Source organism: Bartonella sp. AA74HLJMH (assembly GCF_042197045.1).
Taxonomy (GTDB): Bacteria; Pseudomonadota; Alphaproteobacteria; order Rhizobiales; family Rhizobiaceae; genus Bartonella.
This window is the reverse complement of the sequence record NZ_JBHIRJ010000010.1, coordinates 1-51,259: the sequence shown is the minus strand read 5'-3', so window position 1 is coordinate 51,259 and position 51,259 is coordinate 1. Positions and strand designations below refer to the sequence as shown.

Here is a 51,259-nt window from a genome sequence, read left to right as displayed (position 1 = left end):
ATCCATCAATTGTGAGATAGACGACATAAAGCCATCGACAATCGAATTAGCCAGATCTTCGCCGGCTTGTTCCATACTTGCCTTGGCAGCATCAGAGAGCTTTTCGCGGGCAAAAAAGCTCTTTCTAAACTGGAACTTCTTAAAATTCCCTTTTTACACCTCTCTCAAAGCAAAGATAAAACTGCCAAAACACGTGAGAGTCATCTAAGGATAATTGCATGAGACCATAACAGCTATAAACAGACTCCAATATTTGTATCATATTATTGTAACGATTTACTTACGTATAAAAGAAGAAGATAAAATTGTAATACAACTAAAAGTTCATACGGTTAATCAAGAGAAATTATATAGCATCACAAAACATCAATTGTTTGAAGATTATAAGTAAAAAATTGATCAAAATAAAAAGCTTTTCTTATGAAAAAGAAAAGAGTTGCCCATGAGTAGATATTATAAACTCTAACAAAGGGCATAACTTGATAATTATACTGCAACAAACTAATAGAAACAGCCTTCTTGATAATTCTGGACAACATGTGCTAGCAAATTATGAACACACCCTTGACAAACTCCCCTTTCTTCAAAGATGAAAGCCTAAAAAGAAAAAATAGAATAACAAATCATTATTCTGCTTTGTATTAAAGCTCAGTTCACATTAAACCATTGCACTTATAGCGTATAACCTGAAATCTTAGCAGCTTTGAAAAAAATATGTCTGATTTTTCACTCTATTTCTAAATAACATTTAGACACTCCTACTGCTCTTCAAGTCCCCACATATAATACGTTTTTTCCCTCATGCTTTAAGACAAAGAAACAAATCCTATTATAACTTACTGCAACTTGCCGAAAATTGGGTGTCTTTCCCTATAACGCCAAGATCTTTAATTAAAAGCGGTTTTCCTATTTCTCCATTATAGGCTTTAACGTGAATGGTCTTGCCTTTCACATCTATGAGGTAATAATCTCCATTAAAAAGCGCACCAGCTGTATATATAGGGATATTTCCAAAAACCTTATCATTTTTCGCACGGCAATAAGACTGATAATGCGTGTGCCCAACGAAGATTGCTTTAACATTATGAGAGGTAATAATTGACTTAAAGACCGACAAATCTTTAGCATTCTTTTTACGAATAAAAAAGGATTCACCATCAATGGAAGCAGCACGCGCATCATGAAAATTAATGATTGTCACTTTACCTCTTGCATCAGCAGCAGCTAAATCGTTCCTAAGCCAATCTAAAGATTTATTGATTTGCACTTCTGTAGACTGCCCCTTCAAACCAACCGTATAGCTTGGATAATTGTGAAGCTGCACATAGTGAACATCTCCATAATCCCAAGAATAACTCAAACTCCCCCTTATCGAGCGAATATTTCCACCCGAAATGGGAACCAAGCTTTCAGTAACATCTGCATTGAAATGCGATAATTGACTACGGTATTTTTTGATTTCCGATACCATTCTTGAAACTGCACTTATAGCACAAGCATCTTTGTAAAAACTGAATTCTTGAGGATTTGTACAATTACCAACATTATTGGCATAATCGTGATTCCCTAGCCCCTCATAGACAGGTGCTCCAAGAGTTTTATAAACATTTTCATAATCATCATAGTTTTTTTGTTGTCCAAACTCCGTCAGATCACCATTGACAATATGGAATGCAGCCTTGTGCGCTTTTATCACACCAGCAACCTGCTCATTTATCTTTAACCATGGCTCTCTGTTTGATATTCCATTGGCATCACCAGAGTTTAAACGCCACGGTTGCGGATCAGCCATAATGATAGCAGTATAATTTTTTGTAAGAGACTTTTCTTTCATCGACCAATCCATGAATGCATCATGATAAAGCCTCTTGTCTCTTTTTATTTTTTCAGAATCAAGATTAAAACAACCAGAGAGAGTAAAAGCAATCACGGTGATTACCAATTCAACTTTATATCTCATAAACCTATCGCCATAAAAACGTTACATATTATTTATATTAAAAAATTCCTCAGAAGCAATTTTTTAGATTTTATTGTCAAAAATATGTCAAAAATTCGAAATAACGAAAGCAATAATCCTTCAATGAAGGTGCACTTTGATGATATAAAAGCACTGTTGATTTCAAGCCTTCAACTTGAAGCATCTTCATTGATTAAGATTTATAAGCTTGGGCTCTGGCTCTTTCAAATGTCATCGATACATCAACAGCTTATAAAAACTTAGTCGTATACTATTAAAATATCCCCAACAGGAGAAAGAATGTATTCTTATACTAGAGCACCCAACTCCTTTGGATATCAAGATCAAATATATTAGAATATTATGATAAATAAGGTATAACTAATCAAAAGTGCTAGCAATAGTGTTTGAGTATTACCGTCATCACTTACTTTGACAAGTTATAAAAATGCAGAAGTATTACAGAAAATACTATTATTACTTTATAAAAAAATAATATAACTTATGTAATTATTATAATAATATTTATAATTTCTATAATATAGATTTACAATAAATTTAATTATATAATATAAATAATTACAAACACATTGTGTGTTAAATATAAATTAATACAAATTTAATATCATTTGTTTTTTAATTTTGACAAAAAACCAAAAATATCTTACCAAATAAAGACAATTATCGAAATTAATAACAACTATCCATTTTCACTTCTTCTTATGAAGTTTGCGGGGAAATGAATATTTGGGGGCTCTCATAAGGAGAATACTGGTGTATAAAACATCCCTTTTATCATGCACGGCTGCGGCTGCTATCATACTATTCAACATCCAGTTCACTGCACATGCTGAAACTCTTGACGTTGCCAACGAAGAAAAAGATATATCCGGAAAAACGTACGAGACTATTTATGTAAAAAACAAAGGAAAAATCACCGGCAGTACTGTAACTGTAACTGGAAATGAAAACACAAATACAGACCCAGGTAGCGATAAATATGTTGTAACAGTTGAAGGTGCTAACAGTGCGCTTGAATTAAATAGCTTAAATATTCAAGGTACTGATTCTGATGTTCGTTTCGGTATTTCTGTAAAAGACGGCGCTAACATCAACCTGACCGGGGGGAACATTACAGCTTCTCAAACTGGCGTTTATATTGACGGCAGCGATAAAAATATACTGCAAAATGTAGTGATATCAAATAATAAAAATGAAGTTTCTCAACTCATTGGAGTGCAATCAGATAATGAAAGTAACATCACTTTAACAAATGTAAGCGTTACGCACGCAGAAGTTGGCATACTCGCAGATAATAATTCTCGAATCAACGTATCCGGAGGATTATTCGAGGGTAGAATGGATGGTGTATATGCTATGAGCGGCACCACCATTACTGTAAATGGCGGTACTAACGTTACCTCATCTAATGGTAACGGACTTCATGCCATCGATGAAAAGAGCGAAATCATAATGATAGGAGGAAGCGTCACTGGAAAAGATACAGCATTATCTGTAGACGAAGGTGGTCATATTAAAGTCACGGGTGGTACTCTAACAGCTAAGGAAGATACCACAAGTGCACCTACTACAGAAGGGGATAACCCTGCATATAATAAGGGTACTAAAATTGAGAGTGGATTCGGCGCATTGTCTCAAGGTGAAAACAGTGTGATTGAATTATCTGATACAAAGATCAATGATGCGACAATCGGGTTAAAAACACAAGAAAGTGGCGCAATCGCAATGACTGGGGGAAGCATTACAGCGTCCAAAGTTGGTGCATTCTTTTTAGATAGCAAGAGCAAAGAAAACGAACTGAAAGATGTAGTGACATCAAGTGGGAAAGATGATGCGCCACTAATCAATGGAATCAAGGCAACTAACAGTAATGTCACTTTAAATAATGTAACAGTGACGCAAGCACAAACTGCCATAGATGCATATGATTCCACAGTAAAAGTCTTAGGAGGATCATTTGATGCAGAAAAAGCAGCAATATTTGCTCAAAACGGCGGCAACATCACTTTAACTGGCGGTGCAAAAATTACATCATATAACGATGCTGGACTCTATGCGGAAGGTTCAAAGTCCATCATCGAAATGACAGGAGGGAGCATTACAGCGAAAGAGGAAGCAGTAACGACAACATACGGTGGCCATATTACTGTTACAGATGTCACCCTAAAAACAAATGGTGATGGACTTGGTGTAGCTTCTGATGACCTTGGTAGCATGATTGAATTACTTGGAAAGACAACGATTAGTGATAGTGCAATCGGGCTTCAAGCACAAAACGGTGGTGTAATCAAGATGACTGGGGGAACCATTACAGCTTCTGCAGCTGGTGCTGGCTTCTTAAACAGTAACAGCCGTGAAAACAAACTAGAAAATGTGACAATATCGAGTGGTAAAGACGATGCGCCACTGAACTTTGGAATAAAAGCAGATAAAGGTACCGTCACTTTAAAAGATGTAACAGTGACTCAAGCAGCCGCCGGTATATTTGCAGATCATGATTCGACAATAACAATCTCGGGAGGATCATTTCATGCACAAAATACAACAATATCTGCTCAAAACGGCAGCGCCATCACTTTAACAAACGGTGCAAAAATTACATCATCTGATGATGTTGGATTATATGCAAAAGATTCAAACTCCTCCATCACAATGATAGAAGGAAACGTCACGGGAAAAGCGAGTGCTTTGGTTGCTGAAGATGGTGGTCATATTACTGTTACAGATGTTACCCTAAAAACAAATGATAGCGATAAGTCATTTGGTGTATTTTCTAATGGCGCAAATAGTGTAATTGAATTGCTTGGAAAGACCACAATTAGTGGTAGTGCAATCGGGCTTGCATTCCAAAATGATGGCGCAATCAAGATGATTGGAGGAACCATTACAGCTTCTGCAGCTGGTGCTGGATTCTTAAACAGTAACAGTCATGAAAACAAACTAGAAAATGTGACAATATCGAGTGATAAAGACGATACGCCACTGAACTTTGGGATAAAAGCAGATAAAAGTACCGTTACTTTAAAAGATGTAACAGTGACTCAAGCAGCCGCCGGCATATTTGCAGAGAATGATTCGACAATAACAATCTCGGGAGGATCATTTCATGCACAAAATACAACAATATCTGCTAAAAGCGGCAGCACTATCACTTTAACCAATGATGCAAACATTACATCATCTGATAATGTTGGACTCTATGCAGAAGGTTCAAAATCCACCATCACAATGACGGGAGGAACTGTCACGGGGAAAGGTAATGCATTGGTTGCTGAAAATGGTGGACATATTACTGTTGCAGATGTGGCTCTAACTGTCACAGATGTGGCTCCAAGTGACGACTATATATCGTCTGGTGTATTTTCTGTTGGTGAAGGCAGTGTAATTGAATTACTTGGAAATACAACTATTAGTAATAGTGCACTCGGGCTTCAAGCACTAAACGATGGTGCAATCAAGATGACTGGAGGAGCCATTAAAACTTCTCTAGTTGGTGCTGGCTTCTTAAACAGTAACAACAGCGAAAACAAGCTAGAAGGTGTAAAGATATCGAATAGTAAAGACGATGCGTTACTGAACTTTGGAATAAAAGCAGATAAAAGTACCGTCACTTAAAAAGATGTAACCGTCATGCAAGCAACCAATGCCTTAGTTGCAGATGATCACTCGACAATAACAGCCTCAGGAGGATCATTTCATGCACAAAATACAACAATATCTGCTCAAAACGGCAGCGCCATCACTTTAACCAACAATGCAAACATTACATCATCTGATAACATTGGACTCTATGCAAATAGTTCAAACTCCACCATCAGCATGACGGGAGGAACCGTCACGGGGAAAGGTAATGCATTGGTTGCTGAAAATGGTGGACATATTACGGTCACAAATGTGTCTCTAAATGTTACAGATGTATCTCTAGGTGACGAAGATATATCGTCTGGTGTATTTTCTAATGGCGAAGGCAGTGTAGTTGAATTGCTTGAAGGAACAACGATTAGTAATAGTGAAATTGGACTTACAACAAACGATGGTGGCGCAATAAACATGACTGGAGGGACCATTAAAACTTCTCTAGTTGGTGCCGGCTTTTTAAACAGTAACAGCGGTGAAAACAAGCTGGAAGGTGTGAAGATATCGAATAATAAAGACGATGCGTTACTGAACTTTGGAATAAAAGCAGATAAAAGTACCGTCACTTTAAAAGATGTAACAGTGACTCAAGCAGCCGCCAGTATAGTTGCAAATAACCACTCAACAATAACGGTCTCAGGAGGATCATTTAGTGGACGTGATGTAGGAGGAAGCGCCGAAACCAGCAGTACGATTATCTTAAAAAACAATGCTAACATTACATCATCTAATGGCGAAGGACTCCTTGCAGACGGTTCAGGATCTAAGATCATAATGACGGGAGGATCCGTAGCCGCGAACAAAACAGCGTTATTCGCAATCAACGGAGGGCATATTGATGCCACAGATGTTGCTCTAACAACAGAGGGAAAAGGAAGCGGTGCATTTGTAAGTGGCAATGACAGCACAATTCAATTGCATGGTGATACAATAATTAACAATACTTTGGGCGGCCTTGGAGCAGTTAACGGTGGTAAAATCATTAGCGAAAACTTATCGATAATCGGTGGTGAAGCACTTGAAGGCCCCGACAACGAGCGCACTGGTATATGGACATCGGACTCTGGTAGTGAAGTTAGGTTAATGGGCAAAACAACCATTCAAAATGTTGATGAAGGGTTTTATGCAGACGGTGGAAGTAAAATCATTAGCGGAGATTTAACAATAACTGGTGGTGAAAGTAAACAACAAACCGTTGCTGTAAACGTTGCGGAGTCTGATAGTGCAATCGAATTAAATGGTAAAACAATCATTCAAAATTTTGATGTTGGTCTTTTTGCAGGAAATAATAGCACAATTAAGATGACGAATGGTTATATTGGAGCAGCAGAGAATACAATAAAAAATAAAATAGAAGCAAAAAAAGTTGCACTATGGGCGGCAGCTAATGGACATATTGATCTCAAAGATGTTTCTGTAACAGCAGGAATCAGCGGCTTGCAGTTCTTAGCTCTCCCTAATACCAAAACCGATGAATCAAATGATCCGCAAAAACATCAAAATAGTGAAATCAATTTAACCAATGCAGATATTCACGCTGAAAATGGTACTGGAATTTTCATTGGAGCTTTCACTAACGATAACATTGAAGATATTCCAACTTTATCAATCGGTACAGCAAATCTCAAAAATTCAGAAATCCATGCCGATGTATTGTTAGGAGATGGTCTTTTCGAAGATCCAAAATCTTGGAAAAATGACAATTATTGGAACAATAAAGAGGTTAAAGCGATCTCCAATGGCACCTTCACATTAAGCGCTGATCATTCAACTTTAGAAGGCAGAGCAAATATTTCTAAAGACAGAAATGTACGTTTTGATCTAAAAAACAAGACAACATGGACACTAAAGACCAGTACAAAAGAAAAAGATGATGATGGCAATCTGCTTGATATCGCTCAAAGATCTCGTTCTGATATTTCCACGCTTAATCTCGATAACAGCTCTATTGTTTTTGATGGACCAACAGAAGATCATTATCACACATTGCATATAGGATCTGGTAAACCAGATACGCAAACAGTCTACAACGCCTCTGGTGATGCAAAGATTTACTTCAACATTGCTTGGAGTGATGGCGTAGCAAGTGCCGATCAAAAAACCGATAGACTTCTGATCCACGGTGATGTCTCAGGCTCCACAACAGTTTATATCAAAAGCGATTCAGGAGATGAAAGTAGTGTAGTCAATGCTGCTGATCCTTCCAATATAGGTGGCCTCTCGCTCATTCAAGTATCTGGAAAAGCACAAGAAGACTCTTTCAAACTCGTAAATGGCTATACCACAAGAAATCGTTTGCCTTATAAATATACGCTAACGGCCTATGGACCAGAGTCAAGCCACGGTACAGCCGATGTTGCACAAAGCCTCTTTGATGAAAAGAATGAAAGTTTCTGGGATTTCCGCTTACATAAAGAAATTCTTGAAACAGATTCTGGTTCTGGTCCAAGTGTGATCGTCCCTGTAGCACAAACGGCCAGTTACTTAGTCATGCCAAATGCTCTCTTCTATAGTGGATTAACCGATATGGCTAAACAAAACGCGCTTTTAGCCAATATCAGAACATCTGTCTTAGGAAAAGAAGAGGAAAAACAAACCGGTTTCTTCCTCTATACTTACGGAAACACAGGAACCTTATCTTCTGAACGCGGACCTCTCAAATATGGTTATGGTGCTGATATCCGCTATGCTGCTCTCCAAGCCGGAGTCACATTCGCAGCATTAGAAGGACAAAATACCACAACACATTTCGGTCTTGTAGGCACCTATGGGCGGCTGTCTTTCACTCCAAAGGACATAGCGGATGCCAGTAAGAGCACATTGGATAAATGGTCACTAACAGCTTATGGCAGCGTGCAGCATGACAATGGTTTCTATATGGATACACTGTTATCCTATGGAATTCTAAAAGGAGATATCGGCAATGCTATCATTGGCAAAACCGCAAAATTGCAAAATGCCAAAATGTTTAGTATCTCCACCACTGTTGGCAAAGAGTTTGCAACTGGAATGGAAAGTTTAACATTTGAGCCACAAGCACAAATTGCCTATCAACATTTGATGTTTAATACCATTGAAGATGCTGATAATTTTACCGTTGATATGAACAATCCTTCTCAATGGTTGATCCGTGTTGGTGGACGTTTGACAAAAACTATTTCCACTGAAAACAACCGTCCAATGTCTTTCTATGGAAAAGTAAACTTGATCAAAACCTTTGGTGATAATGGTACCATCCAGATTGGCAGAGATTTTGACCTTGATCCTATGGGACCTGCAATTGAAGGCGGCGTTGGCATCAATGCGCAACTGTCTCACAATTTCTCCCTTCATGGTGATGTAAGCTATCAGCAAAAGCTTCAAAAAACTGGTATCTCTGGAGCAAATTTCTCAGGCGGCATACGCTATCAGTTTTAACACAAAGCTGTAAAAGCAAGCCTATTCATTCTATTCAATTTAATAAAAAGGCAGCACGATATGCTGCCTTTTTATCTCTCCCCTATTCTTTTCTACCAATACACACCGCCAACATTTTTCTTTAAGAAAATTAGTTAAAAAACTCAAGACAATAAAATATCGCGCTTTTAACTAGTAAAAATATCCCTTGAAAAAACTAAAAGTCGATTGAAAAATCAATGAGCGCTATTTTATCGTAACCGTGTTAAAGAAAAACATGAAAGCTATGGTATCATCTTTGGTTTCATGATGTTGGAAGAGATCCCTATCAGGCTCAAGTATACAGTTTTTTGAAATTTTCTTGCCTATTTCTTTTCTTTAAGCATAATCAACAAGTTTTATGCAAACATAACACATATCTTGAATAGAAAAACTTATAATACTTACATAATATTAACATAATGTATTCATTTAATACTAAATGAATTTAAATATAATACATTATATGCTAAATGTATAAGTTAATTTATACTTTACAAAAAAATAAAAATATCCTATTCACGTTCCATCTCTAAAATATCCATCCATTTGATATCCTTCTTATAAGCGGGGGAAGAGTGTGTGGCTCTTATAAGTTAGGAAAATCTTGATGTGTAAAAAATCCCTTTTATGCTGCACAGCTGTCATAGCTGTCATGCTATTCAACACCCATCTCAATGTATATGCTGAAACTCTTGAAGTTTCCGGCGAGAAAAAAGAAGTATCTAACACAACGTATGAGATTATTAATGCGAAAGACAACGGGAAAATCACCGGCACACATTTAACTGTGGTTGGGAATAAAGACACGGATATTTATGCTGTAACAGCTGACGGTCTTGGCAGTGCGATTACATTACTGCAAGACACAGCCATTAAAGGAACTGATTTTGACATTCGTCTTGGTCTTAATGCAAAAGATGGTGCTACAATCAAAATGACTGGAGGCATTATTACGGTTTCTGAAATTGGCGCTTTCTTCGAAAACAGTATGAATGATAAAAATAAGCTGGAAGGTGTAACAATATCAAGCGGTAAAGATGGCCACTTCATGGACAAGGGAATAAATGCCGACAACAAAAGCAAAGTTACTTTAGAAAACGTAACAGTTACGCAAGCAAACACCAGTATATTTGCAAATGATCATTCTGAAGTAACGATTTTAGGAGGAGAATTTGATGGAGAACTCAAAGGAATATCTGCTACGGAAGGCAGCGCTATTACTTTAACCTATAGTGAATTAGCCGATAATAAAAAAGGCAGTGTTCAAGTTACATCATCTCATGGTGACGGACTCTATGCAAATGGTGCACAATCCACAATCACAATGATAGGAGGATCAGTCACTGGAGAAAATACAGCATTACTTGCAGAAAATGGCGGACATATTGACGTCACAAATGTTACTTTAAAAAAAGATGGCACCGGAATCGGTGCAATAGCTAATGATGTTGACAGCACAATTGAACTACACGGAAATACGGTAATTAATGACGCTGTAATTGGGCTTTATGCAACAAACGGTAGCACAATCACAATGACTGGAGGAACCATTACGGCTTTTGAAACTGGTGCGTTCTTCAATGAGAGTAAAAGCGATAAAAACAAATTAGAAAATGTAACCATTACTTATGCAAATACCAGCATAAGTGATCAAGACAAGCTAGAAAGTGTGAAAACATCGGACAATGAATTAGACCCTGGATGGGAAAGTGAATTAGAAAATGAAAAAGAAGAGTTTTTATACACAGGAATAACGGCCTTTGCCGGAAGTCATCTCACTTTAGAAAATGTAACCATTACGCAAGCAGACACCAGCATATCGGCAGAAGATGGTTCACAAGTAACGATATTAGGAGGAGCATTTGATGGAGAACACACAGGGCTATACGTAATGAACGGCAGCTTCATTACTTTAGCCAATAGTAAAGAAGGCAGCGTTCAAGTTACATCATCTGATGGTGATGGACTCTATGCAGACGGTTTATTCTCTACAATCATAATGATGGGAGGGACAGTGACTGCGGGAAAAAGAGCATTATTTGCACAAAAAGGTGGATATATTAAGGTCACAGATGTTGCTCTAACAACGATGGACGGAAACGGATACGGTGCAGCTTCCACCGATCCTTACAGCTTTATTGAATTGGATGGAGAGACAACGATTACTAATGCTATAAATGGACTTGATGCGGAAAACAGTGGTGTTATCATAATGACGGGAGGAGCTGTAACTGCAAAAAGCGCAGCATTGTTTACCATGAACGGTGGATATATTAAGATCACAGATGTTGCTCTAACAACGATGGACGGAAACGGATACGGTGCAGCTTCCACCGATCCTGAAAGCTTAATTGAATTGGATGGGAAGACAACAATTAATAATGCTCTCATCGGACTTTATACAGAAAATAGTGGTACTATCTCAATGGCGGGTGGAACTGTAACTGGGAAAAGCGCGGCAGTACTTACAAAAAGCGGTGGACATATTAAGGTCACAGATGTTGCTCTAACAACAATGGATGGCAACGGATACGGGGCAGCTACCAGCGATCCTAACAGCTTGATTGAATTGCATGGAAAGACAACAATTAATAATGCTTTCATCGGACTTTATACAGAAAATAGTGGTACTATCACAATGGCGGATGGAACTGTAACCGCAACAAACATGGCACTGTTTGCAGCAAACGGTGGACATATTAAGGTCACAGATGTTGCTCTAACAACAATGGATGGCAACGGATACGGTGCAGCTACCACTGATCCTGACAGCTTGATTGAATTATATGGAAAGACAATAATTGATAATGCTTTCATCGGGCTTAATACAGAAAATAGTGGTACTATCACAATGGCGGGTGGAACTGTAACCGCAACAAACATGGCATTGCTTGCAAAAAGCGGAGGACATATTAAGCTCACAGATGTTGCTCTAACAACGATGTATGGCAACGGATACGGAGCAGCTACCTCCGATCCTGAAAGCTTGATTGAATTGCATGGAAAGACAACGATTAATAATGCTTTCATCGGGCTCAATGCAGAAAACAGTGGTGCAATCACAATGACGGGAGGAACTGTAACCGCTGCAAACATGGCATTGCTTGCAAAAAGCGGTGGGCATATTAAAGTCACAGATGTTGCTCTAACAACAATAAATGGTAACTATGGCGCAGCTACCACCGATCCTGATAGCTTGATCGAATTGCATGGAAAGACAACAATTAATAATGCTTTCATCGGGCTTAATGCAGAAAATAGTGGTGCAATCACAATGACGGGAGGAACTGTAACCGCTGCAAACATGGCAGTGTTTGCAAAAAACGGTGGGCATATTAAGGTCACAGATGTTGCTCTAACAACGATGTATGGTAACGGATACGGTGCAGCTACCACCGATCCTAATAGCTTGATTGAATTGTATGGGAAGACAACTATTGATAATGCTGTAACCGGACTTGATGCAGAAAATAGTGGCACAATCATAATGACTGGGGGAACAGTAACTGCGACAACCATGGCATTGTTCGCAATGAATGGTGGACATATTAAGGTCACAGACGTTGCTCTAACAACAATGGATGGCAACGGATACGGTGCAGCTGCCAGCAATCCTTACAGCTTAATTGAATTGCATGGAAATACAGCGATTAGCAATACTTTCATCGGACTTTATGCAGAAAACGGTGGCACAATTAAAATGAATGGAGGGACCGTAGCAGCAAAAGGATCAGCATTTGTTGTAAAAAATAGCGGATATATTGATGTAACAAATGTTTCTGCAACAGCAGAAAACAGTGGCATAATATTTGATAAATCCGAGGACGATAACGCCTTAGAAATCAACTTGACAAATACAAAGATTCGCACTGAAAATAGCATTGGAATTAACGCAGACCAATCAATCGGTATAGCCAATCTCAAAAATTCAGAAATCAGTGCCGATATTTTATTAGCAGCAAAAGCTTCAACTAAAGAAAATAATTTTGCTTTTACATTAAATGCTAATCACTCGGTATTAAAGGGAAGAGCAAAAATTGCAGAAAACAGAACCGTACGCTTTGATTTGACAAACAAGACAACATGGATATTGAAAACCAGTACAAAAGAAACCGATGATGACGGAAAACTGCTTGCTATTGCTCAAAGGTCACGTTCTGATATTTCTGTGCTCAATCTTAATGATAGTTCTATTGTTTTTAATGGACCGGTAGAAGATCATTATCATACATTGCATGTAGGATCTGGAATACCAACCACTCTAGCAGTCTATAATGCCTTTGGTGAGGCAGAAATTCATTTCAACGCTATATGGAGTGATGGTGTTGCAATAGATGCACAAAAAACCGATAGGCTTCTCATTCACGGTGATGTAGCAGGCACCACAACAGTTTATGTCAAAAGTGTTTCAGGGGATAAAGAGAGTGTAGAAAATGCTTCTCCTCCTTCAAATATAGGTGGACTTTCACTTATTCAAGTTTCTGGAGAAGCAAAAGAAGACTCCTTTAAATTGAAAAATGGCTATACCACCATAGGAGGAACTCCTTATAAATATACGCTGACTGCCTATGGACCAGTCTCAAGCTATGGCAAAGCCAATGCTAACCAAAACTTATTCGATGAAAAGGATAAAGATTTCTGGGATTTCCGTTTGCAGCCTGAATTTTTTGACCCCGATTCAAAAGTAAGAGCAGTTGTACCACAAATGGCAAGCTATTTGGTTATGCCAAATGCCCTCTTTTATACTGGATTGGCCGATATGGCCAAGCAAAATGCACTTTTAGCCAATATGAGAACAACAGTCTTGGGAGAGCAGAAAAATCTAAAAAACAGTTTCTTCCTCTCTACCTATGGGGGTACAGGAACCTTATCCTCGAAACGCGGTCCCCTTAAATATGGTTATGGTGCTGATATTCGCTACGCTGCTATACAAGGTGGGGTTGCATTGACTACGTTAGAAGGGCACCGCACTACTACACATCTTGGTCTTTTAGGTACCTATGGGCAGCTGTCTTTCACTCCAAAAGAGATGCAGGATGCAAGTAAAAGCACCCTAGATAAATGGTCTCTCACTGCCTATGGTAGTGTACAACATGACAGTGGTTTCTATATCGATACGCTTTTATCCTATGGGATAATAAAGGGCGATATCACCAATGCTATCATTAGTAAAACCGCGAAATTGAACAATGTAAAAATGTTGAGTATTTCCACCACCGTTGGCAAACAATTTTCTACCGGAATGGAAGGTTTAACCTTCGAGCCCCAAATACAACTTGCTTATCAACATTTGATGTTTGATACCATTGAAGATGCTGATAATTTAAAAATTGATATGAACAATCCTTCTCAATGGTTGATCCGTGTTGGTGGACGTTTAACCAAAACCATTATGACCACTGAAAATGGTCCTGCCATTTCCTTCTATGGAAAAGCAAACTTGATCAAAACCTTTGGTGATGATGGTACCATCCAGATTGGCAGAGATTTTGACCTTGATCCCATGGGAACAGCAATTGAGGGCGGCGTTGGCATCAATGCACAACTGTCTCACAATTTCTCTCTTTACGGTGATGTAAGCTATCGACAAAAACTTCAGAAAACTGGTATAAGTGGTGCAAGCTTTTCAGGTGGCATACGCTATCAGTTTTAAATCAAGGCTGTAAAAATAGCCTATTCATTCTATTCAATTTAATAAAAAGGGCAGCACAATATGCTGCCCTTTTTGTACATTAAAGTCATCCTTTTTCCTTTTAAAGCACCCTTCCCTCTTTATACTTAGTTCTTTACGAAAATCTCCAAGACAAGACACAACAAACGCAACAGAGCACTTCCATCCCCAGTGGATGAAGAGTACTTCCTACTTTGAAAAAAAGAGAAGTCTATTAGAAATAAATTAATACCACTGTGTTGAAAGATGAAAGCCCACTTTAAGCCCAAGTAAGTTAGCTTTTTTACTAGCTTCTTCTACATCCTTTTTTGTTCCCTCATAACCCCAATTTGCGTCATATAATAATCCCTACCATCACGTAAAAGATGTTATGGTACCACTATATCAGTATCTCACAATATTTCTCTGAATAATAATATTCAAAATTATAATTCTTTAAATAAAATCCATTATAAATACATTTTGTATTATACATAATTAATATCAATTATTTTTTAATTTTGACAAAAAACCAAAAATGTCTTACCAAATTAAAGACAATTACTGAAAGTAATAACAACTATCCATTTTCACTTCTTCTTATGAAGTTCGCGGGGAAATGAATATTTTGGGGCTCTCATAAGGAGAATACTAGTGTATAAAACATCCCTTTTATCATGTACGGCTGCAGCCGCTATTATCCTGTTCAACATCCAGTTCAGTGCACATGCTGAAACCCTCGTAGTTTCTGAGGGAAAACAACAAGAAGTATCCGATAAAACCTACGAAACTATTCACGCAAAAGACGGTGGCAAAATCATTGGAAAACATTTAACCATTGTTACGAATAAAGATATAAACCAAGGCACAAACCAAACCGTCTATGCTGTAACAGCAGAAGGTGCTAACAGTGCGATTGAGTTACTGGATGGCACAATCATTAAAGGCACTGGTTCTGGTATTTTCTTAGGCCTTGAAGCCAAAGACGGTGCTACACTTCAAATGACTAAGGGAACAATTACATATTCTGGAATGGAGGCCTCCTCATCTGGCATTTTATCTAGCACTGGTGCTTCCTTTTCTGACAGTAAGAGTAAAAAAAACAAGCTGGAAGACGTGGTAATATCGAGTGAAAACGATAACAGTTCACTATCCTTAGGAATAAGTGCTAAAAACAGCACAGTAACCTTGAACAATGTAACCGTTACTCAAGCACTAACAGGCATATTTGCAGATGATCACTCGACAATAACAATCTCTGGAGGATCACTCGATGGGGAAACTGATGGGGTATATGCTGGAAACGGCAGCATCATTACTTTAAACAACAATGTTACAGTCGCATCATCTAAAGGTAATGCACTCCATGCAGATGGTATAGAATCCAAGATCACCATGAAAGGAGGGGCTGTCATAGGAGGAAGTTTGAATGGACATGAAGGCGCATTATTTACAAAAAATGGTGGACGTATTGAAATTACGGATGTTACTCTAACAACCAATAACTTCCGAAACGGTGCAAATGCCAATGGCTTTGGAAGCATAATTGAATTAAAAGGCAAAACAAGCATTGAAAAAGTTAGAGATGGACTGAGAGCAGAAAAAGGTGGTAAAATCACCAGCGAAGATTTAACAATAACTGCTTATGAAAACCAAGAATACGGTACTTCTGGTATAACAGCCATTGATCCCAATAGTGAAGTTCAATTAAAGGGTCATACAACCATTGAAAAAGTTTTTGTCGGTCTTGAAGCCTTTAATGGTGGCAAAATCGTTAGCGGAGATTTAACAATAGTCGGTGGTAAAGCAATTAATGACAACCCCAATGAAGCACGATCTGGTGTATGGACATCGGGCTCTGGGAGTGAAATTCAGTTAACTGGCAAAACAACCATTCAAAATTTTGATGAAGGTCTTTATGCAGATGATGGGAGTAAAATCATTACCGGAGATTTAACAATAACCGGTAGTGAGTCCGAAGAACCAACCGTTGGTGTAAGTACTTGGGAGGCCGATAGTATAGTTGAATTAAATGGCAAAACAACTATTCAAAATGTCGGTATTGGTCTCGCTACTGGTGAAGATGGCACAATTAAGATGATTAATGGCGCTATTGATACTAATTCTAAAGGTCTAGATACCCAATCCGACACTCCTCAGAATGGGAAGAAAAATAAAATAGAAGCAAAAATGGCTGCGCTGGTTGTAATAAATGGCGGACATATTGATCTGACAGATGTTTCTGCCACAGCAGAAGTTGCCGGTTTACAATTCGCAACTTTCTCCGATGATAATCCAAATGGCTCGCATGATCCACAAAAATATCATAGTAATGAGATCAATCTGACCAATGCAGAGCTTCATGCTGAAAATGGCACAGGAATTTTCATTGGAGCTGTTGTTGAAAAAAGCATCGAAGATGCTACAGCTCCATCAATCGGCACAGTCAATCTTAAAAAATCAGAAGTCCATGCCGATGTTTTACTAGGAAATGGTATTGCTTGGGACAAAGCGTCATGGAAAGATAAGGATTTGTGGGATGATAAAGAGGTTAAAGCGATCTCCAACGGCACCTTCACATTAAGCGCTGATCATTCAAATTTAGAAGGCAGAGCGAATATTGCTAAAGACAGAAATGTACACTTTGATCTGAAAAACGACACAACATGGACGTTGAAGATCAGTAACAATGAAAAAGATGCTGATGGAAAACTACTTGATATTGCTCAAAGATCTCGTTCCGATATTTCTACACTTAATCTCGATAACAGCTCCATTATGTTTAGCAAGCCAACAGAAAAACAGCATTACCAAACTTTGTATATAGGTTCTGGTAAACCAGACACGCAAGAAGTCTACAATGCCTCTGGTGACGCAAAAATTTACTTCAACGCACAATGGAGTGATGGAGCACCAATCGCCGATCAAAAAACCGATAGGCTTTTGATCAATGGGAACGTCTCAGGCAACACATCAGTTTATGTTTCAGGACGCGTAGAAAAGAACAGTAGTCAAGCAAATACCTCTGCTGCTGCCAATGTCCGGGGGCTTTCACTCATTCAAGTTTCTGGAAAAGCAGAAGAAAACTCTTTCAAACTGGTAAATGGCTATACCACAAGAGGTGGCTTACCGGATATGTATACACTACGTGCCTATGGACCAGACTCAAGCCAAGGCAAAGCCGATATTGCACAAAACCTCTTTGATGAAAAGAATAAAAATTTCTGGGATTTCCGTTTACAACCCGAACTGCTTGACTCCAATTCTGGTTCAAATCCTGATCCTGAAACAAATATCCCTACCGTTGCCCCTGTACCACAAACAGCAAGCTATTTGGTCATGCCAAATGCTCTCTTCTATAGTGGATTAACCGATATGGCTAAACAAAACGCGCTTTTAGCCAATATCAGAACATCTGTCTTAGGAAAAGAAGAGGAAAAACAAACCGGTTTCTTCCTCTATACTTACGGAAACACAGGAACCTTATCTTCTGAACGCGGACCTCTCAAATATGGTTATGGTGCTGATATCCGCTATGCTGCTCTCCAAGCCGGAGTCACATTCGCAGCATTAGAAGGACAAAATACCACAACACATTTCGGTCTTGTAGGCACCTATGGGCGGCTGTCTTTCACTCCAAAGGACATAGCGGATGCCAGTAAGAGCACATTGGATAAATGGTCACTAACAGCTTATGGCAGCGTGCAGCATGACAATGGTTTCTATATGGATACACTGTTATCCTATGGAATTCTAAAAGGAGATATCGGCAATGCTATCATTGGCAAAACCGCAAAATTGCAAAATGCCAAAATGTTTAGTATCTCCACCACTGTTGGCAAAGAGTTTGCAACTGGAATGGAAAGTTTAACATTTGAGCCACAAGCACAAATTGCCTATCAACATTTGATGTTTAATACCATTGAAGATGCTGATAATTTTACCGTTGATATGAACAATCCTTCTCAATGGTTGATCCGTGTTGGTGGACGTTTGACAAAAACTATTTCCACTGAAAACAACCGTCCAATGTCTTTCTATGGAAAAGTAAACTTGATCAAAACCTTTGGTGATAATGGTACCATCCAGATTGGCAGAGATTTTGACCTTGATCCTATGGGACCTGCAATTGAAGGCGGCGTTGGCATCAATGCGCAACTGTCTCACAACTTCTCCCTTCATGGTGATGTAAGTTATCAACAAAAGCTTCAGAAAACTGGTATAAGTGGTGCAAGCTTTTCAGGTGGTATACGCTATCAGTTTTAAGGAAAGGAAATTCTTCTCGGAACCTCTTATTTTAAGCAGAGCAGCCTGTGCCCTACATGAGAAGGAAAGCACATGTACAAGCGTATGAGACTGAAAAAAGTGTAAAAGCGAGCGTTGCTTTCCCGTTCGTTTGCACAGAAAGGCTGCACAACTCTGTATTGTGCAGCTTTTTTAATTTTCTATAATATTATGTAGCCCTTTTGTTGATATTACCTCTTGTAAATAAACCCTGCTTTTCTTTTCTGCTAAAGTCCTTTTTATTCCTTAAAGAAACCTCTTTCTTCTTCATGCAGTAGATGTACTAGCTTTTCTTTAAAGGAATTCCCTTCACCTCTTTACGGCAGAAGATCTGCTGCAAAATACCTTTTTGCGCAGAAAATCCAATCAGGCATAACAAACATAACACAATGCTTTGTACTCAATTTATCTAAAATGCTCAGGAAATCATAAAGAAGAGCTAAAGCTTTATCAATCATCATAAGTATTATTTAAGTATATACATAAATATATTTTAGATATACAGAAAACAAATATTAAATTCATTATGTGATTGAAATTATAATAGTTTATATTTAATAATTTGTTTTATAAATTATAAATTACATAGTTATTTACAAAATAAAAAACCCTTTAATAAAAATTAATTATAGAATACAAGTAAATAAATAAATTTACTATATAAATGTAAAAATAAATAAAGTATAAAATTATATTATATTTTATTATTAAATAATATTTTTATTTAATAATAAAATTATATAAATACTTTATATAAAAGTTAAAATAATATAACCTCCCGATGAAAATTGTGTGTTCTTTATCCTTTTTATAAGCGGGGAGAGAATATGCGGAGGCTTATAAGTTAAGGAAAATCTTCATGTCTAAAAAATTTTTACTATCCTGTACAGCTGTTGCGACAATCGCGCTGTTTAATGCTCATACTAATGTAAAAGCCGAAAAAATCTTAATGAATTTTCATGGAATAACTGAGGAAGCATCCAACTTCACTGTTGGCGGTATAATAGTGATAAAAGGTAGTGGAATAATTGGAAAAAATTTAGCAATAATTCACGACAGCAAAAACATGGAGGACGACTGGTTGAGCACTGTACGCATTATCGAACCTAATAGCTTTCTTGACTTATCAGAATCAACGATTAAGGCTAAAGAAATCGGTGTGATGGCAACAGACGGTGGTATAATAAAAATGAATGCAGTAGGTATTATTGCTCCTACAGTAGGCTTATTTCTCGAAGATAGCAAAAGTGATAAAAACAAGCTGAAAAATGTGACAATAACGAGCAGTAAAGATGACTTAATGGAAAAAGGAATAGCTCTTTATAAGGAAAGTAAAGTCATCTTGGAAAACGTAACAGTTACTCAAGCAAAAGTGGGTATAGAAGCGTTGGATAATTCTCAAACAACGGTATCAGGAGGATACTTTAATGCAAAAGAGCATGGAATATACGCTGGTACAGGCTCTACAATTACTTTAAAGAACAATGTTACAGTGTCCTCTGATGAATATGGCCTCAATGCAAATGGTGCACAATCCAAAATCACGATGATTGGGGGAACTGTAACTGGGAAAAAAAATGCATTAGTTGCAGCAAATAGTGGATATATTGATGGCATAGATACCACTCTAATGGCAGATGGCAATGGAAAAGGTGCATGGGCTAACGGCCCCAACAGTACAATTGAATTGCATGATAATGCAACCATTAAAGAGGCTATCATCGGACTTGAAGCAAACAGTGGTGTCATTCAAATGACAGGAGGATCTATCACTGTTTCCGAGACAGGGGCTTCTTTTGAAAACAGCAAGAGTGACAACAACAAGTTAGAAAATGTCGTGATAACAAGCAGCAGCAATGATAAACCGATAACCACAGGTGTAAGTGCTGATAAGGAAAGCACGGTTACTTTAAAAAATATCACCGTTAAGAACGCACAAAAGGCTCTCTTGGCTAATGATAATTCCCAAATAACGGTAACGGACGGCGGTTCCTTTGGCGGTGAGGTACAAGCCAAGCAAGGCAGCACAATTACTTTAAATGATAATGTTATAGTAACATCTGAAAATAATGGGCTTCATGCAGATGGTGAACAATCTAAAATCACAATGACTGGAGGAACTGTAAAAGCAAAAGAAGCTGCATTTGTCTTAAAAGATGGCGGATATATTGATGTCACAGATATTTCTGCGAAAGCACAGTGCAATGGGATAAGCATTGATGACTCCAAAAACGATCAGACTTCAAGAATCAACCTGACCAATACAAACCTTTTTGTCGAAGATGGAACGGGTATTGTTGCCAACAATTCATCAAATGGTAAACTCAACCTCAAAGATTCAAAAATCAGTGCCGACAGGTTATTCGTGGGTATAACTCATGATACGCCAAAACCTGATCAAATCTTTACACTCACCGCAGAAAACTCTCTCTTACAGGGGGAAGTAAGAAATGACGGAAACAGCAGAACAACTTTCGATCTCAAAAACGATACAACATGGTTCGTAAACACTAGCACAAAAGAAAAAGATGATGCGGGCAAGTTACTTGATATTGCCCAAAGATCTCATTCTGATGTTTCTATACTTAATCTCGACAATAGTTCCATTGTTTTTCAACAGCCGACAGAAAACCATTATCATACATTGCATATAGGTTCTGGGAAACCAGACACGCAAGCAGTCTACAATGCTTCTGGTGACGCAAAGATTTCTTTTAATGTTGGATCTGTTGAGAGCTCTGATATAATCGATCAAAAAAATGATCGACTTCTGATCCAAGGGGATGTCTTAGGTACAACAACAGTTTATGTTATGAGTGATTTCAAAGATAGCAATAATATAACAGAAGCTTTTCACCCTTCTTCTAATACCAGTGGAGTTTCGCTCATTCAAGTTTCTGGGAAAGCAGATGAAAATTCCTTCAAATTAGCCAATGGTTATATCCAAGCAACTGGTTCACCTTATAAATATAGACTTACCGCTTATGGACCAACATCCAGCTATGGTGCTGCAAATGAAACACTAAACCTGTTGGGAGAAAATGATAATTTCTGGGATTTCCGTTTGCAGAAATTTATTTTACCACAAGTAGCGAGCTATTTGGCCGTACCTAATGCTCTCTTCTACGCTGGTTTTATCGATATGGCTCAACAAAGTACTCTGTTAGCTGATCTGAGAACAACAGCTATAGGGATCGAAGATAACGTCAAAAAAAATGGATTCTTTCTCTCTTCCTATGGAAGTATCGCAACCCTATCGTCACAACAATATGGCTATAACACAAACATTCGCTATGCTGCTACACAAGCAGGTTTTACAGCTTCTGCACAAAAGAGCCAAAATACAATCCTATATTGGGGTCTTACCGGAACCTATGCTCAATTATCCCTCACCCCCCAAAATATAGAAGATGCAGACAAGAGTACGCTTAACAAATGGGCAGTCACAGCCTACAGCGGTATAGAGCATAATAGCGGTTTCTATATGGATACACTCTTCTCTTATGGGATCTGGAAAGGAAATATCTCTACAGCCATCGCTAACAGTACCACTAAAGTCGATGATATAAAAATGTTAATTGCCTCAACAACAATAGGTCAAAAATTCACAACGGGTATTAAAGCCCTCACGTTTGAACCCCAGGCACAACTTGTTTACCAGCGTCTAATCTTTAATGCCTTTTCTGATGCTGATAATCTTAAAGTTGATATCGGTGAACCTTATCAATGGTTAGTACGCATTGGTGGACGTTTGACAAAAACTACTACCTCCACAGAAAAGAACCGTGTCATTTCTCTGTATGGAAAAGTGAACTTTCTCAAAACTTTTGGTGATGATGGTAAAGTACAGATTGGCGACACCTTTCCCCTTGATCCTACAGGATCTTCTATTGAAGGTGGGCTTGGCATCAATGCAAAATTGTCTCGCAGTTTAGCCCTCCATGGTGATATAAACTATCGAAAAAAGCTGCAAAAAACTGGTATATCCGGAACAAACTTTTCAGGAGGGATACGCTATCAGTTTTAAGGAAAGTCTGTAAATAGCCTATTCATTCTATTCAATTTAACAAAAAAGGCAGTATACATACTGCCTTTTTAATCTATGTAAGCTACTATTCTTATCCCCTGAAACTTTTTTCTTTTCTCCTCAATGATATCCTTCCCTCCTATTTACACGAGTCACGCGGCATATTCATTATCGAATTTGTCTATAAAGCTAAGCAAAGTGTATTTTTAGATAATAAAAAGAAGACTACATTGGAAAAGATAATGATAAAAGAAACTCTCTCTTCATACCTTTTCTATGTTTATCCTCCTGTTTCTTCAATCCATTAGCTTAACACCACCCTGTAAGGATTCATTTATATGTCCATGTACCGTTTTTAGGCAAACCATTTTGACAATGCTTATCCCTCTAATTCCATACAGTATATTGATTTATAAAGATAATTCTTTGTTTTCCATGTTGAATGAGAGTCCCTAATATCGTAGGATTCTCTCATTTCAAACTTGTTTTATGTTGAAACAATTAAAAATTTTCTTGCACGTTACAAGCAGGGCTGGCGTGTGGAGAAAAGTTATATAAGAAAAGCCTGAGAATTCCTCTCATGAACTGCCTCAAGTGCCAAGGGCTTGTCACAAACATTGGGAGCTAGAAAAATGTGTGACGGGCTTGCTCCTTCGTAAGCGTAAAGATGATGGGACTCTATGGCTTTAGCGTTATACCCTTCACGGGCCGCCGCCGCGAAATGGGCGGTGAGGCCTTAGAAAAATGGACTTTGGTACCCTTAGCCTCTTTAAAGAAAGCCTGTGAATAGCCCCCTCATCTCTTCTTCTTATAGCAGAGAAAATTTGCTGATCATTTTGGTGAGTGCATCAAATAATACATCTCAACGCTATAGAGCTTTTTATAGCGATTATCTTTAATAGACAATTTTTAAATATCATACTTCATAGTGCTTTTAGCATAAGCTTAACCAAGCTAGGTTTTATGAAATCCACTTTTCTCGACTTTTTATGATCATGAAAAAAGTTTTTCTGAAGCAAAACTTCAAATCATAGAGTAGACCACCAATATAATTCGTTTTGTTATTTACAATAAAAACATAATGATATAGAAGTTGTCTGGGTACTTGCGCCATCAGGGGAATGAAGTAAGCATCAAAGCATACCAAATACTAAAGGCATATCTATGTGTAAGAAATATATTTATAAGAAAAATTTTTTGTTATGTACAATTGCTGGAACTTTGATTTTTTCTCATTTCGGTTCAACTTATGCAAATACATCGGCTCCTGAAACTCCTGAAATTTTGGGGAAAATTGAATTAAATAAGGGAGAAGAAAAGACTTTAAATAATGTTCTTGTCCGCGATAAAGGACCTGGAATATTAGCGCATGATAAAGCAGCTATCACAATTGTAAAATCAACAATACACACGGAAATGTCTGCACTTTCTGTATCAGAAGGTGGACGCATTCATGCTAAAGAAATTAAAGCAAATACAGTGTACAAAGGTTTAGAAACAAAGAATGGTATAATCAACGTTGAAGATTCAACCATAACCGTCCAACGAGGAGGTGCCGGTGGTATCGTTTTTTATGAAACAAAAGATTCTTCACTGAAAAGTGGAGAAAAAGTTGTCAATAAGGTTGTTCTTAGCAATACAAAACTTCTTGTGAAAAACGGTACCGGTATTCTTGGTCCCTACTGCTCAAGAGCCGTTGCTGAAGTTCAACTTAAAGACTCAGAAATTCGATCTGACGTATTATTGAGAAATAAAACGAAACGTAAATATTATGACAACGATACTCTTCCTGTAACTTTAGCATTAACCGCTGATAATTCAACAATAGAGGGACGAGCAAGAACTTTAAAAGTCAATACAACGGTTTTGACTCTGAATAACAAAAGCAAATGGTACTTAAAGACCTCTCAAGAGGAAGTCGATACTGACTTTAATGTATTTAACTATGAGCTCAGTGATATTAAACAACGAGCCCTTTCTACCGTTTCAGTACTGAATCTTAATAATAGTTCTATCGTATTTAAGACACCACAAGGGCGGGAAAAAGATCATTATCATACCTTGTATGTAGGGCGAACAGCTGAGGTTCGTAGACCTAAGGGAAGTACAATCCCCGATATAGAAAGCACTTATAATACAGTTTACAATGCCACAGGCGATGCAAAAATTTATTTTAATATTGAATGGAGTGATGGTCTAGTAAAAGAACAGCAAAAAACTGACCGCCTCCTTATACATGGTGATGTATCAGGCAGCACAACAGTCCATATCAAGAACCTTGCGAAAGGTGAGATATTAAAAGCTGAAGATTCTGTGTCTTCGAATATGCGTGGTCTTTCACTCATTCAAGTTTCTGGAAATGCAAATGAAGATTCCTTCAAACTTGCACACGGCTACACCACAATGGGGGGATTGCCCTATAAATATATACTCAAAGCCTATGGTCCAACATCCAGCCATGGAACAGCCGATAGCACACAAAGTCATTTTAGCGGAATATCACAAGAATCAAAAGAAAATACCCTCAAAGACTACACAATCTACACGATATCAGCATCAGGAAAAATGATTGAAGGCGTTTCACCAAAAGAGAAAGAAGCGCAAAATACCGGTTCATCATCCCTTGGACAAGCAAACAACGCACAAAACATCTTGGAAAAAAATCAGAATTTCTGGGATTTTCGCTTGCAAAATGCGACTCTCGATAATGAAGGAAAGATCAGAGCTCTCGTTCCTCAAGTGGCAAGCTATTTGTCCATGCCTAACGCACTATTCTCAGCTGGACTGGCTGATATAAACAATCAAAACACTTTACTCAACTCGATGCAGGAAAACACCTTTGAGACAAAAGATCATAAAAACAAAGGAGTCTTCTTCTCAACTTATGGAAATAAGATGACATTATCCTCTCACCGTACGCCATTACAATATGGCTATGGTGCCGATATTCACTATGCAGCTTTACAGGCAGGCATTACATTAGCAGCTCTAGAAGATCAAAATATGACCGCCAATTTCGGTCTTTTGGGGACATATGGGAAATTAGCTTTCACCCCTAAAGACATGGAAGGTGCTGACAAGAGTACACTCAATAAATGGTCAATTACTGCATATAGTGGGCTGCGCCATAATAATGGGATATACATCCATGCGCTCTTCTCCTATGGAATGCTCAAGGGAGATATCACCACAGCTCTCATAGGAAAGACTGCAGAATTGAAAAATGCTGATACATTCAGTGCATCAGCAACCATTGGACAAAAGTTCGAAACCAGTAAGAAAGGATTGGTCTTTGAACCACAAGCACAACTTGTTTATCAACGCCTCATGCTTGGCACACTCTCAGATGTCGATGGCTTTGATGTGGATATGGGAAATCCTTATCAATACTTAGTGCGTGTGGGTGGACGCTTAACGCAAACGAAGCTTTCTATTGAAAACGGCGGTATTCTTTCTTTCTATGGTAAACTAAACGTTGTTAAAGCTTTTTCTAACAATAGTACGATACAGATTGGTGAACCATTCCACCTTGATTCTATAGGAGCTGCCCTTGAAGGTGGATTTGGTGTAAATGCACAATTATCACAAAATATCGCCCTTCATGCTGATGTTAACTATCAATATAAGCTTCAAAAAACTGGTATATCTGGAGCAAGCTTTTCAGGTGGAATACGCTATCAGTTTTAAGAAAACGCAAAAAACAATTTATATTCTATTCATTTTAATAAAAGGCAGTGCAAATGTGCTGCCTTTTTACAATCTATCGGAAAGAACCGTTAACAACTATTCTTTCTACCACCTTTCTTGAGCCAATTAATCTCACTCAAACCAAATGTAATAAAATCTGTTATCTCTAAATGAATACTGAATTCTCAAGAGAGCTGCCTTTTTGATTTATAAAAATAAAATGCTTTTAATAAATTTTTTTGTATTTTAAAACACGTAATAAATAATTCTCTGTGTAAGAAAATCAATTAAAAGCTTTTTGTAAGCACACAACAACAGCTTCTCCAAAAACTTTGTAGAGTTTCCATAACAACAGCCTTAAGCAACAAACATCCTTGCAAAATATTTTGTTTCTTAACACTTTTAAACGGAATACTGATCAATCTAGCTTTTCTGCAATTCATAGTTTCTAACTGCAATCTCTATTTTAAAAGCTCTTCTAAAATCATTTTTTAAACGATAAAGAACACGACGCAATGTTTCGTTTTGTTGTTTACAATAAAAACATAATGATATAGAAACTGTCTGGGTACTTGCGCCATCAGGGGAATGAAGTAAGCATCAAAGCATACCAAATACTAAAGGCATATCTATGTGTAAGAAATATATTTATAAGAAAAATTTTTTGTTATGTACAATTGCTGGAACTTTGATTTTTTCTCATTTCGGTTCAACTTATGCAAATACATCAGCTCCTACAATGGTTATGGCTCGTGCGGATAAAGCAGGAGAAGAAAAAACCTTTAATAACGTTTTTATCCGCAGCGCATATACAACAGTGGTTGCTGATGACAAAGCCTTTATCACCATTACAAATTCAACAATGCGTTCAGACTCAAATTTATTTACCGCAACAACAGGTGGACGTATTCATGCTAAAAAAACTGTAGGAAAATCAAATTCCCGTGGTTTAGAAATTTCAAACGGCATCATCCATATTGAAGATTCAATCATAAATGTTTCCGGACATCACAAAAGTCGTGGTATCCTTTTTGATTACATCCCAAGTTCCCAAGTAAAAGAGGGCGAAAAAGTTATCAATAAAGCAATTCTTACCAACACAAAACTTCTTGTTGAAAATGGTATTGGTATTCTAGGACCAGATTATGCAAAATCTGTTGCTGAGGTAGAACTTAAAAGTTCAGAAATTCGTTCTGATATATTATTAAAAAATAAAATCCCAGAAAACTCAAAAGATATCGATCCTCGCACTTTTATATTAAGCGCTGACAATTCGATTATAGAAGGGCGAGCAAAGACTTTACCTCAAAATACAACGATTTTTACTCTCAACAATAACAGCAAGTGGTCCCTAAAGATTAGTCAATTTGAAGTAGACAAAGAATTTGACAGCTCTAAAGGATACTTGCTCACTGATATTAAACAACGTGCACAGTCTATTGTCTCAGTATTGAACCTTAATAATAGCTCTATTATATTTAATGCGCCGCATAAACTAGCAGACAATCAATATCAAACCTTGCATGTGGGAAAACAGCCAACAGCTGAAGCTGCAAAAGCAGAGCAAAACAGAAGCTTCGATGCAACAACGGTTTACAATGCATTGGGCAACGCAAGGATTTACTTTAATACCGAATGGAGTAATGGTCTTATAAAAGAACAACAAAAAACTGACCGTGTTCTCGTTCATGGTAATGTCTCAGGCACCACAACGATCTATTTCAACAATCTTTCAAAGCGTGCAGAACCATTCGATAATGATGAAGTTTCAATTCCTTTGAATGCGCGTGGTCTCTCACTTGTTCAGGTGTCTGGAAAAGCAGAGGAAGCCGCCTTCACGCTGGCAAATGGCTACACTACAATGGGTGGATTGCCCTATAAATATGTATTAAATGGCTATGGACCAACATCCAGCCGTGGGAGAGCTGACAAACAGCAAAGTCTCTTGCAAGAAAGTGAAGAGTTTTGGGATTTCCGTCTACAAAATGCGACTCTTGATGATGAAGGAAAAATCAAAGCTCTTGTTCCTCAAATGGCAAGCTATTTGGTTATGCATAATGCAATATTCTCCTCTGGCTTGGCTGATATAAACAATCAAAATACACTGTTAGATAATATGCACTCAACAGTTTTTGGATTAGAAGGTCATAAACAAAAAGGGATATTTTTATCGACTTATGGCAACAAGATGACGTTATCTTCCAGCCGTAGTCCATTGGAATATGGTTATGGTGCTAATGTTCACTATGCTGCTATACAAGCAGGCATGACATTAACAACGTTAGAAAATCAAAATATAACCGCGAATCTTGGTCTTTTAGGCACGTATGGAAAGCTCGCTTTTACGCCAAAGGACATGGAAGGTTCTGACAAAAGCATACTGGATAAATGGTCCTTTACGGCATATGGGAATCTCCACCATGACAATGGTCTCTATGTTAATGCATTTTTCTCTTACGGCATTTTAAACGGACATATTACAACAGCCCTTATCGGCAACACCACAGAATTAAACAATACGGATACATTAAATATATCAGCTACCGTTGGACAAAAACTAGCAACTGGTGTTGAAGGAGTGTCCTTTGAACCACAAGCACAACTTATTTATCAACATATTGCCTTTGGCACTCTTTCAGATATTGATGGCTTCCAAGTTAATATAAAGCCCCCTTATCAATGGTTGGTCCGTATTGGAGGGCGTTTAACAAAAACAATGCTTCCTATTGAAAAAGATCGTGTTCTTTCTTTTTATGGTAAATTGAATGTCATCAAAGCTTTTGGTGAGGAGCGCACTATCGATGTTATGGAATCTTTCCATCTCGATTCTATGGGCTCTTCCCTTGAAGGTGGGCTTGGCATTAACGCGCAGCTTTCTAAAAATATCGCACTTCATGCTGACATTAATTACCAACATAAACTTCAAAAAGCCGGGTTCTCTGGAATTAATTTTTCCGGAGGAATGCGTTATCGCTTTTAGAAATCTTAGCTCTCTATTTTAACGCATAAGCAGCGCTGAGATGAAAACAGTGCTGCTTAACTACATTACAAAAAACCGTAATGTGTCAAAAAGTGGTTCATTTTTAGCAAAATAAAGAAAATATCTTAAGGAACATCTCTATGCATAAGAATCTTTTGTTATGTACAGCCGCTTGTGCTTTATTTTTTTCTTCTTTTAATTTCACATCTACCAGCACCGCCTCTGCTCTAAGCCCCCAGGAACGCCATGCCATTGAAGGGATTATGAAATTACCTGAACAATATCGCCATGCTATTGATTTAATAAACACACCAACACAAGCAGAAAAAAATCTTGAAAAGATAGCCTCTGGCGCCATGATGGAAGATAATGCGCACTTCAACCAAGCACTTGAAAATCATATGGATCGTGTAAGAGATACGATTAACAGCTCTTTTGCAGGTGCAGGTCGTTATGGTTCTGGTGCTCATATAAACGTGGTGAACCGTGAAATGGATAATATACGTGCCCAAGCCATGGCAAACAAACACCATCAAGATATGCAAATCATGATGCAAGCCAGAGCAAAACTTGGACAATTACGTCAGAATCGATTAAAAACAAGAGAAAATTTATTACGTGGCTACGACAAAGCAGTTTCCGATGCCGCAAAGGCGGCAGCAATCCTTGAAGCCGATAATCAACGGCGTATTAATGCCGCGCGCCAAGAATGGGTGAACCAAGACAATCGCGATTGGCACAAACTGCAAAATAAAGCAGAAATATTACATAAAGCAGCACAAGTGGATAGTGCTTTACAAGGACAAAACAAGGAACTTTCCAATACTTTACGCAAAGCAGTATTAGAGACTTTGAACGCGGATGGAATAACCAACGTGGAGAGAAAAGAAAAAACATCCCCTCCTCCAACGGACAATTCATTCACAAGAACAGATCATGGAATGAGACAGCCTAAAATAAATGAAAATTCGCAATCTGATATTGATCCCCAAACAAACACCACTTCCTCGGAATCAAAAACGACTCTTAATACATCAGAAAAAGCGCATATGAAATTGCTCCCAAAGGTTGAGAATACCGCTACCGCGGCTACAGAGAGCACCTCTAAACTTACAGATGACGATAAAGCAACCGCAGCTTCTACTTCTCTTGATGGAACAGAAAAAAGCACAACTCTTACACCACAAGGAGAAAGTTCTTTAACCATGCCTATTGCGATGTTTGCTGTTGGGTTTAGTGATGTCAACAATCAAAATATCTTGTTAGACAATATGCAAATAACAATGTTTGAACCCAAAGATCATCCAGAGAGAGGCGTTTTCTTATCCTCTTATGGCAATAAAAGCACCTTTTCTTCTAAGGTTCAAGCAAAACAAGATGGTATCCAAGCAGATATTCGCTATGCTGCATTGCAAGCAGGAGCAACACTAATAGCGCTAAAAGATCAAAATATCAGCAGCAACTTTGGTCTTTTCGGAACATATGGGAAATTATCTTTTACTCCTAAAAACAAGGAGAGCTTTCAAAAAAATATGTTTGATAAATGGTCACTCACCGCATATGGAAATATTCAGCATGACAGTGGCATCTATGCAAGTGCATTTCTCTCTTATGGAATTTTCAAAGAAAATCACGCTACAGCTCTCATCAAACATACCTCAAAAGTGAAGAATAGTAAAACATTAGGAGCCGCTGCAACTGTTGGTCAAAAACTGTCAACCAGTTTGGAAGGTGTAATCCTAGAACCGCAAGCACAACTTGTTTATCAACGTCTCATGCTTGGTTCTTTATCAGATAGGAGCTCTTTCTCAGATGACGATAACTCTAAAATAGACATAAGCAAACCTCATCAATGGTTGCTCCGTATTGGTGGACGTTTGACACAAAACAAAGGCCATGCCCTTTCCTTCTACGGAAAACTGAACATGATCAAAACTTTTAGTGAAAACTTTTCGCTTGCTGCTATGGAATCTTTAATTGAAGGTGGTTTTGGTATTCAGGCGCACTTATCGCAAAATATAGAGCTTCATAGTGATATCAGCTATCAACATAAATTCAAAAAAGCTGGCATCTCTGCAATAAATATTGCCGCTGGAATGCGCTATCACTTTTAAAAATACTTGTATTCCTATCTTGAAATATAACGCGCTCTCATTATGTTTCGTTTTGTCTCTTACAAAAGAGACATAATGAGGCCAAAGTTTTATTTTTTATGAGAGAGGGGAGAAATATTTTAGGAATACATCCATATGAAAAAAAGCTTCTTACTATACACAGTTTCTGGAGTTCTGTTTTGTTCTTTCACCAGTATGTCTTATGCTATTCATAGTACAAATCCATCAACAACGATAGATTCTTCTTCTCTACAACCTGCTCGTGTCAAGTCACAAATAAATCTATCCGGAGTTTTTGATCCGTATAAAGATCTATATGATGGAATCGGACAAGTTATGCCATCATATCCATCTTCAACCCCTAATGGCCTCCTTCCCCCTACAGCACCTAGCTCCACAAGAACGAGCGCAAGCCCTATTTCTACAGGAAGTGAACTTACAACGCCTACTTCTACAAGCACTCTACCTCCCAAAACACAACTTGAAGGAAATTCAGCTGGAAATATAATTTCTTCTTCAAAACAAAACTCTGATCTTAGTCAAGGAAGTACACAAACACCAAAGACTAAAGTTACAGAAGGTGTACAATCTAACCCTACAACACAAAACACTCCTATTATACAATCTTCAACAACAGGAATGGAAGCAAAATCTAGAAGACGTTCAGGGGCGCCCTCCTCTTCTGCAGACTCTTCCAGCGAAAAAACACTATCGAATTCTGCTGTGTCTTCACAGCCAGAACCTACACAACCTTCACCGAATTTACAACCAGCACTTACAAAGTCTGAACCTACAAGAACGGAACCTACAAAACCAACAACAGAGCAAATACCAACATCTAATGAACCAGAACTCGCACAGCCAATATCTTTAAGAGTAGAAACTGAAAACCCAGCATTACTGGTACCACCAAGCTCTGCAAAACCAGCGCCAGTGCAATCTTCATCTGCACAAAAAATATCTGAAAAATCAGAGATTGAAAAACCAATATCACCAATAAAACAACCTGAAAAGTCTACACAAATTGAGGATATAAGCGCTGGAGTTGAAGCTAAAAACGGTAAGATCATAACGCTACATAACAAAAAAATTCAAGACAATGGTTTTGCTGTACATGCAGAGGGAAATAATTCAAAAGTCAACATGATAGGGGGAACAGTTGATGCGCGTTTTGTTGCACTAAGCGTATCAGATGGTGGAGAAATTGATGCTACAGGCATTACTGTAACAGCAGAAACAGCTGGTTTGGTAAACATAGAGGGCACAATCAAACTTAAGGATTCAAGCGTCCATGTCACGGGAAATTATGAAGCAGACGGTATTATTTTCCGCAACAATCCGTATAATGCCCCTAGAAAACGATATACACGCAATGCTGAAAGGAACACCAATGCCGTTCAAGAACAAGATGTAGCCAATATTGCTGATAAAGTAACCCTAGAGAATACAAAGCTTTTCGTTGAACATGGTAGCGGTATCAACCTTTATGGAACAGGCGTAAACGGGGAAGTCAACCTTAAAAATTCAGAAGTTCATGCCGATATTTTATTAAAAAATATCAAGAACGAAAGTGCCTCCACAAACACCATTACATTAGTTGCAGACCACACTTCTTTAGAAGGTCGGGTAAGAACTTCTAAAGATAATAGAACAGTTTTTGATCTAAAAGAGAGGACTAAATGGCTTGTAAAGGCGAATAAAAATGCCACAAATAATGATAATATTTTAAATGACTATAGACAGTTTGGTGTTGATGAAAAATCATACTCTAATCTTTCTGAATTGCACCTTACAAACAGTGCCATTATGTTTGACAAGCCCATTGAGGGACATTATCAAACTCTGTTTATAGGACCTAATCTTTTGCAAGAAGACGAAACAACTCACACAGCAGCGATTTATAGTACAGCGGGTCTTGCAGAGATTTATGTAAACACTCAATGGGATAAACATTCTCCTATCACGGAACAACAAACTGATCGCATTGTGATTAATGGTGATGTCTCAGGAAGTACTGTTGTTCACATCAATCTCCAAACCGATAGCTCTGCTGTTTGGGAAGAGACGATGGCTTCACTTCCTTTAGGGACACATGGGATTTCAATCATTCAAGTTTCCGGACAAGCAAACGAAAATTCCTTCACGTTAGCAGGAAACTATATGACAATAGGGAAACAACCTTATAAATATGTACTCACAGGCTATAAGCCTGGAACATCTCATGAGAGCCAAAATCTTTTTGGCAAGAAGAATAGTGATTTCTGGGATTTCCGCTTACAGAATGCCTACATTGATAAAGACAAAAAAGTTCGAGCCCTTTTACCACAGGTAGCAAACTATTTAACCATATCTAATACTTTATTTTCTGCTGGATTTACTGATGTAAACAATCAAAACACGTTGTTAGACAATATGCAAACAACAGTATTTGGGGCAAAAGACAATAAAAAGAATGGTATCTTTTTCTCTTCCTACGGCGAGAAGGTCACCCTATCTTCCAACCGCGATCCACTGCACTATGGTTATGGTGCTGATGTAAACTATACTGCCTTACAATTAGGGGGCATATTAGCCGCCTTAGAAAGCAAAGACATAAGCGCACATTTTGGTCTTTTAGGAACGTACGGAAAGCTTGCCTTTACGCCAAAAGAGATGCAAGATTCTGAAAAGACAACGCTTGATAAATGGTCACTTACCGCTTATAGCGGCATCCAGCATAGCAATGGTATATATGTCAACGCTCTTCTTTCTTACGGAACCTTAAAAGGAAATATTACCACAGCTCTTGTTGGGAATGCCGCAAAATTGGATGGTACCGAGATGCTTAATATATCTGCAACCATTGGTCAGAAATTAGCAACCGATACAAAAGGGCTTGTCTTTGAACCACAAGCTCAATTCATTTATCAAAATCTCATGTTTGATATTTTCTCAGATACCAATGGCTTAAAAGTAGACATGGGCAATCCACATCAATGGTTGATCCGTTTTGGTGGACGTTTAACAAAAACGATAATGGCTGTTGAAGAAAACAAGGCTGTTTCCTTCTATGGTAAAATGAATGTTATCAGAACTTTTGGCGATGGTAAAACAATAAAAATTGCTGATACCTTTCATGTTGATCCTACCGGCTCTTCAGTTGAGGGAGGCATGGGGGTGAATGCATATCTTTCTCAAAATATCGTACTAAACGCCGATATCAGCTATCGGCAAAAACTGCAAAAAGCCGGTGTATCTGGCACCAATTTGTCTGGCGGAATACGTTATCGTTTCTAAAGCAGAAGTTAATTTTAACTTAAATAAAAAAGGCAGCACAAAGTGCTGCTTTTTTATTTAAATTTATATATTTTTTTAATTCTCAAAAATCATTATCACATCAAAGAAGATTTTGACTTATAATATTTCTTTTGCATATTGAATAAAAAACTAAATACCATAACATTCTCTCATCAAAATACCCCATGCATAAAATTTTATGTCTTATATTATCACCACACCTCAAGCGATGATGTTTTTACAGCACAACAGAATAAGCATTCATGCCGATTTAAAAAAAGTCAGCCCCTTCTTCGCTGTGGACGCTCCATTTATTTTAGATGATGTACATTTAATATACCTGCTATAAAGACTAGTATCTGGTATAAATTCTTAAAGGCAAGTTTTTCCTCTAAAATCTCAATGCTACAGCAGCTCCATTATAAGACAAGATATTGATTTATAAAGACAATTAATTGTTTTCCATGTTAAATGAGAATCCAGAATATCGTCAGATTCTTTCATTTTAGACCTGTTCCATGTTGAATCAACAAAAACCATATCTCTTACAAGTGACAAGGGGGAAGAGCCATAGGGATAAAAAACTATTAAGAAAGGATTAAAAATGCCTCTAATGAACTATCTCAAGTGCCAAGGGCTGTAGCAACATTGGGATCAAACAAAGAATATGACAGTGTTGAAAAATATAACAATATCAACTTGCTCTTTTATTAAGCATAAAGATGGTCGCGCCCTATAGATTTTATATTATTTCCATGGGAACTTTCTTATTATACCATTCACAAGCACCGTTGCATCAAAGATGTCGTTGCGCCGCCCCACAAACACCATCACGAAATAGACTTGAGAGCTTAGATATCTCTTTAAAACAAGGCCGTGAATTAGGAATAACAAATCCATTCTATTTTGAGTATTTTGTCGTGCATGAAGGACATGCCCGCAGTAAAAAACACAATAAAAAAAGCGTGAAACAATGCGGAATCTTCATTATTTAACAGATAGTGCTTTAGATACTTTTGAAAGACATAAAGCTAAATTAAAGAACGGCGGAACAGAGGGAAGCTGATTTCTACCTCTTTATTCTTTCCCAATGAGATTGCCTCCCCATTTCAAATATTACGCCAACAAAGATATACGCACTATATCCACTCAGATCTGGATGCTCTCTCCAATCTGACATACAAAAACTAAAAACAGCAGAAGGAAATAATAAACCGCTTTAATTTTTATCTCAAGCATATAGATTTAAACAACGAACCGCGTCATATCACCACACTTTAAAGGACAATATTCCATGAAGCTTATAGGCAATATTCATCACATACTCTTCATCATTCATGCTTTTTGCTGACTTGGTGGTTATGGCGGAGTGAACGCACCAGATCCCATCCCGAACTCGGCCGTGAAACACTCCAGCGCTGATAGTACTTTGCCTTAAAGCAAGGAAGAGTAAGTCGCTGCCAGATCTGCTAAATGCAAGCAAAAGACTCAATGTATAAACCTTACATTACCACACCCCAAGGAAGCTGTTTTTAAGGCATCACAGGCTGGTCTAAATATTCTCTTGATCGCGCCTCTCCCTAAACTAAAAAATGAAGCTCCCTACTGACTTAGTCTGCAAACAATTCTCTGTAAATAATCCGCCTTCTCTGAATTCTCTTCTAGCCAGCTTCTCACCGCATGCGGTTCACATCACGACAGCTTAAAAGACATTGTTTTAAGAACAGCGTTTTACAGTACATCAGGATAATAATTTAAATACCAAAATGCGCTTAAAACACGTCTACTCACTAAACGCACTATTTATCCAAATCAACTGCCCTACCTAATCATTGTCATGACTTAGAACAGCCCGTATTAAGCAGATTTGATCATTCCTCTATTTCTTTTGCACGTCCAGATAGTTGTATAGCTCTAGAAAGATCATTAACTGCATTTAAATGTGTTTGAAGTAATTCACTATTACGCTGTAATTTTTCTTGTAAATCAGACAACAAACTTTCAACCTCATGCTCAATATCTTGATTCATATAGCGCTTCACATCACTCATGGATTTATTAAGATCACGCAAACCACGTATTTTACGCAAATTTATTTCTTCGTAATCTGGAACACCACTGCTCTCTAGCATATTGCTTTCATAATCAACAACTTGAGCTAATCCTTTAACAGCAGCAACAAATTTTGTCATCGCCCAATCACGATCAATAAGGTTGTTATCAAGAACTTTTGCTTTTGCCGCAAAACTATCATCACCATATTGCACTACAGACATTTTTACTTCCCCTTCAACACTATTGTTCAATCTTACTTTCAAATGAGGGAGACTAAACAGGTTCTCTTCAATGCTGATACACTCAACCAAGCTCGTGGTGCAAACATTGCTCAAACAACAGCACGACAATCCTTCAAAGCGTATACCACTTCAACTTTCAACGCGTTCTCTCAAATATTTTTCTTGCTTTGCTCCAAAACCATCATTGCGGCTATACTAATCCATAAAAACGCTATAGACTTAAACCTTACAGCAATATCGAAATTTCCATATTTGCTCTGTCTATTTCGCCTTGCCGATTTTATCTTTGCCGATTTTATCACGAGCTCATCTTCAACAGAAAATAACAATGCTTTCACGACAACTTCAGCCACAAAAAATATCTGCCGACAAAAAACCGCAGCCTATCTTGCAGCATATAAGGACGTAAGCCCATTAAAAATTTCAGCATTTTACTGATAGAAGCACTTTACCCTCCATAACCTTATGGCTCTCTCTCTGCACTTAAACTTGTATACCTTCCTGCGCCCCATAAGATGGCGCCCGACAAGATCAGTTTGCACCCATTCAAAAGGACACCCCCTCTCCCATGCTCGTTCTGCACACATGCAGTATTTCGCATAAAACACAAAAAGAATGTTCTTTTGAACAGATCAGCCATACAGCAATATAAAAAAAGACATCTTCAAATAGCTAAACAGCCATCAATCTTCCTTTTTTAAATTATCATTCGCTTTTCTTTGCAATGAATGACTATATAAGATTTTTTGAACCTTTTCAAGAGTTTCTTAGCCAATCAGTTCGATACGTCTTCAATCGCATATTCACGCGCTTGTTTTAAAGAAATATCTCTTAAGTACACCCAAGCCTATTTCGCACCGCGGCCCATCAATGGTATAATGATAAATCTTCCATGACATGTATAAAATCCATTGAGCACTTTCCATCTTTACGCTTAATAAAAAGAAGCAAGCCAGCACCATCACATATTTTTCTAACCCCTTATGTTCTGATACCCTTGGCACTTGAGACGGTTCATAAAGCATGGCCTTTCTTGTACAATTTCTCTGCGCATGGGAGCTCCCTGCTTGTAACTGCAAAAGACATTGTTTTGGTTAATTCACCACGAAACAGATTTGGAATGAAAAAATTTCCAGTATTAAGGGATCTAATTCAAGTTGAATAACGATAGATTATCATCTATAAATCAAAATATTATCCAATGCATAATGCTTAACGCTCCCCCATTGATATTTTCAGAATTTTCACAGCATCTTCTTACAGATTATTTCATTCCATAACACAGTTTGCTCTTAATATCGCGACTTTTCATGTGCTACTGGTATAAAAACAGAGAAACAATCATTTTATAATCAAGGTACAATTTTTGTTTACGATCTTTCTCTCGTTTTCAACCTTTTAAATGCAGCTCTTCTCTTTCATAATCATCACATTTCAAATCTATTCCATGTTGAATAAATTAAAATCACTTGCTTGCACATCACAAACAACGCCCTGATGTGTTGATAAAATACGCTGAAAGAAAAATGCCTCTTATGAACCTTAGCAAATGCCAAGAACTATAATAAACATTGGAAGCAAGCGTACGATGATTGTGACTTGCTCTTTCATAAGTATAAAGATGATAGCATTTTATAGATTTTTATATTATTCAAAGTTTATATTATTTCACGAGAGCTTTACTGTTATACTATTCACATTTACCGTTATACCATTTACGAGTGTCATCGTAAAATGTCTTTCGTGTGCGTTAAGAGATACTTCTCTAAAACAAGTACATAAATATGCAATACAAATATACTAATATACAACATAAGTATATTTCGTTTGGAGCGTTCTTTACTTTTGTGCAAAACATGCCCCATTAGAGCAGCATTAACCAATCTTTCTATGAGATAAACGATCAGAAAACATTTTTGTCTTCCGCCGCTCACCTTAAAGGACCAAGATCTTAACTCAATCGGCTCTGTACGCAGTTCGAATTTTTGTCAAACGATCTTCTCCTGACTTTCCCCTCATCTGATTCACTTAAACGAAAGGCTCAACAAATAAACCTACGAATATTCACTGTACACTAAAAAATACTTAAACGTTCCAAGAAAACTTATATGTCTTATATTACCGTTATAAATGACAGTGCTTTATAGCATAACAGGATAAAAAAGTTTCCAGCAACACAAAACTTACAAAATCAATCAATAGTCCTTTTAAAGCTTTCTTTTTTAGGATTCACAATACTCCAACTCCTTAAGCTTTTATAAAAAAAGGAACGATTTTAAGCTTGCCGAATATGTTGTATCAGCATATATTACAGATTGTAACATATTGTTATTCATAAAATCACCTCAAAAAGAACAGAAAGAGGTTTTTATGGCTGATCTCGTAAAAGCCGCTATGCTTTATTCAACCTTGATTATCACCATCAATACTTTTGTTGTTATTTTAGTTCTCGTAATAGAAATATACTAAGCATACTCTTTTGGCTTTTTATAATCTGTGCAAATGAGCATCTTAATTTCACATAAGAGCAAAGCAGAATTTTAATTCTACAGATAAACCACACACCCAATTTCAAACATCGCTTGCAACTATTTGAGTATAAACTCTGCTTTTTGTATGCATTTTTAACCATCAGTGTCCGTCTTTTCACGCTATCTTGAATCTTAACTTCACTCCCACCTTAAAAAACGAAATTTTCTATCAGATATGATCTGTAAATAATTTGTCTCTTTATTGAGTAAATTTCCCCTTCAGGGCATATCACAATTCTAAAGAATAATATTTCATGAAGCTTATGATAAATCTATTGAACACCATCTTTACCCTTATGAAAGAATAAACCAGCAGCATCACACACTTTTTCAGCCCCAAATGTTGCCAACAAACCTTTAGCACTTGAGATAATTCATAAGAGGCATTTTTACGTCTTTCTTCAACAGTTTTTATCCACACGGCTCTCCCCGCTTGTACCATGCAAGAAGATGGTTTTAATTAATTCAACCGAGAACAGATTTGGAATAAGAGAAGCTTACGTTATTCGAGATCCTTATTCAACATAAAATAATTAAATTATTTTTATAAATCAAAGTGTTATTCAGAAAAACATTCATCACACACTCGAGAACAAAAAACACCTCATACGTAAAGTTTTATATGCGCTCCACCGCTCAACATGATAATATCACGACACAATTAAGATAAAAAAATAACAAGGAAAAACCTTGCAAACTCAGAAAAGAGAGGAGAAAAATGAAAAGATGTGGAGAGCACTCAATTCCTCACACATCCGGCAAAACCGTCCTAGCAAAACGGCCTCACAACTTAACTAATGTTATAATATTCTCAAATCAAAAGAAATTTTTTAAAAATAGTTTGAGAAAAACATTTGAGTATGAAACGATAATAATTCTATTCAGAATGTTTTTCTCTTTATTAAAACAGAGAACGTAATTTCCAAACAAATGTTTCCTCCTAATTTTTCCGAAATTAGCCGCAACACTTAAAGACGATCTTAGTGTGATGAAACATTTATTTGTGATAAACGCAAAAAAACACCCCAAAGATAGATTTAATCTCATATTTTAAATACATGTAACCAAAACATTAAAAAATTAGCAGTAACACGTAACAACTCATTGGGAGGCAATACTATCTACAATTGAAAGCACTTTTGGGCTGAACAAATGACAGTATAGCATCCGTTTACACAAAGAGTACTGATCGTAAACGACTAATTCTTGAAGCCATAAAAAGACTCTCTAAAAGTTAGAGAGAGCCTAAAAATGTAATAGAATCAAGAACTTAAAAATTCCTTATTTATTGAACTGTATGTTTTTAATGAATGCCAAACATAAGTTCCATATATGCTTGTCTGGCATGTTGGCAATTTTTAGATTTCTCCATAGAAGATTGATCCAGCTTTTCACATTTTTTTGCCCACTCTTCGAGTAATGTTTTATCTTTCTTAAATTCCGCTACGCTATAAGTTTTTTCACAACCAGAAACGACAAGTCCAGTACAAACCAGCAATGCTGTAATAATGGCTTTATTCATCAATAAATTCCCCTTTTTCAAATTTACAAAGTTTAGGACACAATTTAGCACCCGATTAAAATTGTACATTCGGTTCATTGTGCATTTTCAAAAATTTTAAAATCCACTTCTGTACGCGAATATTTTATTAACAATATCTTTGGGTTCACATCCCCTCCTATATTGTGACCTTGCGTCTACTTTCCTTTGCAAATACGTACACTTCCAACGCAAACATGTTAAATCATGAAAACTGCCTTTCATTTATCAGACTTGCATTTGTAACATTATCTGCACGGCAGCTCTTTGTATTTGAAGTGTTAAAACTTCAGCAAAAATTCTGATATCTTGACATTCTCAAAAAGCTTTTTAATCATTTCTTTTCCTTCAAGAACCTTTTGGTAACGAGAAGCAGCACGATATCTTACCCAAAATTCGTCATGCCTATATCCATTGCAAATTCTCTGCAAACGAAAGAATACAGCTTTTAATCAACTAATTGCGCTCTTATCATTTCTAAACCACCGGAAAAGAAAGAAAGCTTTAAGTCCCCCTGTACTTTTTAAAAGCCAATAGAAATGCTAAAAAAGCGATCTTATACATTCCAATTGAAGAAAAAAGCCTATTGCCTTGCGTACCATTACAACTGGCATTAACTATTTAAGACTATAAAATCATATAAATGTAAGAAATATTTTCTATAATATACTCAATGACTTCTTTTGTTTATTAGGAAAAATTATAGCGCGTCAATATCAGTAAATTTTACTTATTTTTATCCCCCCCTTTATAAACATGAATATAATTTAATAAAACGGATTGCTGCATAACAGAAAAAAATAATCAACGCTACTCTTAATTACATTATTTACGCATGTATTAAGTAAAATAAACAAAAAAATAACCTGATGTTTTAAATCATTATCAAGATAATTTTTATGGAAGAAGAAACTTATCTATTCATCTAGCGGATAAGGTCACAAGTAGTATGATGATTATCACATTTATAGGGAAAAGTTTGAAACGGAGAATTTTTCGCAAACTCATAGCTCTTTCATGAGATAATACAGAACCTTATGAAAAACAACTTGAATGAAGCAACCATCGTGAAAAAGGAAGAGCGCTTTTATTATTAACTTCGTATAAAAACAATCAATATCATCTCTAGAAAAAGCATTCAAAGCAACGAAATTATCGTATCATTTTTTACACTTTTCCGTATTTTTGTGAAAGCAATTCGCGGACCTCATCAGCTATTTTAGTTCCACGACTTGCACAACTGACCTTAATCAACCGATGCAAACTTTCTGGTATATCAATCGTGAGGCGCTTCATACCTCCACTCATGCTCCCTTTGTGGCTTCCTACCCATGCATCCGCTGTTAAAGGGATTGATTTATTCGTTGGTTTTGTGCCGATTTTAATTTTTTTATTCATCGTGCTAACTCCTTGATTTCCGCTGCAACCGCTTCAATCTCTGCTGCTGCTGGTCCTTGCTTATCAACTTCATAAACCGCCTTCCCCTGTGCTGCTGCTTCTGCAAAAATCACACGCTGCGCAACGCTAGAAGAAAGAACATGTACGGGGTATATGCCAAGAGCTTCGTTCACATCACGCCCTATCGCTGTATTGACGATTTTACGATTAATAACAAAAGCAGATTTGAGATTTTCTTTATAAACACGTGCTTCGTCAATCAGCTTTACAATTCCATCCGCTGCCCAAATATCATAGGGACTAGGCAAAACAGGGATAAGCACCAAATCCGAAGCCATAAGAGCACTACGAGCAAGATCAGTTACACGCGGAGGACCATCGATAATAATATGATCATAACCATGACCAATCTGTGTAATCTCTTTGTGAACCGTTGCACGCGGTAAACCAACAACCGAAAACAAATGTGCATCTTCACGCGCAGCAGCCCAATCCAATGCGCTTCCCTGTGGGTCAACATCAATAAGCAATACCCGTGTACCAGTACGTGCAAAACTGGCAGCAAGATTAACACTCAACGTCGTTTTTCCGACACCTCCCTTTTGATTCAAAAGTCCAATGATCATCCATTACGCCTTTCAGTATTATCGTTTTTACGATTATACTGAAAGTAATAAAAGAAACAAGCATCCAATACGTGCAAAATAATCATTTCTCCCATTTTCAGGATAAATAACAATAGCCCGCAATTTTTTATAATATTCTTTAACATGAGCAAAACATTATGAAGATGATATTCTTGAAAATAACAAAATAAATTTAAAAGAGACATGCTCTTCTTCCCCCCCCACCCTAAAACGAAGATTCTTAAATCCATGTCGATCTGTAAACAATGCGCTGTAAATGATCCAGCTTCTTATTTTGCACTGGCCTTTTGGGATTCTCCCTTCATGCAATCCACTTAATGCAACTCTACAAACAAGCTCCACTCTGAATATACAACAAACTATAAGGAGAATTCATTGTTTTGCACGTTGAATGAGAGAGCCGAAATCAGGAAGATTCTCTCATTTCATGCCTCTTATATTAAATTAATCAAAATCATATCTCTTGTACGTACAATCAGGGCTGGCGTGTGGGTAAAAACTGTACAAGAAAGGATTTAAAATGCTTCTTATGCAGAATCTCAAGTACCAAGAACTATTACAATATTGGAGGTTGGCAAATATAACAATGGTACCGACTTCCTTCTTCATAAGCATAAAAAGGGTGGTGATCCATGAATTTTATACTCTTTGACGCTCGACAGAGTAAAATGGGCTTAAGAGAAATAAGGGTACCTCTAGCAAACGCGTAAACAAACAACACAATGAAATGTCTATGCTGAGTAAACACTATAGATTATCCATAAAGACCAAACATCCGTCTTTCATAAGATCGCATAACGAACATGTTGCGGAGTGAGATATTTTGCATCTTACAGCTCATTTTTCCCAAATAGATTTTCTCGACAAAAAGAATATTTTTGTTAAGATGCCACTGAAAAACTTACCTTCATTATGTTCTTTCTATATACCAGACCAGAGGGTATCGTGAAGATCGTGCAATTGGGAATAAACAAAAATGAATTTACAACAAATTGAACCTGATATTTTTATCAGCGCCCAAATTAGCATAGAAAATATCAAAACATTGGCACAAGCTGGTTTTAAAACAATTATCTGTAACCGCCCCGATCACGAAGAGCTCCATCAACCTGACTTTTCTAGCATTAAAACGGTCGCAAATGAATATGGCATAAAAGCCTATCACATTCCCATTTCTCCTCCAACTATAGAAAAGTCAGCTGTTGAAGCCATGCAAACAATTTTAAAAACAGCCTCTCTGCCTCTTCTTGCCTATTGTCATCACGGATCACGCTCGCTGCATCTTTATCGTTTAGCGCGTCTTTAAACAGAGGGTTCGCACATTTCCTCCGCACCTTAAAAGACGAAGATTCTTAAATACGCATCGATTTGTAAAAAACAATCTGTCAATAATCTTTGTCTTGCGCCTTTCCCTTGGCTTGCCACTTCATAAAACTCTACAAGCAAGCTTTGCTCCTCAATATACAACAAGCATACACACCCGAAGCCATAAAAATGCGTGAAAATTCATATGATGATCGAAGAAAATTATTTTCACCTCACCTTTTATCACTGCTCCACCTTCTTTTTCTCTTCCTTTACCAATACGAACTCATTCGTACGCCACAGACACCTAAAACGACAGTAAAACCACTAAGAAAACCCTATATTCCGAATAAAAGGCATGCAGAGTATTTTATAAAAAAAGCCGTAAGCCATAATCTATGATTAACTACAACATATTGATTTATAACAATTAATTATTTTGCACGTTGAATGATAAATCCTAATACCGTAAGATTCTCTCAAGCCTATTTATATTGACGCAATCAAAAGCGTGTTTCTTGCATGTCATAAGCAGGAAGTGTTCGTGTGAAATAAAACGAGTTAAGAAAAAACTCTCATAAGCGCTCTCAAATAGCCTAGACTGTACAACACTAAAGGCTTGTCAATATAACGGATGGTGTCGGATTGCTCTTTTATTAGGCATAAAGATGATAGCGCTCAACGAAACTTGTATGATACCATTCATGAGAGCTATCATGAAAATGAATATGAGAAGCGTTGAGAGATATTTCTTTAAAAGAAGTGCATAAATTAGCAAAACAAGGATATTCCAGCATTTTATTTTACCTGTGGGACGTGATATCCTATTCAAAGAACAACAAAAGCCTGAAGCTGTTATTTTCATGATTTAAGAGATATTGCTCTGGACCCTTTTGAAAGTGGCAAACCCGAATGTAAAAAAGACTGTCATCTGAACTGATTTTCCCCTTGATAACTTCATATTTTTCCCCAATAAGGCTGTAGATTGATTTCAGAGATTATCCAAATGAATATAGCAATAGACTCTCCCCATCTGGTATACAAAAGCTGTAACAGTAGAGAGAGCACTAAAGCGCCTTAATCCTTATCTCAAACATACTGCTCGCGTTGAGAATCGCTAAACAAAAAGTTTTATGAGAAAAACAACACCATAAAGTCATGAATAGACCGAACATAGATTGGAAAGATGTTCTAACTTTTATCCAATATTTCTATCAAAAAACAACAAAACATTATTGGCTTTGTGTTTTCATATCCTTACAAGACTGTCTTTCCTTTGCATTATAGGCGTTACATTTGTGAAAGACAAAGGAAATATATGGATAGTTTTTAACTTGAAAATCTGAAAGATTGACGTGTTACGACAACAAAATTGTGCCTTTATCCATCAAAAGCATTAGAAATTTTGAAACAATACACCTGCTTTCTCGCAATGATTTCTTTTATCTACAATCAATCGCAGTCTCCTTAATATGCATTCCCCATCACAATATACAAGAGAAACGAAACTTAAAGCATTTTCCAGCAGCTTCATTCTCGTTTACGTGATTGGTTAGCACGAAAACTGCTGCTGACCACTAATCTTCTTCACAAGACTCGACAAACAAAACTTTTGTAAAAATATTCATTACATAATACAAAATATCACATGCGTAAGGTTACACGAACCAACTCTCATCATAAACGATGATACGGCATAAATGACATAATAAGCCAAATTAGAAAAAAGAAACAATAACCTTTTAAAATAAAAAAGTCATCAATTAAATTTTATCAAACTATAAGCTTAAAATCGCAAGAAATTTTAAAAACAGCCTTTCTCCTTCTTCACGTCTATTATTGCTAAATAGGCTGGTTGCTTATTCTTTACTGCATCTTTTATGACGAGTTTTAACGGATCAGAAAGAAACAAGCAGTAAAGTTTTGAATGACAACAAAAACCATAAAGTTAACTTTGAAAAAAATGATGCCAAAATCAGATCTTCAGATATTCGATTCTCCCTCTCAACAACGGAAACAACATATATTCCACGATGTTTTGGAATATATCTTTGTGATTATAATCACTTTAAGTGCTATTTTTACAGCTCTTCTCTCTTTTTCAGATCAGTTTAGGACATATTTTTAAAAGTAAGCAGCCTATCCAACGTTGATAATGGTTGTACTGTCTTTAAAACTTCTTTTGCTTTTTTTTCATCACGATGCATTTGCGCAATCAAAGGTTCAAGCCCATCAAATTTTTCTTGTCCTCGCAAAAACTGGAAAAAAGAAACGATACAGCTTTCCCCATAAAGGTCGTCGTTAAAGTCAAACAAATAGGTTTCCAAAAGGGGCGCCCCATCCTTAACAACCGTTGGACGACAACCAAAGCTTGCAACACCATCATACAAAACACCGTTCGCACGACGCAAACGTACCGCATAAACACCATGAGCCAAACGAACTTGGGGAGGCAACATTTGATTAGCGGTAGGAAATCCCAAAAGACGTCCAAGTTTTTCACCTTGAATAATATTGGAGCGTATCCGATAGTGATACCCTAACAAATGGGCTGCTTTGTCCACTTCCCCTTGTGAGAGAAGTTGCCGAATAAAACTCGAGGAAATGATCAAAGATTGTGACTCTTGAGGACGAGCAACGCAAGGAACTTGCACAACCTCAAATCCATATTTCTCTCCCCTTTGGCAAAGAAGATGTACATTTCCACTTTTCTGATGACCAAATTGAAAATTTTCGCCTGTCACCACAACTGAAACATCAAAAACTTCCTTTAAAAACGACTTAATAAATTCGTCCGCTGAAAGAGCGGCAAACTGTGCATCAAAGGGCTGTTCAATCACGCCGTCAAAACCAAGGGTTTTAAAAATTTCAGCTTTTTCAGCTGCCTCTGTCAAACGATAGACAGGAGCTGAATGTTGAAAAAAACTTCTTGGATGGGGTTCAAACGTTAAAACAACAGATGGTTTCTTTTTTATACGCGCGAAATCAAGTGCTTTTTGCAACACCACCTGATGCCCACAATGAACACCATCAAAATTTCCAAGTGCCAACACTGCTCCCCGCCAAGCCGAGGGAAACATATGAATTCCCTGAAGACGCAAAAAATTAGTCATTACTGAAGTGCCCACATGATTGCTTGTGGTTTATAACCATGATGTTCAAGAAAAGAATGCAAAGCTTGCTTATCAACCACACCCTTTTGCGTATAATCATAATGATGAATCCCCCCCATAATATAAAGGGCATCAAGACCAAAGTAAGCCGCCCCCTTAATATCCGTTAAAAGACCATCACCAATAGCTAAAACTTGACTTTTTTCTACTGTTCCCCGTATTTTTTGAAGTTTTTCAAAGGCACATTCATAAATAGGCGCGTGAGGTTTTCCAGCAATGCGCACTTCCCCCCCTAATTGTTGATAAAGACGAGCCAATGCACCAGCGCACCAAAATTCTTTATTTCCATAATGGACAATCACATCTGGGTTCGCACAAATAAAAGGTAAATTCCGCGACCGCATGCGACGAAACATCTCCTCATAAGCAGAGGGTTCTTCGTCAAAATCTTCAAGAAAACCGCTACAGACGACAACAGAAGCCTCCCATTCTTCAACAAATTCACACTCTAACCCTTCAAACAGCACCAAATCACGTTGTGAACCAATAAAAAAAACTTTACGTGGAGCAGTCTGAATGAGATCGCGCGTTACATCCCCTGAAGTGATAATGGCATCATAATAGTCGCTATGAACATTCATGCTTTGTAATTGAGCAGCAACATCTTCCCGTAGCCGAGGAGAATTAGTTAATAAAATGACAGTTTTTCCCATTTGTCGGATTTTATACAACGCCTTCAACGCTGGTTCAAATGCATGTACACCGTTATGCACAACACCCCACACATCACAAAAAACAGCATCATAATGCGCTATAATAGTCTCAATATGGGTAAGTTCATTCATGGAGCACCTATCTCTATTTGTCATTTAAAGCTGTCTTTTACTTCAAAACTACTTACCGAAAGATAATACTTGTGTCATCTGCTTTCTCAAACCATATCCCAACTTTTTATCGTCTATAGAGATCATAAGAAATGATAAAATAACTAAGTTATCATTAAGTTGTGCAAAATTCTAAAATGCTTGATAGCAAAAGCTTATCATTCCCCAATGCTATTTTTCTCATAAAAATTTTAATTCTAACAACAACGACGTTGATAGAGTTTTTTATCTAAAATACTCAAATTCTTCACTGAGAAAATAAACGTATCCCCCTCTTAAAAACATGCATCATGAGAAAGCCCAATATATTTTCTCATTTCAAATTTGTTTATATTGAGTCAATCAAAACCTATTCGCTTACACATTATAAGCAGAGAGCGTACAGATAAAAACACGTGAAGAAAGAAAAAATAGCTCTTAGGCTCCCTTTCAAAGGCAAAAACTGTCGTAATATTTTGAACTGGCAGAGAGTATGTGCCGTCCGAGCATCTTTTTTTCAGTAAAGATAGCAATATAGCTTTTATCCCATTCATAGAGGCTTTTACGCTATATACTTTACGAAGCACCATTGTAAAATAGGCGCTAACATTGAGAAATATCTTCTAAAACAAACATGTGAGTATACAACAATCAGATCTATAATGTTTTGAGTTTATTTTGCATGAGGGCTCTTTACTCATAAAAGCTTTCCCCTATCATCATGATATCTCAGACGCATCAAAACAAGTCATTTTGATTATTGGTTAAGAGCAATACCGTAAGCGGTGCCTTGAGCTTAAAAACCAAGGTTTACCTTCGTAAAATGCATATCTGATGTCATGAGTTGAGTAAGCAAACCTTAAAAGTTTGAAAGGCAAACAACCTCCTATTTAAAAAAATCTATCCGTCTCAAGAAAAACTATTTTTATTGCCAATCTCCTAAAATTACTTTATGAATCGAAAAATGTTTTGATCGCATACGCAACGATCAAAAGGGGTCTTGAAAACCCGAAACCCTAGCGTAAAAATAAACCCACTATGTGGGTATCCCGGAATTCCGGGAGATTTTGCTATGTCCAGGTGCTCCAAGCACTAAAAGCAAAATGCTGACTAGGGTTCAGTGTTTTCAAGCTCCCGGAATACCAATGCGAGGGCGCTCGCACTTGGAGGGGGAAAATGCAAGCTCAAAATCTTAATATTGATCTTTTTGTAGGCAAAAAGATTTGCTTTAGGCGAAAAATGCGAAAAATGTCTCAAAAAACATTAGGGCATCATTTAGGTGTCACTTTCCAACAAATCCAGAAATATGAAAAAGGCTTAAATCGCGTGAGCGCAGGACGTTTAAAGGAAATTTCCGATATTTTGAATGTTCCACTTGCCTTTTTTTACACTGATATCATCAAAAAAGAAAACACCCCGTACCATTATGATGAAATCGCCTCGAGTAAAGAGGAATATTTGCTTTTAAAAAGTTTTAGAGTCCTCACATCTGTCAAGCAGAAAGCGATTTTAAACTTAATTTGTGATGAAAATTAAAACGCTTTAAAAGCATAGCTATAGGGTACTACACGCCCTATTCTTGGCTTTCTCCCCACACCCAAAAGGATGCCCCCCTCCTCAAACCGGTTGATAAACGATCCGCCTTTTCAAAAATAGCTCCTTCTCAGCTTCCCATTTCATATGGTTCCTTTCACAAAATTATATAAACAAGCCCTCCCTTGAATATTCATCACACTCTCTTATCAAAACACCCCATGTATAAAGTTTTATGTCTTATATCACCACACCCGCAAACAATAGCGTTTTACAGCACAACAGAATAAGCATTTATCCGTATTTAAAGGGACTACCTTTTCGCTATGGACGCTCTATTTATTTTAAATGATGTACATTTAAAATACCTGCTATTAAAGACTTAGTATCTGTTATAAAGTCTTAAAGGCATATTTTTCCTCTAAAATCTCAATGCTACAGCAACTCTATCATAAGGCAACACATTGATTTACAAAGACAATTTATTTTTTACATGTTGAATGAGAATCCAGAATATCGTAAGATTCTTTCATTTCAGACTTATTCCATGTTGAATCAACCAAAACTATATCTCTTGCAGGTTACAAGTGGGAAGAGGCGTATGGATAAAAACTATTAAGTAAGAATTAAAAATGCCTCAAACGAACCGTCTCAAGTACCAAGGGCTGTAAACAACACCCACGAGCTGGCAAACTGTGGTGATAGTGCCGGCTTACTCCGTTATGAAGCGTAAAGATGGGGGGCTCAATGGATTTACCCTTATACCCTTTACGGATAACATGTAAGTTTTATGTAAAAATAACTTGCTGTATTTATACAGCTTTTTTACTGTGAGGGACGCGTAAATAAAAGTTGGGGAATAGGATTTTTAACATGCCTCTTAATTATTGCGAATCAAGAGTTCTTTTCGGGGTGGTTTTTTAGCAAAACCAGAGGTCCAAAGGGTCTCTAATTCTAAA

Annotated in this window: 20 protein-coding genes and 1 rRNA gene; 14 read left to right on the top strand and 7 right to left on the bottom strand. The window is 37.3% G+C overall.

The window, feature by feature from the left end; genetic code table 11:
- Nucleotides 1–829 precede the first annotated feature (829 nt).
- Complete coding sequence (locus tag ACFINH_RS06650; protein ID WP_375632454.1) at nt 830–1,960, bottom strand: metallophosphoesterase; 1,131 nt, start codon at nt 1,958–1,960, stop codon at nt 830–832.
- A 774-nt stretch (nt 1,961–2,734) separates the two neighbouring features.
- On the opposite strand from ACFINH_RS06650, the gene ACFINH_RS06645 reads away from it, so the two are divergent.
- The 11 genes from ACFINH_RS06645 (at nt 2,735) to rrf (ending at nt 36,539) form a co-directional block, all read left to right on the top strand.
- Nucleotides 2,735–5,596, top strand: a complete 2,862-nt coding sequence (locus ACFINH_RS06645) for a beta strand repeat-containing protein (protein WP_375632453.1) — start codon at nt 2,735–2,737, stop codon at nt 5,594–5,596.
- Between the two features lie 15 nt (nt 5,597–5,611).
- Complete coding sequence (locus ACFINH_RS06640) at nt 5,612–9,034, top strand: autotransporter outer membrane beta-barrel domain-containing protein (RefSeq protein ID WP_375632452.1); 3,423 nt, start codon at nt 5,612–5,614, stop codon at nt 9,032–9,034.
- Nucleotides 9,035–9,662: 628 nt separating this feature from the next.
- Nucleotides 9,663–14,708, top strand: a complete 5,046-nt coding sequence (locus ACFINH_RS10450; RefSeq protein ID WP_404977860.1) for an autotransporter outer membrane beta-barrel domain-containing protein — start codon at nt 9,663–9,665, stop codon at nt 14,706–14,708.
- Nucleotides 14,709–15,359: 651 nt separating this feature from the next.
- Nucleotides 15,360–18,971 carry an autotransporter outer membrane beta-barrel domain-containing protein gene (locus ACFINH_RS06625; protein WP_375632451.1) on the top strand — a complete coding sequence of 1,204 codons (3,612 nt, stop codon included), beginning with the start codon at nt 15,360–15,362 and terminating at the stop codon, nt 18,969–18,971.
- Between the two features lie 877 nt (nt 18,972–19,848).
- Entirely contained in the window at nt 19,849–23,016 is a 3,168-nt protein-coding gene (locus ACFINH_RS06620; RefSeq protein WP_375632450.1) for an autotransporter outer membrane beta-barrel domain-containing protein, read from the top strand.
- 667 nt (nt 23,017–23,683) lie between these two features.
- Nucleotides 23,684–23,806 carry a hypothetical protein gene (locus ACFINH_RS06615; protein WP_375632449.1) on the top strand — a complete coding sequence of 41 codons (123 nt, stop codon included), beginning with the start codon at nt 23,684–23,686 and terminating at the stop codon, nt 23,804–23,806.
- Between the two features lie 374 nt (nt 23,807–24,180).
- Nucleotides 24,181–26,703, top strand: coding sequence for an autotransporter outer membrane beta-barrel domain-containing protein (locus ACFINH_RS06610; protein ID WP_375632448.1), 2,523 nt, complete (start codon nt 24,181–24,183; stop codon nt 26,701–26,703).
- A gap of 631 nt (nt 26,704–27,334) precedes the next feature.
- Nucleotides 27,335–29,683, top strand: a complete 2,349-nt coding sequence (locus ACFINH_RS06605; protein ID WP_375632447.1) for an autotransporter outer membrane beta-barrel domain-containing protein — start codon at nt 27,335–27,337, stop codon at nt 29,681–29,683.
- A 140-nt stretch (nt 29,684–29,823) separates the two neighbouring features.
- Nucleotides 29,824–31,797, top strand: coding sequence for an autotransporter outer membrane beta-barrel domain-containing protein (locus ACFINH_RS06600; RefSeq protein ID WP_375632446.1), 1,974 nt, complete (start codon nt 29,824–29,826; stop codon nt 31,795–31,797).
- 135 nt (nt 31,798–31,932) lie between these two features.
- On the top strand, nt 31,933–35,073 hold the full coding sequence (locus ACFINH_RS06595) for an autotransporter outer membrane beta-barrel domain-containing protein (protein ID WP_375632445.1): 3,141 nt from the start codon (nt 31,933–31,935) through the stop codon (nt 35,071–35,073).
- Between the two features lie 1,351 nt (nt 35,074–36,424).
- A 5S ribosomal RNA gene (gene rrf, locus ACFINH_RS06590) occupies nt 36,425–36,539 on the top strand.
- Between the two features lie 405 nt (nt 36,540–36,944).
- Here rrf and ACFINH_RS06585 read toward each other — a convergent pair.
- Nucleotides 36,945–37,349, bottom strand: coding sequence for a flagellar protein FlgN (locus ACFINH_RS06585; protein WP_273790974.1), 405 nt, complete (start codon nt 37,347–37,349; stop codon nt 36,945–36,947).
- Between the two features lie 42 nt (nt 37,350–37,391).
- Here ACFINH_RS06585 and ACFINH_RS06580 point away from each other — a divergent pair, with 42 nt between their 5' ends.
- Complete coding sequence (locus ACFINH_RS06580) at nt 37,392–37,808, top strand: hypothetical protein (RefSeq protein WP_375621546.1); 417 nt, start codon at nt 37,392–37,394, stop codon at nt 37,806–37,808.
- 3,396 nt (nt 37,809–41,204) lie between these two features.
- Here ACFINH_RS06580 and ACFINH_RS06575 read toward each other — a convergent pair.
- The 3 genes from ACFINH_RS06575 to parA form a co-directional block, all read right to left on the bottom strand.
- Nucleotides 41,205–41,423: an EexN family lipoprotein gene (locus tag ACFINH_RS06575; protein WP_375632444.1), complete on the bottom strand. Its 219-nt coding sequence runs from the start codon at nt 41,421–41,423 to the stop codon at nt 41,205–41,207.
- A 1,185-nt stretch (nt 41,424–42,608) separates the two neighbouring features.
- Nucleotides 42,609–42,839 carry a plasmid partition protein ParG gene (locus ACFINH_RS06570; RefSeq protein ID WP_273790969.1) on the bottom strand — a complete coding sequence of 77 codons (231 nt, stop codon included), beginning with the start codon at nt 42,837–42,839 and terminating at the stop codon, nt 42,609–42,611.
- Complete coding sequence (gene parA, locus ACFINH_RS06565; protein ID WP_375632443.1) at nt 42,836–43,465, bottom strand: ParA family partition ATPase; 630 nt, start codon at nt 43,463–43,465, stop codon at nt 42,836–42,838. Before parA ends, ACFINH_RS06570 begins: the two co-directional genes overlap by 4 nt.
- 997 nt (nt 43,466–44,462) lie before the next feature.
- On the opposite strand from parA, the gene ACFINH_RS06560 reads away from it, so the two are divergent.
- On the top strand, nt 44,463–44,792 hold the full coding sequence (locus tag ACFINH_RS06560; RefSeq protein WP_375613563.1) for a TIGR01244 family sulfur transferase: 330 nt from the start codon (nt 44,463–44,465) through the stop codon (nt 44,790–44,792).
- Between the two features lie 2,110 nt (nt 44,793–46,902).
- Here ACFINH_RS06560 and ACFINH_RS06555 read toward each other — a convergent pair.
- Together ACFINH_RS06555 and ACFINH_RS06550 are read right to left on the bottom strand one after the other, a co-directional pair.
- Nucleotides 46,903–47,904 (bottom strand): bifunctional riboflavin kinase/FAD synthetase, encoded by a 1,002-nt coding sequence (locus ACFINH_RS06555; protein ID WP_375610591.1) that lies wholly within the window; start codon nt 47,902–47,904, stop codon nt 46,903–46,905.
- The gene (locus ACFINH_RS06550; protein ID WP_375632442.1) at nt 47,904–48,749 is read right to left on the bottom strand and encodes a TIGR01459 family HAD-type hydrolase; all 846 of its coding nucleotides are present in this window, start codon (nt 48,747–48,749) and stop codon (nt 47,904–47,906) included. Before ACFINH_RS06550 ends, ACFINH_RS06555 begins: the two co-directional genes overlap by 1 nt.
- Before the next feature lie 1,194 nt (nt 48,750–49,943).
- On the opposite strand from ACFINH_RS06550, the gene ACFINH_RS06545 reads away from it, so the two are divergent.
- Entirely contained in the window at nt 49,944–50,303 is a 360-nt protein-coding gene (locus tag ACFINH_RS06545) for a helix-turn-helix domain-containing protein (RefSeq protein ID WP_375632441.1), read from the top strand.
- Nucleotides 50,304–51,259 lie beyond the last annotated feature (956 nt).

Bases quoted from the DNA above. Each gene is read 5' to 3' on its own strand.
- ACFINH_RS10450 (WP_404977860.1), top strand. From the start codon at position 9,663: ATGTGTAAAAAATCCCTTTTATGCTGCACAGCTGTCATAGCTGTCATG.
- ACFINH_RS06605 (WP_375632447.1), top strand. From the start codon at position 27,335: ATGTGTAAGAAATATATTTATAAGAAAAATTTTTTGTTATGTACAATT.
- ACFINH_RS06575 (WP_375632444.1), bottom strand. From the start codon at position 41,423: ATGAATAAAGCCATTATTACAGCATTGCTGGTTTGTACTGGACTTGTC.
- ACFINH_RS06570 (WP_273790969.1), bottom strand. From the start codon at position 42,839: ATGAATAAAAAAATTAAAATCGGCACAAAACCAACGAATAAATCAATC.
- ACFINH_RS06620 (WP_375632450.1), top strand. From the start codon at position 19,849: ATGTCTAAAAAATTTTTACTATCCTGTACAGCTGTTGCGACAATCGCG.
- ACFINH_RS06610 (WP_375632448.1), top strand. From the start codon at position 24,181: ATGTGTAAGAAATATATTTATAAGAAAAATTTTTTGTTATGTACAATT.
- ACFINH_RS06560 (WP_375613563.1), top strand. From the start codon at position 44,463: ATGAATTTACAACAAATTGAACCTGATATTTTTATCAGCGCCCAAATT.
- ACFINH_RS06550 (WP_375632442.1), bottom strand. From the start codon at position 48,749: ATGAATGAACTTACCCATATTGAGACTATTATAGCGCATTATGATGCT.
- ACFINH_RS06650 (WP_375632454.1), bottom strand. From the start codon at position 1,960: ATGAGATATAAAGTTGAATTGGTAATCACCGTGATTGCTTTTACTCTC.
- ACFINH_RS06600 (WP_375632446.1), top strand. From the start codon at position 29,824: ATGCATAAGAATCTTTTGTTATGTACAGCCGCTTGTGCTTTATTTTTT.
- ACFINH_RS06640 (WP_375632452.1), top strand. From the start codon at position 5,612: ATGCAAGCAACCAATGCCTTAGTTGCAGATGATCACTCGACAATAACA.
- parA (WP_375632443.1), bottom strand. From the start codon at position 43,465: ATGATCATTGGACTTTTGAATCAAAAGGGAGGTGTCGGAAAAACGACG.
- ACFINH_RS06615 (WP_375632449.1), top strand. From the start codon at position 23,684: ATGATGGGACTCTATGGCTTTAGCGTTATACCCTTCACGGGCCGCCGC.
- ACFINH_RS06585 (WP_273790974.1), bottom strand. From the start codon at position 37,349: ATGTCTGTAGTGCAATATGGTGATGATAGTTTTGCGGCAAAAGCAAAA.
- ACFINH_RS06595 (WP_375632445.1), top strand. From the start codon at position 31,933: ATGAAAAAAAGCTTCTTACTATACACAGTTTCTGGAGTTCTGTTTTGT.
- ACFINH_RS06545 (WP_375632441.1), top strand. From the start codon at position 49,944: ATGCAAGCTCAAAATCTTAATATTGATCTTTTTGTAGGCAAAAAGATT.
- ACFINH_RS06580 (WP_375621546.1), top strand. From the start codon at position 37,392: ATGAGGGAGACTAAACAGGTTCTCTTCAATGCTGATACACTCAACCAA.
- ACFINH_RS06555 (WP_375610591.1), bottom strand. From the start codon at position 47,904: ATGACTAATTTTTTGCGTCTTCAGGGAATTCATATGTTTCCCTCGGCT.